Annotated in this window: 47 protein-coding genes and 6 tRNA genes (2 of these 53 cut by a window edge); 17 read left to right on the plus strand and 36 right to left on the minus strand. The window is 38.3% G+C overall.

The window, feature by feature from the left end; translation table 11 throughout:
- Positions 1-1,206 carry the 5' portion of an ABC transporter permease gene (locus tag ABVT42_RS08195; RefSeq protein WP_353874255.1) on the minus strand. It extends 27 nt beyond the left edge of the window, so the window shows 1,206 of its 1,233 coding nt (coding positions 1-1,206); its start codon is at positions 1,204-1,206; the stop codon falls past the left edge of the window.
- Complete coding sequence (locus tag ABVT42_RS08200) at positions 1,200-2,006, minus strand: ABC transporter ATP-binding protein (protein WP_353874256.1); 807 nt, start codon at positions 2,004-2,006, stop codon at positions 1,200-1,202. The genes ABVT42_RS08195 and ABVT42_RS08200 overlap by 7 nt, the downstream gene beginning before the upstream one ends.
- A 223-nt stretch (positions 2,007-2,229) precedes the next feature.
- Here ABVT42_RS08200 and ABVT42_RS08205 point away from each other — a divergent pair, with 223 nt between their 5' ends.
- From ABVT42_RS08205 to ABVT42_RS08220, 4 genes are read left to right on the plus strand one after another with little or no spacing between them, the layout of a single operon-like run.
- The gene (locus ABVT42_RS08205) at positions 2,230-2,934 is read left to right on the plus strand and encodes a YIP1 family protein (protein WP_353874258.1); all 705 of its coding nucleotides are present in this window, start codon (positions 2,230-2,232) and stop codon (positions 2,932-2,934) included.
- 19 nt (positions 2,935-2,953) lie between these two features.
- Positions 2,954-4,120 (plus strand): efflux RND transporter periplasmic adaptor subunit, encoded by a 1,167-nt coding sequence (locus ABVT42_RS08210; protein WP_353874259.1) that lies wholly within the window; start codon positions 2,954-2,956, stop codon positions 4,118-4,120.
- Between the two features lie 4 nt (positions 4,121-4,124).
- Positions 4,125-4,829: an ABC transporter ATP-binding protein gene (locus ABVT42_RS08215; RefSeq protein WP_353874260.1), complete on the plus strand. Its 705-nt coding sequence runs from the start codon at positions 4,125-4,127 to the stop codon at positions 4,827-4,829.
- Complete coding sequence (locus tag ABVT42_RS08220; protein WP_353874261.1) at positions 4,822-6,048, plus strand: ABC transporter permease; 1,227 nt, start codon at positions 4,822-4,824, stop codon at positions 6,046-6,048. The genes ABVT42_RS08215 and ABVT42_RS08220 overlap by 8 nt, the downstream gene beginning before the upstream one ends.
- A gap of 436 nt (positions 6,049-6,484) precedes the next feature.
- Here ABVT42_RS08220 and ABVT42_RS08225 read toward each other — a convergent pair whose 3' ends face one another.
- From ABVT42_RS08225 to ABVT42_RS08250, 6 genes are read right to left on the minus strand one after another with little or no spacing between them, the layout of a single operon-like run.
- Positions 6,485-7,780 (minus strand): tetratricopeptide repeat protein, encoded by a 1,296-nt coding sequence (locus tag ABVT42_RS08225; RefSeq protein WP_353874262.1) that lies wholly within the window; start codon positions 7,778-7,780, stop codon positions 6,485-6,487.
- Positions 7,781-7,795: 15 nt separating this feature from the next.
- Complete coding sequence (locus ABVT42_RS08230; RefSeq protein WP_353874263.1) at positions 7,796-8,410, minus strand: energy transducer TonB; 615 nt, start codon at positions 8,408-8,410, stop codon at positions 7,796-7,798.
- A gap of 1 nt (position 8,411) precedes the next feature.
- Positions 8,412-8,813: an ExbD/TolR family protein gene (locus ABVT42_RS08235; RefSeq protein ID WP_353874264.1), complete on the minus strand. Its 402-nt coding sequence runs from the start codon at positions 8,811-8,813 to the stop codon at positions 8,412-8,414.
- Positions 8,814-8,828: 15 nt separating this feature from the next.
- Positions 8,829-9,353 (minus strand): MotA/TolQ/ExbB proton channel family protein, encoded by a 525-nt coding sequence (locus tag ABVT42_RS08240; protein WP_353874265.1) that lies wholly within the window; start codon positions 9,351-9,353, stop codon positions 8,829-8,831.
- Positions 9,354-9,356: 3 nt separating this feature from the next.
- Positions 9,357-10,742 (minus strand): MotA/TolQ/ExbB proton channel family protein, encoded by a 1,386-nt coding sequence (locus ABVT42_RS08245; RefSeq protein WP_353874266.1) that lies wholly within the window; start codon positions 10,740-10,742, stop codon positions 9,357-9,359.
- Position 10,743: 1 nt separating this feature from the next.
- Positions 10,744-11,523 (minus strand): DUF3450 domain-containing protein, encoded by a 780-nt coding sequence (locus ABVT42_RS08250; RefSeq protein ID WP_353874268.1) that lies wholly within the window; start codon positions 11,521-11,523, stop codon positions 10,744-10,746.
- 1,047 nt (positions 11,524-12,570) lie between these two features.
- Here ABVT42_RS08250 and ABVT42_RS08255 point away from each other — a divergent pair.
- Positions 12,571-14,382 carry a tetratricopeptide repeat protein gene (locus ABVT42_RS08255; RefSeq protein WP_353874269.1) on the plus strand — a complete coding sequence of 604 codons (1,812 nt, stop codon included), beginning with the start codon at positions 12,571-12,573 and terminating at the stop codon, positions 14,380-14,382.
- 234 nt (positions 14,383-14,616) lie between these two features.
- On the opposite strand, the gene ABVT42_RS08260 is transcribed toward ABVT42_RS08255, so the two are convergent.
- From ABVT42_RS08260 to ABVT42_RS08290, 7 genes are all read right to left on the minus strand, one after another.
- Positions 14,617-17,664, minus strand: a complete 3,048-nt coding sequence (locus tag ABVT42_RS08260; RefSeq protein ID WP_367023637.1) for a TonB-dependent receptor domain-containing protein — start codon at positions 17,662-17,664, stop codon at positions 14,617-14,619.
- 364 nt (positions 17,665-18,028) lie between these two features.
- A complete protein-coding gene (locus ABVT42_RS08265; RefSeq protein ID WP_353874272.1) occupies positions 18,029-19,990 on the minus strand; it encodes an alpha/beta hydrolase family protein in 1,962 nt (653 codons plus the stop codon).
- A 104-nt stretch (positions 19,991-20,094) separates the two neighbouring features.
- Positions 20,095-23,292, minus strand: a complete 3,198-nt coding sequence (locus ABVT42_RS08270; RefSeq protein ID WP_353874273.1) for a TonB-dependent receptor domain-containing protein — start codon at positions 23,290-23,292, stop codon at positions 20,095-20,097.
- Positions 23,293-23,730: 438 nt separating this feature from the next.
- Entirely contained in the window at positions 23,731-24,180 is a 450-nt protein-coding gene (pspC, locus tag ABVT42_RS08275) for an envelope stress response membrane protein PspC (protein ID WP_353874275.1), read from the minus strand.
- The gene (pspB, locus tag ABVT42_RS08280) at positions 24,167-24,406 is read right to left on the minus strand and encodes an envelope stress response membrane protein PspB (RefSeq protein WP_353874276.1); all 240 of its coding nucleotides are present in this window, start codon (positions 24,404-24,406) and stop codon (positions 24,167-24,169) included. The genes pspC and pspB overlap by 14 nt, the downstream gene beginning before the upstream one ends.
- A gap of 21 nt (positions 24,407-24,427) precedes the next feature.
- A complete protein-coding gene (pspA, locus tag ABVT42_RS08285) occupies positions 24,428-25,093 on the minus strand; it encodes a phage shock protein PspA (protein WP_353874277.1) in 666 nt (221 codons plus the stop codon).
- 56 nt (positions 25,094-25,149) lie between these two features.
- Entirely contained in the window at positions 25,150-25,362 is a 213-nt protein-coding gene (locus tag ABVT42_RS08290) for a hypothetical protein (RefSeq protein WP_353874278.1), read from the minus strand.
- Positions 25,363-25,626: 264 nt separating this feature from the next.
- Here ABVT42_RS08290 and pspF point away from each other — a divergent pair, with 264 nt between their 5' ends.
- From pspF to ABVT42_RS08320, 6 genes are read left to right on the plus strand one after another with little or no spacing between them, the layout of a single operon-like run.
- Positions 25,627-26,820 carry a phage shock protein operon transcriptional activator gene (pspF, locus tag ABVT42_RS08295; protein WP_353874279.1) on the plus strand — a complete coding sequence of 398 codons (1,194 nt, stop codon included), beginning with the start codon at positions 25,627-25,629 and terminating at the stop codon, positions 26,818-26,820.
- Positions 26,820-28,472 carry an ABC transporter substrate-binding protein gene (locus ABVT42_RS08300; protein WP_353874281.1) on the plus strand — a complete coding sequence of 551 codons (1,653 nt, stop codon included), beginning with the start codon at positions 26,820-26,822 and terminating at the stop codon, positions 28,470-28,472. The genes pspF and ABVT42_RS08300 overlap by 1 nt, the downstream gene beginning before the upstream one ends.
- Complete coding sequence (locus tag ABVT42_RS08305; protein ID WP_353874282.1) at positions 28,472-29,449, plus strand: ABC transporter permease subunit; 978 nt, start codon at positions 28,472-28,474, stop codon at positions 29,447-29,449. Before ABVT42_RS08300 ends, ABVT42_RS08305 begins: the two co-directional genes overlap by 1 nt.
- Positions 29,446-30,333, plus strand: a complete 888-nt coding sequence (locus tag ABVT42_RS08310) for an ABC transporter permease subunit (RefSeq protein WP_353874284.1) — start codon at positions 29,446-29,448, stop codon at positions 30,331-30,333. The genes ABVT42_RS08305 and ABVT42_RS08310 overlap by 4 nt, the downstream gene beginning before the upstream one ends.
- 53 nt (positions 30,334-30,386) lie before the next feature.
- Complete coding sequence (locus ABVT42_RS08315) at positions 30,387-31,385, plus strand: ABC transporter ATP-binding protein (protein WP_353874286.1); 999 nt, start codon at positions 30,387-30,389, stop codon at positions 31,383-31,385.
- A gap of 5 nt (positions 31,386-31,390) precedes the next feature.
- Complete coding sequence (locus tag ABVT42_RS08320; protein ID WP_353874288.1) at positions 31,391-32,344, plus strand: ABC transporter ATP-binding protein; 954 nt, start codon at positions 31,391-31,393, stop codon at positions 32,342-32,344.
- 66 nt (positions 32,345-32,410) lie between these two features.
- On the opposite strand, the gene ABVT42_RS08325 is transcribed toward ABVT42_RS08320, so the two are convergent.
- From ABVT42_RS08325 to ABVT42_RS08380, 12 genes are all read right to left on the minus strand, one after another.
- Complete coding sequence (locus ABVT42_RS08325) at positions 32,411-34,315, minus strand: SurA N-terminal domain-containing protein (RefSeq protein ID WP_353874289.1); 1,905 nt, start codon at positions 34,313-34,315, stop codon at positions 32,411-32,413.
- A gap of 131 nt (positions 34,316-34,446) precedes the next feature.
- Positions 34,447-34,523, minus strand: a tRNA-Asp gene (locus ABVT42_RS08330).
- A gap of 56 nt (positions 34,524-34,579) precedes the next feature.
- Positions 34,580-34,655: transfer RNA gene (locus ABVT42_RS08335), tRNA-Val, on the minus strand.
- Between the two features lie 16 nt (positions 34,656-34,671).
- The gene (gene hupB, locus ABVT42_RS08340) at positions 34,672-34,944 is read right to left on the minus strand and encodes a nucleoid-associated protein HU-beta (protein WP_353874290.1); all 273 of its coding nucleotides are present in this window, start codon (positions 34,942-34,944) and stop codon (positions 34,672-34,674) included.
- 237 nt (positions 34,945-35,181) lie between these two features.
- Positions 35,182-37,593: an endopeptidase La gene (gene lon, locus ABVT42_RS08345; RefSeq protein WP_353874292.1), complete on the minus strand. Its 2,412-nt coding sequence runs from the start codon at positions 37,591-37,593 to the stop codon at positions 35,182-35,184.
- Positions 37,594-37,832: 239 nt separating this feature from the next.
- A complete protein-coding gene (gene clpX / locus ABVT42_RS08350; protein ID WP_353874293.1) occupies positions 37,833-39,125 on the minus strand; it encodes an ATP-dependent Clp protease ATP-binding subunit ClpX in 1,293 nt (430 codons plus the stop codon).
- 143 nt (positions 39,126-39,268) lie between these two features.
- Positions 39,269-39,889 carry an ATP-dependent Clp endopeptidase proteolytic subunit ClpP gene (gene clpP, locus ABVT42_RS08355; protein WP_353874294.1) on the minus strand — a complete coding sequence of 207 codons (621 nt, stop codon included), beginning with the start codon at positions 39,887-39,889 and terminating at the stop codon, positions 39,269-39,271.
- Between the two features lie 128 nt (positions 39,890-40,017).
- The gene (tig, locus tag ABVT42_RS08360) at positions 40,018-41,331 is read right to left on the minus strand and encodes a trigger factor (protein ID WP_353874296.1); all 1,314 of its coding nucleotides are present in this window, start codon (positions 41,329-41,331) and stop codon (positions 40,018-40,020) included.
- A 261-nt stretch (positions 41,332-41,592) separates the two neighbouring features.
- Positions 41,593-41,677: transfer RNA gene (locus ABVT42_RS08365), tRNA-Leu, on the minus strand.
- 40 nt (positions 41,678-41,717) lie between these two features.
- Positions 41,718-41,793: transfer RNA gene (locus tag ABVT42_RS08370), tRNA-His, on the minus strand.
- Between the two features lie 72 nt (positions 41,794-41,865).
- Positions 41,866-41,942, minus strand: a tRNA-Arg gene (locus tag ABVT42_RS08375).
- A 54-nt stretch (positions 41,943-41,996) separates the two neighbouring features.
- A tRNA-Pro gene (locus tag ABVT42_RS08380) sits at positions 41,997-42,073 on the minus strand.
- 173 nt (positions 42,074-42,246) lie between these two features.
- Here ABVT42_RS08380 and folD point away from each other — a divergent pair.
- Both folD and ABVT42_RS08390 read left to right on the plus strand, forming a co-directional pair.
- Positions 42,247-43,107 (plus strand): bifunctional methylenetetrahydrofolate dehydrogenase/methenyltetrahydrofolate cyclohydrolase FolD, encoded by an 861-nt coding sequence (gene folD / locus ABVT42_RS08385; RefSeq protein WP_353874297.1) that lies wholly within the window; start codon positions 42,247-42,249, stop codon positions 43,105-43,107.
- Positions 43,108-43,367: 260 nt separating this feature from the next.
- The gene (locus tag ABVT42_RS08390) at positions 43,368-44,252 is read left to right on the plus strand and encodes a response regulator transcription factor (protein ID WP_353874299.1); all 885 of its coding nucleotides are present in this window, start codon (positions 43,368-43,370) and stop codon (positions 44,250-44,252) included.
- Positions 44,253-44,342: 90 nt separating this feature from the next.
- Here ABVT42_RS08390 and ABVT42_RS08395 read toward each other — a convergent pair whose 3' ends face one another.
- Positions 44,343-45,677 carry a coiled-coil domain-containing protein gene (locus ABVT42_RS08395; protein ID WP_353874300.1) on the minus strand — a complete coding sequence of 445 codons (1,335 nt, stop codon included), beginning with the start codon at positions 45,675-45,677 and terminating at the stop codon, positions 44,343-44,345.
- A 142-nt stretch (positions 45,678-45,819) separates the two neighbouring features.
- The gene (locus ABVT42_RS08400) at positions 45,820-46,863 is read right to left on the minus strand and encodes a rod shape-determining protein (protein WP_353874301.1); all 1,044 of its coding nucleotides are present in this window, start codon (positions 46,861-46,863) and stop codon (positions 45,820-45,822) included.
- Positions 46,864-47,824: 961 nt separating this feature from the next.
- Between ABVT42_RS08400 and ABVT42_RS08405 the strand changes: the two genes are divergently transcribed.
- The 4 genes from ABVT42_RS08405 to ABVT42_RS08420 all read left to right on the plus strand — a co-directional run bounded on the left by ABVT42_RS08405 (position 47,825) and on the right by ABVT42_RS08420 (position 49,910).
- Positions 47,825-48,244, plus strand: coding sequence for a hypothetical protein (locus ABVT42_RS08405; RefSeq protein ID WP_353874302.1), 420 nt, complete (start codon positions 47,825-47,827; stop codon positions 48,242-48,244).
- A gap of 144 nt (positions 48,245-48,388) precedes the next feature.
- The gene (locus tag ABVT42_RS08410) at positions 48,389-48,811 is read left to right on the plus strand and encodes a hypothetical protein (protein WP_353874303.1); all 423 of its coding nucleotides are present in this window, start codon (positions 48,389-48,391) and stop codon (positions 48,809-48,811) included.
- 10 nt (positions 48,812-48,821) lie between these two features.
- On the plus strand, positions 48,822-49,088 hold the full coding sequence (locus tag ABVT42_RS08415) for a hypothetical protein (RefSeq protein WP_353874304.1): 267 nt from the start codon (positions 48,822-48,824) through the stop codon (positions 49,086-49,088).
- Between the two features lie 324 nt (positions 49,089-49,412).
- Complete coding sequence (locus ABVT42_RS08420) at positions 49,413-49,910, plus strand: GNAT family N-acetyltransferase (RefSeq protein ID WP_353874305.1); 498 nt, start codon at positions 49,413-49,415, stop codon at positions 49,908-49,910.
- 13 nt (positions 49,911-49,923) lie between these two features.
- Here ABVT42_RS08420 and dnaE read toward each other — a convergent pair whose 3' ends face one another.
- From dnaE to ABVT42_RS08455, 7 genes are all read right to left on the minus strand, one after another.
- A complete protein-coding gene (gene dnaE / locus ABVT42_RS08425; protein ID WP_353874307.1) occupies positions 49,924-53,445 on the minus strand; it encodes a DNA polymerase III subunit alpha in 3,522 nt (1,173 codons plus the stop codon).
- 77 nt (positions 53,446-53,522) lie between these two features.
- Positions 53,523-54,110, minus strand: coding sequence for a ribonuclease HII (gene rnhB, locus ABVT42_RS08430; RefSeq protein WP_353874308.1), 588 nt, complete (start codon positions 54,108-54,110; stop codon positions 53,523-53,525).
- 42 nt (positions 54,111-54,152) lie between these two features.
- Positions 54,153-55,289: a lipid-A-disaccharide synthase gene (gene lpxB / locus ABVT42_RS08435; protein ID WP_353874310.1), complete on the minus strand. Its 1,137-nt coding sequence runs from the start codon at positions 55,287-55,289 to the stop codon at positions 54,153-54,155.
- A 36-nt stretch (positions 55,290-55,325) separates the two neighbouring features.
- Positions 55,326-56,090 (minus strand): acyl-ACP--UDP-N-acetylglucosamine O-acyltransferase, encoded by a 765-nt coding sequence (gene lpxA, locus ABVT42_RS08440; RefSeq protein WP_353874311.1) that lies wholly within the window; start codon positions 56,088-56,090, stop codon positions 55,326-55,328.
- Entirely contained in the window at positions 56,090-56,557 is a 468-nt protein-coding gene (fabZ, locus tag ABVT42_RS08445) for a 3-hydroxyacyl-ACP dehydratase FabZ (protein WP_353874312.1), read from the minus strand. The genes lpxA and fabZ overlap by 1 nt, the downstream gene beginning before the upstream one ends.
- Positions 56,554-57,600, minus strand: coding sequence for a UDP-3-O-(3-hydroxymyristoyl)glucosamine N-acyltransferase (gene lpxD, locus ABVT42_RS08450; RefSeq protein WP_353874314.1), 1,047 nt, complete (start codon positions 57,598-57,600; stop codon positions 56,554-56,556). The genes fabZ and lpxD overlap by 4 nt, the downstream gene beginning before the upstream one ends.
- Before the next feature lies 1 nt (position 57,601).
- Positions 57,602-57,671, minus strand: the 3' end of a protein-coding gene (locus tag ABVT42_RS08455) for an OmpH/Skp family outer membrane protein (RefSeq protein ID WP_353874315.1). The gene runs 440 nt beyond the window's last position; 70 of the gene's 510 nt are visible here — the last part of the coding sequence; the start codon falls outside the window, past its right edge — the gene reads right to left on this strand; its stop codon occupies positions 57,602-57,604.

Consider the following 57,671-nt stretch of genomic DNA (forward strand, 5'->3'; position numbering starts at 1 on the left):
TTGAAACCACCAATTACAAAGCCCAAGCAATAACCCCGCAATAACTGTTGTTGAAACAAATATGACAGCCAACATGCCCATATCGATGGTTCCCTTAAAAATCTCTTTAATCGCCAACGAAACATTAGTTATCGGCACCGAGGCCCAAACCCAGTCCAATTTGACTCCGGGAAGTAAAGGTAAAATCAATGGGAATATGACTAGCATCATTAAGGGAGACATGTAGTTTTGTGCTTCTTTAAATGTACGTGCATAAATTGAAACACTTAACAAAACCGATGCAAAAATTGCTGCAACTGGTACCAACATTAAAAACATCAAAAACACATCAAAACTTGATATCGTAGCCAGTGCTTTCATAATTTCATTAACGGCACTACTCCCCTGACTACCAATTCCCGACAGCATCATTGGCCCTAAAAATCCTATCATCAAACCAAAACTGATGAGAGAAAAAAACACTGAAACAAAGGATGTTGTAAAAATTACCAGAAACTTAGCTAACACCAACTGGAAGCGTGGTACAGGCGTTAATAATAGCGTTTCCAATGTTCCGCGTTCTTTTTCACCTACGCCAATATCAATTGCAGGATACATTGCACCACTTAGCCCAATTAAAATTAAAATGTACGGCAAAAACCCACCAATTTTTTCACCAAATGATTCACGCTTATCGGCGGTCGAAGTTTTTATTAACTCAATGGGATTGTTAATTGCTTTACCTTGCGCTTCACTCAACCCCAATTGTGCATAGCGACGATTCACCTCTTGCTCTTTCAAATCCTTAATTGCATCGTTGACTCGTCTAAAAATAATTGCGCTGGTTGTAGCTGAATCGTTATACAGCATTTTTATTTCGATGTTTAAGCCTGCTCGTAAGCGAGCTTGCGCATCTTCTGGAATTACAATCGCAAAGCGCAGATCGTTTGCGTTGATCATCGTCTTCGCTTTCTCTATATCCTTAACGGTCTCTTGCTTTAATTTGTCATTCTTTACAAGTTGCTCAACTAATTCAGGATAATATTCACCACCAACTATCGCATAAGATAAATCTTCATCAACCGCTTTTTTAGCAATCTTGGTACTCAGTGTTATAAAACCAAGCATGATTACCGGCATAATTAAAGTCGGTAATAGTATGGTAAAAATAAGAGTCTTTTTGTCGCGAGTTAATTCTAACAACTCTTTTAAGTAAACTTTTAGCATGTTACGGCTACCTCTTTTTCAACCAGACTAACAAAAACATCGTATAAATTTCCTGTTTCACTCAACGCTTTAAACGCCTGTAATGAACCATTAAATTGGGTTGTCCCATGATTGATTAAAACAACACGATCACACAGTTTTTCAACTTCATGTAAATGGTGAGTAGAAAAAACAACGGGCACATTGCTTCCTTTGTATGATTCAATAAAGTCCAATATTGTTTTAGCTGAAATCACATCAAGTCCAGTAGTAGGCTCATCCAACACAACAACTTCTGGCCGGTGTATAACCGTCCGAGCTATATTGGCACGCTGTTTCATTCCTGTTGATAAAGTATCGGCTTTTTTATCGGCAAAGCTGTGAATATCAAGCAAATCAAAAACTTTTTGAATTTCTTTGTCCAACTCATCTTCATTCATACCATGTAGCCGTCCAAAATATTGAACATTTTCTCTGACTGTTAAGCGATGATACAAACTGGTTGTTCCGGATAAAAATCCAATTCTTCGTCGCATAGCAACAGGTTGAGCAACCACATCATCACCATTAATCATAATGTTGCCTTCGCTCGGCTGTAATGCTGTTGAAAGCATTCTAAGGCTTGTTGTTTTGCCAGCACCGTTAGGTCCAAGAAGGCCCAAAACCTCACCAGAACCACAGCTAAAGCTCACATCTCTAACGGCATTAAACCAATGCCCTTCTTCACGGACATCAACGACTTCCTGATTTTTCTTTTTATTTTCCTTAATCGTTTTATTATCTAGTCTAAACCGTTTTTTCAAATTTTTTACTTCGAGCATATCACTGCGCACTCCTGACAATAAAAGGATAAAATTCGGGTAATTTTCACCATCATATAGATTAGTCTTCAGATCGACGAGTTTATTACCATTTTCTTCCAATAATTAATCATTAATTTATTGAATTGATGAAATAAATGTCAAATTCGTTCGATATCAGTGTAATAAATTTAACAATATAAAGACTAAATAACCTGAAAATTCTATCAAAGGGGAAAACTTAATGTCCAATTCAGCGAATAGTTTATCTATATTTACCAATATCCTTACCTCTCCTCAGCAGGCATATCGTGATATTCAGCAGTCCTATTCAATTTTATTTCCGTTAGGGCTAATTTTAATTCTAAATACTGCTGCTATCATTTTGTTATACAGCAACATCGATTATCAATGGTTTATTGAGCAACTTGTCGAAGCCGAAGCAGGTGATTTATCAAAAGCAGAACAAGATGCCATGCGCCAGGGAATGTCGATGATGTCACCGGGTGTAATGGGAGCCATCAGTGCGGTAACCGTCGCCGTTATCGTTTTTGTTGTTTTTGCCCTTTATTCGCTTTACCTAGTGATTGTTTCCAGCATCACCAATGATGGCTACCAATTTAAGCAATGGTTATCACTAGTCTCCTGGAGCAGTATTCCTGCAATTTTTGGTGCACTGGCTTCAATTATATTTATTCTAATGAGCGAAAATGGACAAATTTCACCGGCATCAGTGAACCCTTTAAGTTTAAATGAATTAATTTTCGGTCTGGATGGAATGAAAGGTGCAGGAAAAATACTTGCGTCTACCGATATTTCAATCTTCTGGACAATTGCTCTCCTGACAATTGGATATGCGCAATGGACAAAAAAATCATTTATTAAGTCATTTTTAATTGTTATTTTGCCCTACGCCGCTTACTACGGTATCAGTTTAAGTTTATTGTAAAAACAAAGGCCAATAACTTATGAAAAAAAGTATTATCCTCATCTTAATATTATCGATTGTAATTGGTGTCCCTTTAGCTAAAAAATATTTTAGTAATGAGAGTGTTAAAGAAGTACAAACTGAACAAGTCGGTTTGCAAACGATAAAAGCGTCAATTTTAGCTTCAGGTCAACTAAAACACGAAGATGAAGTGAAACTAACGGCAGAAGTTATTGGCAGAGTGACCCAATTATTTGTCAAGGAAGGTGATAAGGTAAGCAAAGGAGAGCTTGTATTAACGATTGATGATCAGACCTATCGCGCTGCGGAAGAACAACAACAAGCGGCAGTTGATCAGCAAAAGGTCAGCATCGAAAAACAAAAATTGATTGTCGAAAATTTGCATAAGCAATGGCAAAGAAAATTAACCTTATTCGAGAAAAAATTATTAGATCAAGATGCTTTTGATTTAATTCATCATCAACTTGACGTTGCAAAGGTTGATTTAAAGGCAGCAAATGAAATACTAAAACAAAATCTCGCGCGTCTGGAACAAGCTAAAGACCAACTGTCCAAAACAAAGATACACTCACCTATTAATGGAATTATTACCTCTCTAGATATAAAGGAAGGTGAAACCGCAATATCCAGCACGACTAACATAGCCGGTTCAGCATTAATGACGATTGCTAATCCATCAAGTATGTTAGCTGAAATTAATGTTGATGAAGCTGATATTTCAGAAATAAGCATTGATCAAAAAGCAGAAATTATTGCCATCGCTTTTCCTAATGATCCAGTCAATGCGGTAGTTGAATCGATAGCTTCCAGCGCAAAACAGGCTAGAGGCCGACAAAGCTTGAGCTTTGCTATAAAGCTTAAATTAATTGATAGTTCGACCATTCATTTACGACCAGGCATGAGCTGTCGAGCAGAAGTTTTTACCCGCGGTGAAAAGCAGTTGCTTGCGGTACCGTTAAAAGCGATTAGAGTTGAAGAAGATAACGACAAAGAAACGGTTGAAAATTTCGTTTTTACTATTGAAAACGGTGTGGCTAAAAAGGTAAAAATTAAAGCAGGGATTTCCGATGATGCTTACCAAGAAGTATTAAGCGGAATTGAGCCGGATATTGCGATTATCACTGGTCCAGATAAAGTATTGCGACACTTAAAAGATGGTGACACTGTATCTACAATCGGCGAGTAAAAAAGTGAAAAAGCTAATAGAATTAAAAGCCATTTGTAAATTTTATCATATGGGTGACACGACAGTTAAAGCCTTAGATCATATTGATTTATCGATCAATTCAAATGAATATATTGCATTTATTGGTTCATCTGGTTCGGGAAAATCCACCATGATGAATATTTTAGGTTGTCTTGATAAACCGACTAAAGGGGAATATCTACTCAACCAGACAAGTGTAGCGGAACTAAATGCAAACGAACTAGCTGAAATTAGAAATAAAGAAATTGGATTTATTTTTCAAAGTTTTAATTTATTGCCTAGAGCTACCGCATTGCATAATGTCATGTTGCCATTAATATATCGTGGAGTACCACTTAAGCAACGTATCCATATGGCGACACAATCCCTTCAAAAAGTAAAGCTTGCTGATCGTTTAGACCATATTCCCAGTCAATTATCGGGAGGGCAAAGGCAGCGTGTAGCAATTGCTCGCGCATTGGTAACCAATCCAGCAATTTTGTTAGCCGATGAGCCAACAGGGAATCTGGACTCGCAAACAACAACAGATATTATGCAGCTCTTTGATGAACTTCACCAGGAAGGTCAAACGATCATTATGGTAACGCATGAAGATGAAATAGCGCAACATTGTCACCGAGTTGTCAGACTGAGTGATGGCAAAATAATCGAGGACTTTTTAAATTCTGAGGAGCGAAGTAATGTTTAGTTTGATAGAAAGCTTTCGAAGTGCGCTACAATCAGTTAAAGCACACGGATTCCGTAGCTTTTTAACAACCCTGGGAATTATTATTGGGGTTGCCTCAACCATTGCCGTAGTTTCAGTCATTCAGGGACTCAGTTACTCCATCAATCAGCAGTTTGAAGGGTTTGGTTCAAACTCCATCTCTATCCGTTCATATACACCAAGAAATGAACGTTTAAAGGGGAAAATAGCTCGAATTACGCCTGACGATGTTGAGGTTATCAGCAAACAAGTCGAGGGTGTTCAATTTATCACCCCTATTTTAGGTTCAAATGTCGGTTCAACTAGTTCAATAAAATTTGCTGGCAATGAGACTTTTGGACAGGTCTCTGGCTCTACTTATAATTATCAATCCGTACAAAATATCGATATGAAATATGGACGCTTCCTTTCATATAGCGACAACCTCTCGCGGCGCAAAGTTGTGGTTATTGGTGAAAAAGTTCGCACCGAATTAGCTTTGCCCAAAAACCCCGTAGGCGAATTCATTCAATTTGCCGGCGAATGGCTAAAAATCATTGGACTTGCTGAAGAAAAAGGCGCATTTCTTGGATTCAATCAAGATAACTTTATGGTAATGCCTTACTCAACAATGCAAGGATTAAATGGAAATCTGATCGAACCAGATATATTCGTACAACTCCAACTAAAAAGTCTAGAAAATCTAGATTCTATTAAAGAAAAGATTACCCGAATTTTAAGAAAGCAGCATAAATTAACTACCGAAGATGATGACTTTAAAGTTGAAACACCCGAACAGCTCACATCAGGAATATCACAAGTTATTGACACTTTAACAATTGTACTTGGCGGAATTGTGAGTATTTCATTATTTGTTGGTGGCATTGGCATTATGAATATCATGCTGGTCTCAGTTACAGAGCGAACCAGAGAGATAGGTATTTGCAAAGCGATTGGTGCAAAACGACACCACATCCTGCTCCAATTTTTGATAGAGGCAATCGTTTTATCACTTCTAGGTGGAATAATCGGCATAATAATTGGCTATGGACTCGGCTTTCTCGCGGCAGCAACAATTCCAAATTTCCCACCAGCAACAATTCCTTTATGGGCAATAGGAATTGCATTTGGATTTTGTGCTTTTGTCGGTATTCTATTTGGAATTTTGCCTGCGGCTAAAGCAGCTAACCTAGATCCAATCGACGCATTGCGCTACGAATAAAGATATAAGCATAGTCATGTGGATATACTTGACGTCAGAATATACTTGTCTTGTGGAAACACTTATTTAATAGAATAAGACTTAAATAAAGTGATTGTTAAATTAAAGCTTAACGATACTAATAGACTACAAGTTAAAAAAATATTAAATAAATAATCAGAATTTAAAAGATTAAGGCAATAAAGAAAGAGATAAAAATATAATGTATTTTAAAGAATCCTCTGAGTTGAAAACATCAGCCTAGTCTTTTTATTTAAATTGACTAGTCTAGTCTTTACCCTATCAATCTAACTTATTTAATTTAATTTAACTTATGTATAACTTATGTATAACTTATGTAACTACTCTATCGAGTTGTAAAATATAAGTTAATAACTTTAATTAGACAAAAAAATACCGCTTAAAAGCGGTATTTTAATAATGTCTTAAAATGAATTTAGCTACTACATTTGTTGCGTTGTTGTTTATCTTTTACATACGCAATCCAAGCGTTTGCTCTACTACGCCAAGTTTTATACTTAGTGGCATTTTCCAAAGAGTCCATGGCCGACTTACATTGGCCAAGATTCGCCTGTGCCGTACCTCTGGTATAATAAACTCGCCCAGTATCTTCAACACCTTTCTTTAGTGCTTTATTCAAAGACTTAATCGCATCGGTCCATTTTTCTCGCTCTACGTATAAGTCAGCTTGAGTGAGAAAATGTTCACCATCATCCGCAGCTTCAGCAGTACGACCGAACGCAACTATCGCTTTATCAACTTCTTTACTAACACGGTAGTTATTAGCAATCGCTTTTAAATTTCTTTCTTCAGGTTTAACAATACCCTTATTTAAACCTTCCTCCAAAATTTCTGCTGAGCGATAAGAAACTTCTTCATAAGCAAACAATGAAGATAAAGTTTTATAGTCAGTTTCAGTTTCAAAGCCACCATTTAAATAAAGCATTTCCATGACAGCTAAAGAATCTTTAGTTTTATCCAATTGAAGATACATACTCGACAATTGACGCCAGTATGAATTCTCTCGAGGAAAAACTTCGACCATCTCTTTTAAAACTGATGTAGATCCAATAATATCTTTTTGTTCATAATGGCTTAATAGAAGAATATTATAATAGCTTTTCTTAGGTTTATCTTCATGTTTTACCGCCAAATAAGCAGGACAAAGAGCCTCTTTAAATTTTGAAGCTTCTGCTTTCATTGCAGCTAACAAATAATAAACTTTTGGATCATCCTTTATCGATTTTGCAAGCCAATCGTTAATTAGCTCGACAGCTTTTTGCTTGTTTCCTACCGAATACATTAATGTTGCAACATTAACTCTCAAGCCTTGCAGCCTATCATGATCAAGTTGTCCTTCACCAAAGCTTAAAGCATTTTCAAAATAAGGCAGCGCTGACTTATAGTCACTTTGCTGAGAATAAGCGCTAGCGATATTCATTGCTACTACAGACTTCACATACTCATCTGATGAAGACTCGAATAAAGCTTTAAGTGCCTGAATCCCTTCTGGGTATTGGTCATTTGCCAGTAACTCCATTGCACGAGTCAAACGCTTATGCACCTTTTCTGTCATACCGCGAATTGGTGGCTTTGGAACTTTTTGGTTTTTATTAATCAGTGGTTTACACTGTTTAGTTAATTGCGTTTCAGGAAGAGCCAATACTGAAGTCGATAAGCATACACCTACCAACGTTGTAGCAATTAACTTAACTACTGAATTATATTTCATTGTTAATTACCTCTACTATTGACCCAGTTTAAATTCCATTGTGTAACGCATGTTAGGTTGCTCCACAGCCTTACCATCAATAACTCTAGGCTTAAATTTCCATTTATAAATGGCCTTTCGAGCATCTCGCTCAAAGATTCGCTTCGGCTGTGCGTCAATAACCTTAACATCTTTGGGTGAACCATCTGGTGATACGGTGAATTCAAATCTAACCCAACCTTCAATACCTTCCATCGCCGCTTTACGTGGATAGCGAGGCTCGATAATTACCATTGGTATAGCATCACCATCGGACAAATTCCCCCCGCCAACATTTCCAAGATATGTTCCAGAGTTAACACTAACATCGAACTTACCTAAGTTAATATTAAGGTTTTTAACAGGTTTTTGCACTTTAGCCACCCGTTTAGGTTCTGGTGGTGGTGGACTTTTAGGTGGTGGTGGTGGTTTAGGCAACCGTCTATTACGCACCTTTAAATCATCTTCGGGTGCCGCAATAACAAACTCAATCGTTTTATCGTCTGTTAATTTTGGTGGCTTTAAATCAGATTTAATTAAAAATGCCATCAAAACGAACAAGCAGAACGTTACCCCGCCACCAACTCCTATTCCAAGTAATATTCTTTGCATATTAATTTTCCGCCGCTACAGAGATATTCTTAACGCCTGCTGCTTTTGCTGCATCCATAACATCTAGAAGTATTCCCGATTTAGCTGATACATCAGCCTGGATTACAATAGTACTTTCGGGGTTTTCTAAAAGCATTCCCTCAACAGTCGTTCTCACATCTTCTTTATTGATCTTCTTCTTAAGCATATAAATTTCGCTGTTTGAATTAATACCAATAAATATATTTGCTTTTGGTTTTTTCTCCGCGGATTTAGCCTTTGGCTCAACTATATCCACGCCCGCCTCTTTTACGAAAGAAGTGGTTACGATGAAGAAGATCAACATAATGAATACTATGTCAAGCATAGGTGTCATATCAATTGATGCTTCTTCCTCTTTTGGCTTTAAGCTCTTTTTCGCCATACTTTACTTCCTAATCTAGTGATGAGGCATATGGTCGGCTAACTCCTGTGCATGCACATTTGCCGAATACTCTAATCGAGAACTGATGAATAGACCTGATAGCGCGGCAACCATTCCAGCCATTGTTGGAATAGTAGCTTGGGTAATCCCTGCAGCCATCAATCTTGCACTTCCGGTCCCAGACAACGCCATAACTTCAAATACATTTATCATTCCAGTTACTGTCCCTAACAATCCTATCATTGGACAGATTGTCACGATGGTTTTTATAACCAGTAAACCGGAGTGGAGCTTTTCTCTCATTTGTGAGATCCAAGCTTCACGTATTTTGTGAGCATGCCACGAAGTTGTGTCTTCACGCTGGTCCCATTGAGCGACCAGTAATCTTGCCTGTTTCGGATAAGTTCTCGAGAAATACCATAGCCGTTCGATAATCATTGACCACATGACAACCAGTGCTGCGGCAATGAACCATAAAACGTCTCCCCCGGCTTCAATAAACCGGGTGACAGTTTCTAATAGCTCTTCAAGAAACAGCATTGATTATGCTCCTGATTTTTCCTGGTGCTGTGCGATTAAACCTGTACTTTGTTCTTCTAAAATATGAATCAGATTCTTTGAAATACCAGATACAACACTATGGAGTAAGATTAATGGTAGTGCTGCAACGATACCTAATACAGTTGTAATCAATGCAGAAGAGATACCACCAGCCATAATTTTTGGATCGCCTGTTCCGTATAGTGTAATACTTTGGAATGTGTCGATCATACCTGTAACAGTACCTAATAGACCCATTAATGGCGCTACCGCAGCAAACACTTTAATAATCGTAATTCGAGTTTCTATCTTGGGTGTTTCTTTTAACACGGCTTCGTCAAGTTTTAACTCTAGGTTATCAACATCATCATCTTTGTTCGCTAAATAAACAGCCATGATTCTACCAAGCGGATTATTACCTGGCGTGCTTGATTTAGCTTGCTTGTTCATTTGACCCTTAAGCAATAATAAAGTCACTAAACGCTCAAGAACGATAATTAAACCAATGGCTAAAACAACACCAATTGCGGTACCAACAGGTCCAGCATAATTTTCAATACGCTCAGGCCAAGACTCACGTTTAACTTCTTGAGTCAAAATGCCACCACGTGTTGGATCAAGAGCTAAAGGTGCGTATCCAGAGGCTGCGCTTTCATACTCTGGAATTAATGAAGTAATTCGAGATACCGGTGAACGCGTTAACTCTTTAATGTCTTGTGAAGCACCATCAAATACTAAGTACTCGCCGCCAGAAATCAGGTTGAAAGCACCAATTCGAGTAATTTCACGAGGCTCTTTTTTACCTTCAGTATTAATAATGTCATTAGAAAACTTAACCACTTTCCCTTGTTCGGTCATTTCTTTTTGCATAGCAACCCATAGGTTACGAATCTCTGGAATTTTTGGGAAAACTTTAGCTTGTGCCAGATTTTCTAATTCCTGATGTCGATTTGGGTGCTGTGCAGTAACAACTGAGCGTTTTAAACCAGCCGCGGTATTACCAGCAAACTGACGTACAACCCCAATCATTTCACCTAAAGAGCCAGCTTTTAAAAGTTTTTGCTCTTCAAGCTCAGCTAATTTCTTTTCATTTTGAACCATTCTTTCTTTTAAGCGCTCTGAACGATCTTCTTCACGCTTACGCTCTTCCAAAGCTTCATTCAAGAGACGACGTTGAGCATTACGATCATTTAAGAAGGCTTGCTCACGTTTTTGGTTCACACTATCTTGCTTAATTTTATTTTGCTTAACCAATTGAAACAATTGATCTAAAGTCTCTGCTGCAGGCTTTGGTACAGCACCAGGATTATCATTTGTTTGCTCTGCTGCAACCGCAGTAAAAGATGCGCCGGCTAGTAAAGTGGCGACCAATAGAGTTTTTAATTTCATGTTATTGTGCCCCTTTTGCTGCTGGAACAGGTAATTTAATTAAGTTATTACTCGCTTGTTTGTTAGCCATTTTTATACCGTACTGAATAGAACGAATATACTCTTCACCTAAAGGTTCAAAACTTTTTGACTCAGCATTCCAAAAGCCAGCAGAAGTGCCGTCTAATGTTAAATAAACCAATAATACTCTTCCAAATCTTAAGAACTCAACTTTTCTATCTTCACCTGGAATGTCGGCTTGATAAGCTTCAAAACCCTCACCATATTTAATTTCTGCTTCATAGGCAGAAAGAATGGTTCGATATTTTTCACCAGTTGCAACATCAGCACGTAACATATTGTTTTTCAGTCTATTTACGCGTGCAAGACGGTCTTCACGATGGAACGGAAGATCAATTTCAATAAATGCTTCAAGGGTTGCAATCATTTCATTCATAAGAGGAACAACACCGCGTTCAGTTTCATCGATATTATCGATTTCATCCTGAATTGTTAGCATTTCCTGCTCTTGAGAGTTAATTAGATTTTCTAACTGGTTGTTATAGATTTTTAAACTCTCAATAATTCTTAAGGTACTTTTATATTCAGCAGCCATATTAAGAGTTTGCTCAGCAAATCGATCGATTTTTTTCTGAGATTGAATAGAGGCGTTAGTGATTTGGTTCTCAAGTTTAATTGATTTATCAAGTGAAGTTTGAGCAACCAGATTACCCGCTGATAAAATTGCTATCAGCCCCACTATGATGGTTCTAAGTCTTGTTGTTTTATTGCGATTAAGCATATTGTTTCCAAACTTATTTTAGGGTTAAAAACAAATCGAAATTGAATAGAAAGCCGAAGGTTTCCTTTCTTTTTCGCTACGAGATTCGGTCTGTTATTATTATTTACGTGTACATATTTTGAGCTACCAAAGTGTTAGGTCATTCACATTTGTACACATTAATGCCGACTATAAACAGAAAATATTGATGAGTCAATTGGTTAAACGAAATGTTCGTACTTTGAAACAGCAATATTTTCCCATCAAAACTCGGAGATTTCTCCGTAAAAATATAAAAAAAACCTTTTTGTTTTAATTGGTTACGATATTTCTGATTTTTAGTACAAAAATACGAGATACTGAGATTCCGACTTTTCGGTCCATATCTCTTACTTTTAACAAAGCAATCTATATTCTAGTACAACTTTTATTAAGAAACAGAAATTTATAATTTTGAATAATTTATTTAAATTTAAACTGCTACGTCAGTAAATATATCAATTCTAAATTATGGTCGATACCAATATTTTTATTCTAAGGAAGGATGTATATAATCATATGGGTTAAGAAAAGGTTTTCAAATAAGCTAACTCATTCAAAACATCTACTTAAATCAAACATTAGAAAGATGGCGAATTGCTTTTATAACTAACTTATATTGGGTTGTCCCTAGCCCTGTTTTTTAAAGAGTCAATATAAAAAGAGTTTGTACTTTGGCATTTAATTAAAGTAACACGCGAAGTACTTGATTGAGGCCAGAGGTAGCTCCACTTTTAGCAACAATTGTCTTAAATATAAGCAAGTAGTATCGTACAGCTAGAGCCAAACTACTTATTTGATTATTTGAGTTTAATTCTTTATTAAATCGACTACATCAGTTACCAAGATATCGTTGCTAAAAATATAAGTTCACAGATAGTCAATGATTTATGTGGCCAAACAACTCAGCAATAAGACATAATAAATTCAACGAAAAGATAGCATATTGTAAAACAGTGATCCTACCTGTTGATGCAAACAGAAAACAACACTACTTGAACACAAAGACAGAGTTTTTACGAATTAGCAATGATCGCCATTAATCAAAATCTACAACAAGCCTTTACACAGCTTCAGCAAAGAAACTTCAATCAGGTTGAAAAAATTTGCCGTAGCATTTTGGCTGAAGCCCCCAAAAATATTGATGCATTACATTTATTGGCGATATCGGCCAAGCAACAAGGTCAATTTGATCGTTCAATCCATTATTTTCAACAATGTCTCAGTCTTAACCCAAAACACCCGGTAGTACTTACAAATTATGCCAATATGCTCGCACAGACTAATCAGATAGATTTGGCATTAGAATATTATGACAGAGCAATTAAAGCATCAAAGAACAATGTCGATGCGTTTTACAACTGGGCAGACCTATTATTCCAACAAAAAAACTTTACCTTGGCCATTAAAAAATTAAATCAAGTATTACATATTAATAATAAACACTATTTGGCTTTAAACCTGTTAGGAAGTTGTTATAAAGAATTAGAGCAACACGACGAAGCGCTTCAATTTTATGACAAAGCGCTAACCCTTTCTCCAGATAACTTTTATGTAATACACAATAAAGCCCTAACGTTAAAGTTAATGAAAAAGCCTCAAAAAGCGCTCGAATATTTTCTAAAAATTTTACCTCAGGGCCGAAATATTGCGGAATATTGCTATAACTTGGGATGTACTTATTCAGATCTAAACGAATTAACTAATGCTAAGATTTATTTTGAAAAAGCCATAACACTCAAGCCAGACTATCTCGATGCGCACAAATCACTAAACGATATGCTATGGGAAAGTAATCAAGATAATGAGTTTCTTTTGTCTTATAAGCATAGTCTAAAGACACTCCCTACTGCACGACACTTATGGTTTGCCTATATCGCAAATTTAACACAAGCATCACGATTTGAAGAAGCTAAGCAAGCTTTAGAAACGGCGATTAATACTGTAGGGAGAGCACCAGAGTTTACCCATGCCCTTGGAGTCTACTATTTCAGAAATAACAACTTTGACACTGCATTTTCTCTTATTGAAGAGGCTGTCAAATCTGCTCCTACAGAAAACAGATTTCAAATCGATATGGCAAACCTCTATATTCAGCAAGAGGCATATTTACAAGCGCTCAATCATCTCGATATTGCTCATCAGAATCAGCCATTAAATCAGGAAGTTTGGGCGTACAAAGGCGTATGTTGGCGACTGCTTAATGATGATAAATATTTTTGGTTGAATGATTACGAAAATTTAATCGACATTGATCGTCTTCAACCGCCTTCAAACTATGATAATAGTGAACATTTTTTTTCACAGCTAAATGATGAGTTACAAAAGTTACATACCCGTAGTCGTCAGCCACTTGATCAGAGTGTTCGTGGGGGAACCCAATCCATTGGCCACTTATTAGATTATCCAATTCCAATTATTCAAGAATATCGAAAAATATTAGAGGAGCGAGTAAACCGCTTTCTTTCTAGATTACCGAAAGATAGCACTCATCCTTTTTTAAGCCGTATTAAAAAACAATTTATTTTTGAAGGTAGTTGGTCAGTTAAACTAGCAGCGAGCGGCTTTCATGCCAATCATGTTCACCCATTTGGTTGGCTTTCAGGTCCGACCTATATCAGCTTACCTTCCATCATTTCACCATCGGATAAAACAAAAGCTGGTTGGGTAAAGTTTGGCGAAACATCGTTGAATTTAGGCAGTCGAGAAATGATAGGAAAGGAACTATGCCCTGAAGTTGGATTAAGTGTATTATTTCCGAGTTATATGTGGCACGGTACTCATCCATTTGAATCAGATGAATCTAGAATTACGCTACCCGTGGATCTGATGCCGATCTAAAAATAGGCCTATTTATATAACGATATAAAAACGTAATACCATATAATATGCTATACCATATAAAATATAATGCCGTTTGTTTTTGCCAAGCAATAAGCAATAGTTAAGCTGTTTTCTTAATTAAATTTAAATAAGATAGTTTAAAAATAACCTATCAAATAAGTACTTTTAATCTTCATAAATAAAATAGCGGCAGATTACTGCCGCTATTTGTATATATAATTTCTAAAAATATTAGAAGTTAAATGTCACGCTAGCGTGAATATAACGACCTAATACATCATAGAAACCAGCGATTGCGTTAGCATTGTTAGATAAAGTTCCACCAACTAATGGGGGCTCTTTATCAAATACATTGTTAATACCGACTAACACACCAACACCATCAGCAACATCAAATGAACCTTTGATATCGAAATAGCTTTGAGAAGAAATACCTTCACCCACTAATTCATCAGCAGTTCCGGTATAGTCAACCTTACCGTAATAACGCCATTTAGCAGAAACGGTCCAGAAGCTATCAGTACTATAAGATACTTTTAAACTATGTCTCCAATCTGGTTGAGCAAAACAGTCAGTACTAACTGTTCCAGCACAATCATATGACTCTTCAGGTAATTCAGGTAAAGGAATATATTCTTTTTTGGTCATATAAGTACCAATCATATTCGCTTTTAAAATACCATCGCCCAACTCCATTTGGAAGTTTGCACTTAAATCAACACCAGTCCAATGACGACTTGCAAGGTTAATATTCGTTCTTTCAACAAATCCAGTTTGACCCAGCCATAAGCTACCACTACCTGAACGGTTGATTTTATCACAGAATAATGCCAAACCAGTTTCAGCACATTTCTCAATAATAAGTTGTCCACCAAGCGCACCAATTACATCTTCTAATTCAATGTTGAAGTAGTCGATAGAGAAGTTAAAATCTTCAAATGGACTACCGACAACACCAAAAGTCATGGTATCAGCAATTTCAGGCTTCAAGTCAGGGTTACCACCTTGAAGACCATTATATTGGCTAGCAGAAATTGCACCATAACTTGAAGTAGAAAGACCCGTTCTAGCACATTGCTCTGCAGTATAACCAGAACCAACTAGGCCGGTATCAGGGTCAATTGCTCCAGCACATGGATCAGCACCTTGCCATAAACCTAAACCTTGAGGTTGGAACAGTTCGGCAACATTAGGCGCTCGAACAGCACGGTTAAAGCTGGCACGTACTTTCCAACCATCAACCGGCATATAATCAAGTGCAACTTTATAAGTTGATTCGCTGCCAGAAGAACTATAATCAGAATAACGATAACCTAAATCTAAGGTTAGACTCTCTACACCTTCAACACCTTGAACCAGAGGAACACTCAACTCAGTGAATAGTTCAGAAACATCATATTCACCCATGATGCTTGGAGTTTCACCACCTTGACCTAAAAGTTGTCCTTTGGCGAAAACTTCATCAGCAATACGCTCAAATTCTTCGATTCGATGCTCAACACCAAAAACTGCAGCAATTGGTGTTTCTGCACTGGGTAATGTAGCGTCTAATTCACCCGTTACAAACGCATTGAAAACAGTTTGACTGGTCACACCATTTAGGATTGCAGTACCTGTTAATTGTGCAGCAGCTTCAGGCGTTACACCGTTATAGGTGAAAACATTGTAAGGAACGCAATTACCATCGCAAGTTAAACCATTAGCACTGATAGCTTGTGTAATACGTGGGCCGAAGAAGTCATTAATATAAGCATTTGACGATGAAGTTGTACCATATTGCAAAGATGCATCATATGCCCAACGATCATTAATATCACCTTCGGTACCAAAAACGATTCGATATGAACTGTGATCTAAAATACCTACACGAGGACCACCTTCAATATTACGCTTACCAATGTAAACAGCAATGTTATCAGTAGAGCCTGAGTTTGCATTTAATCCGTAGTTTCCACAAGTTGCCGCTAATTGATCAGCATTAAGCGGAGAAGTATCGGGGTCACAACTAATGGTATATTCTTCAGCAAAGAAAGTACCAGACTCAGCAATTTGCGCTTTAGTATAATCATGCATATAGCTGATTTCTAAATAAGGACGGAATTGCTCGTTAATTTCATAATTTACATAGGCACCCAATGTATAACGATCATCCGGACGCATGAAGTGGTTTACAGGTGCGTAGTTATAAAGATTATTACCAACCCCAGTAAAGCCACTATCTGGAGTTAAGGTATACCATTTGTTTGCACCTGATTCAGGATTTGCCCATGGATACTCTACAAAATTTTCATCGTCATCCAAATATCCTGGTCGGCCATTTACACCATAAATCGTGTTATCAGCATCTTCAGCATCATTGTAATTGGGATCATCTGGCGAATACTGTGCATAACCATAAACTGTATCACCAGAAATTGGGTCAATTGGATATATATCAAAGTTTGGAACGACAGCATTAAACGAACCACCACAAGCACGGCCACTTCCACTTAATGCACAAGAAGAATAGTCACGCGCACCTTGTCTTAATTCATTTACACGGCGATAGGTTGCATAAGCAGTAGCATGACCTTTACCACCGTCGAATGAGCCACCTACAGTAATATCTAAATTATAGGTTTTTCCATCAATGCCACTACTTCCTGTAGGATATTCAAAGCCCTTATCATCTAATAAACCTTGAATGTAGTCATTATCGTTATCATGTTGATAGCCCGATGCACCAGCAGTAATTTCTAAACCTTCAAAGTTGTCTTTCATTACGAAGTTAACAACACCGGCTACCGCATCTGCACCATAGGTTGAAGAGCCACCACCGGTCATTACTTCAACACGCTCAACCAATGCAGCAGGGATTTGGTTAACATCTGGATTTTGTGAATAAACACCACCTGGTTGTAAGCGACGACCATTGATTAATACCAATGTTCTCTCTGCGCCCATACCACGTAAATCTAGCGTTGCTACCCCAGCAGCACCATTTGAAAGGAAGGAAGTTTCAGCAGCTTCTACTTGAGGTAAGCTGTTCATCAGATCTTCAATTCGCGTATAACCTGATAATTTAATTTCTTCAGATGAAGTCACTTGCACAGGACTTGAAGTTTCGATATCGGCACGTTTAATACGTGAACCAGTTATCGTTACTTTTTGTTCTTCAGTGTCTTCTCCATCTTCTGCCGCAAAAACATTTGGGGCAAACGTCAAAGCAGTAGCGGCACCTGCAAATAAAGCAGAACGCACCGCTTTTGCAAGCGGATTGCATTTATTTAATGTACTCAATTTTAATTCTCCCTGGTTGTCATGGAGGTTGTTATGTTAGTTATTTCTTTGCTTTTCGTTATGCTCGATAAGTCAAAAAAATATCTTTCTTAGCCTTTCGGCCTGATCTGCCAAGTCCGATACTAACCGCAATTAATCTTTAAGGTCAACATTTAGTTAACTTTTTTACCTTGACAAAATGCGGTTAAATTGAGTTTTTTTACAACAAAAAAATAGAACAACAAAATGTAAAATTTAGAATAAATATAAGGGGAAATTTTTGATGCAAGGCACCAAAAATAATTAATAATTTTTATCTCATTAAGAGTTTGAAGCGATGCGTACTAACTGTAGGCATCGCTAAAACTAGATAAACTAAATATGTTTATAAACCACCAGGTCCACAATCATTTTTCAAAAAGTCAATAATAGACTGATAGAGTTTCAATTGATGATCATAATTTAACGTATTATAAAAATGATCAGCTCCATCAAGCTCTACATATTTATATGACTTGTTATGTTTTTTCAACTCGTCTATATATAGCTCTGCATGTTTTGGTGGCACTCGTTGATCAATGCTGCCATGAATAATTAAGAGCGGTACATTGACTTTTTCAGCTTCCTTAACAGGCGAGACACTGTCGACCCACATCGTTTCCTGTTCTTTCAGTTGAGCGCCACGAGCTCGGTCACGATAAAAGTTAACTTGATAAAGTGGATCAGAAACAGCCGCTCCCGCAATCACACATTGATGAATTTGTGGTGTACGTGTTGCCGCAGTTAATGCTGAATATCCACCATAAGACCAACCATAAAGTGCCACTCTGTCTGGATCAGTTAATCCCTCTTTAATTAAGTAAGCAATACCGTCATCTTTATCGTCTTGCATTTTTCGGCCACCTTCACCGCCTTTGATAAATGCTGATTTGTAAAACTCTAATCCATAACCCAATGAGCCACGATATTGAGGCTGTATTACCAGATAACCATTATTTGCCAGCATTTGCGCCCACTCATCGTATTCTACGACTTCTTGAACAAATGGACCGCCATGTGGCATCACAATAGTAGGAAATGGACCTTTACCTTTAGGTATAGTTATGTAAGCTCGAATATCTTTTCCATCCCGAGATTTGTACTGAATATATTTAACATCAGCGAGATCTTCCGCATTAAATAAAGGTTGCTGACTGCCCACTAGTTGCAATTTGCCATTTTTAAGCAAATAGTAAGAACCGGGATCGTGAGGACCTCGATTTGAGATAACAAAAGTCTGTTCATTAATAGCGCGGCTCTCAATCGAGATACGGTGAGCATTAGGAATTAATTTATCTAATTGCTGATAAATCGCACCTTCGTTGCCATCTAAATATTCGTAGTGAACTTTATCGGTAGCATAAGCAATGGCAGTTACCAGACCAGGATGTTTCCAAGTATTACTATGATAACGAGCACCTGTGACATCAACATCAGACCGCGAATAAATCAGTTCAGCGAACTTTTTATTTTTATAGTCGTAAGACCAAAAACCAACTTTATCTTTTCCGTTATGCGCGGTAACCAAAATCATATTCTTATCGAGCGGATCAAATCCCCAGATGGAAAAGGTCTCGAATGAATCTTCATGATTACTAAACACCTCAATCCACTCATCTTTTTCTTGATCCCTGACAAACCATAGATAGTTACCTTTAGTAATATCGAAACCACGAGCAAATGTTGGGTTACCCTTTCGATCAAATTGAATTTGGCCCAATGCAACTTTACCGCGATAAAGTAACTTTTTAGTGCCTTTCTTTAAATCGAACTCATAATAACTTAGAGGTCGAAATCTCTCATCAACTGTTGATTTAGAATTTCCTGGCGAAAAAGATAATATAACTTTATCTTGTTTATCAGGTAAAACACTAACAACAGAAGCATTTGTTTCTTTAAAAGTCTTAAACTTCTTTTTTTCTAAATCAAATAGTGCAAATAAATATTCAAATGCCCCTTGGTTAAAGCCTTCAATTTTATCTCTAACCTTTTGACGGTTGTAAACTAGAATATGTGAATTACTCAACCAATAAAAATTTTGAATCTCCATAGGATCAGAGTTAAAACGAAAAGGTTCCTTTTGCAAGTTATCGGTATCATAAATTTCAATTGTTGGATTGCCTCCCGCACCCGCAATTTTTATTAATGCCAGCTTTTTTCCATCAGGCGAAACTTCAACATTTTTAACAACTTCTCTTAGGGCAAAATATTCTAGTGGATAAACTTTCGCATCAGCCACTGAACTGATGAATGTCACCCAGAGCACCAACATAATGCTAATTAATTTAAGTGTGGTAATAGGTTTCATTTTTTCCTCAACAAATCGATCTGGTAAAAAAATACCCGCGGAATATCTCACGGGTATTTTTTATTACTTATTATTGTGACACAACTCTATAGCTAGTCGCGTGATTACTTAAATGTTTTAGACAGATTTAAGAAATACGCTCTACCTTGTAAGTCATAGCCTGCACCAATCGGTGCGTTGTTAACTGCAAGAATTGAGTTTCCGTCAACAACAGGTGGTTCTTCATTAAAGATATTTCTAACACCAGCACCAACTGTCCACGAGTCACCGTAGTAGTATAACGATGCAGTGTGAGTCATATATTTATCAGCTTCACCAAAGTCGCGGCATAATACATCGTTAGCACCACCTAAACAGGTAGAAGATGTACCGCTGATATCACTAAACTCATCAACATCATCCGGATCTTCACCTACAGAGCCAACATAGTAGGTTTGCCATGTTGCACGCCAGTCACCTACTTTAGCACCAATTTGTAAACGGCCTTTCCAATCAGGATAGCCAAACTCACCTTGGTCGGTATCTGCTGTACGATTACCATTAGCATCAGTAAAGATTTCTGAACGCTCTTTCATATGTGTTGCAGTCAAATCAACTGTCCAACGAACGGGATAGTCAAACATATCAATTGATTTTGCAAAGTTGATATTAACGTCAACACCACGCACAGTCTCGTTATCACGGTTGATATATGCTTCATCAACAATGGTCAACAAGCCGTCATCGCCGCGAGTGATTCTGTCACAGAAAACACTATCTAAAGTTGAGCGGGTATAACAATCGTTAACAATAAAAGGAGCAATTGGACGGATGATAGTGTTATCAACTTCAATTTGATAATAAGTTGCACCAACGGTTAAATCAAACTCATTTGAGAAAGGTTGCTCCCACGCAAAACCGTATGACAATGAAGTTGACTCTTCTTCTTCAAGACCAGTAACCCCTTGTCCAGCAACTTCTACGCTGTATGTCGGATTTGCCAAAAATAAAGTCGTTGCATCGACTCCATTATTTGCGCAGTTTGTGATTATTTCGGGCGCACGCTGGTCATTTGCTGGAACATAATCACCAGTGATTGGATCACGCGCATCTTCAGGAACGATACAAGGGTCAAAAATATTTCTGAATCCGGTTTGTGGGTTCAAGAAGTTTTCACGCACATTAGGTGCACGATAAGACGTACCATAGGTACCTCTAATTAATAGAGATTCAACTGGACGATAACCTAATTTAGCAGCATACGTATTGTTACCACCATAGAACTCATCTTTAGTATACCGAGTTGACAAGTTCAAGACTAATTCTTGAGCACCTGGCATACCCGCTAAAATTGGAATCTCAACTTCAGCATAGGCTTCTTTAGTTGCTTTATCACCAGTCGCCCCACCATCAGAGAAGAAGCCGAAGAATAGACCATCTCTGGCAACATCATCAGGAATTGACTCAATATCATCAATACGATATTCGAGACCGATACCCGCTGTCACATCACCCGCAGGCAAGTTCATGATAAAACCATTTGCAAAAGCGGCAAAGATAGATTGTTTGTAAACCGTATCGAAGTCACGGCTATCAAATAAGAAATCTCTTTCTGCTTGAGTTGCGAAGTCGCCAACCAGACTGCTATACAAAGAAGGTGCAAACATGTTAACCGGCACACATCCGCCTGAAGTGTCACGGCAGATATAACTACCAGGATTATTTGGATCTTCAATAGTGTCAAACGCTTGATTTAAGCGATCATCACGAATACCTTCACGCGATGAAATCCCTTTGGACTCTGTAAATGAATAGTAGGTTTCAAACTGCCAATCAGTAACCTCACCAAAGTTGATAAATGGTAAATCACCTTTTAAACCCAGAACAACACGAGCTTGCTCAATTTCGGTATTAGTTTGGCTTCTGTCACCACGAACAGCAACTACAGGTAGTGTTGCAGCTGGTCCAATAGCCCCCAGCAATAATCCGTAATCAGCAGGCGATGCACCGTAAAGAGCGATAAAGTCTTCAACATAGGCTGGGTTAGTTAATAACTGGTCATATGCAAGACCACAATCAACTCCATTTGCACCATTTGGGTTACAAATGTTAAACGCATTATTAGCTGGTACAGTTGGGAATAACTGTAAAATGCCTTGATTAACAAAAAATTCTTTTTTGTTATATTGCGCTTCAAAGAAAGGTGTCAGATTTGCAGAGCCATCAAAAGTATATTCACCATAAGCCATAATGCTAATTCGTTCTTGCTCAGGGAATAAGTGTCCTTGCTGCGCATACTCATCGCCATTCAGGTTGTAGTCAATAAAGCTGATATCCGCAACGCCGTCACGATCGGAGTCTGGTATTACGCTGAACTGTGACCAGTCAGAGTAATTGCCCCATCCACCGTTTGAAAAGTTAGGTGTATAAAATATCGAGTTGGCACCAGGAACATTCGCAATATATCCACTCAAGTTACCAATTCGGCAACCGTAGGGACTGATTTTTTGTTTGCGAACTTCTTTTGCAAACAAGTCTAGATGACGAATTTGTCCATTCTCATCAATTTCAACGTGGCGATTACAGTTTTCAGTCCACTCCCTATCAGCTAGAGCAACAGACTCTTCTTTAACATATTCCGCACCAAAACCGATAAAACCACGGTCATAGTTTTGTCCCCACACAGCAGAAAATGTTGTTTTTTCACCATTAGGTTGATCAGGGATATCAGCAAATAAATTTAACTCTAACCCATCAAAATCCTGGCGTAGTTTAATGTTAGCTACCCCAGCTACCGCATCAGAACCATAAATTGACGAAGCACCGTCAAGTAATAAGTCATATTGCTGTACCAAAGCACCAGGGATCAGGTTGAGGTCGGGTGCAGAAGGAGCACCTTCAACGCCTGCAGGCGCTAAACGTCGGCCATTAAGCAGTACCAGTGTTCTGGCGCTCCCTAAACCGCGTAAATCAGCAGTTGTTGAACCAGGACCATTATCTAATACAAAGTTAGAGAAAGTTAGGTCTATTTGCTGCCCAGCAGAAGCAGAAGCCCCTTGAATAATGTCAGCAGTACTTATCATACCCGCTTCTTTCGACGTTTCTGCGGTAATGACTTGTAGTGGAGCAATACTTGAATAAGTTGCTCTTTGGAGTCGAGATCCGGTTACAACGATCGTATTGGCTTTTTCTTCCTCTTCTGCTTCTGCCTCTTCTTCAGCGGCGTAAACACTTGGAATGGCCAACAAAGATGCTGTCACACCCGCAAGCAATGCACTGCGCACAGCTTTCGCGATTGGATCACACTTGTTAGTTATTTTCAATTTGATTCTCCCCATGTTTTTTATGGAAGGTATTTCTTATTAACCCCAATTACTCTTAATAAATTGACACGCTATATGCGCTTCAAAACTATCAAGCGTAATTTCGGTATTAATTATAGGCATAAAATTGACGGACTACCGCCGGGAAAGGATTTTATAAAGAGAAGAAGCTTGTGATCAACGCATTAGGTAATAATCACATTTATTGATTATTACCTTGCAATTTGAATATATTACTTTTTGGCATAAGTTTTATTTATGAGATAACGCACTGTATTTTAGATAAAAACCAACCTATTGTCTTATAATTCAATAACATATCAATTAATATTAAATCTAAATTAAAGATAACTTATTAAATTAATTATTACCCGACATAGATTTTATTAAATAAACCCGTTAAATAAATCATTTTTTTTCAATATAAATTCAATATGATCAATTCATTTTATTAAATTCGCGTTCCAGTTCAAATTGCTTCGAAGTAATAAATGACTCTAATCGTTGTAATTTCGACTCAACGGTTGAAAACTTATATTCAATAGTATCAAGCATCTCTTTCGGACTGGACCCACTGCGCCATACATCTTTTACAGTGGGTTTGTAGGGCTTATTTTCAAATGGCGTCTTGTCCGGTCGCGCTCGGTGGCGTTCTTTACCAAAACATCCCTTATTGCTGATACTTTCTGGCTTGGGATCGAGCACAAAAAATAACACCAAATAAGCAAATACAATTGTACCGTTAAACCAATTCAGTACAGCAAGCGCCAAAGTGATAATTCTGACAACCCAAACTTCGAAGCCAAAATACTCTGCGATACCGGCACACACCCCAAATATTTTGGCTTTATCGGGGTTCTTATATAGCTTACGCTTATTTTCGCCCATATTTTTGTCTCCAATTAGGGGTTTCTTCATCAAGAATGGCTTCAAGCGTTTCAATACGTTCAAGCATCGAGTCTGCAACATGAACCAGTTCTTGTAGACGCTTATGTTCGGCCTCCGAAATACCCGAATTCTTTTGACTTTTAGAACGATAGTGCATAATTACCCAAATAGGGGCAACAAAAACCATAAATAATATAAGTGGTATAAACGCCATATCAGATCCCATTACCTTTATCTCCCCCTCAAATTAAGATTCTTTTTTCACACGAGCTTTCAATTCTGCGAGCTGTTTATCAATTTCTTCTTCTTTTTCTAAGTCATTAATCTCATCAGCCAAATTTTTATTTCGACCTAAATCATAAGATTCTACTTCTGACTCTAACTCGTTCAACTTGCTTTCAAATCGTTCAAAACGAGATACTGCATCTTCGGTCCCTGTATCGTATAGACTGCGCTTTACTTTTAATCGAGAAGATGTTGTTTTATGACGCATAATCAGTGCTTTTTGTCTAGCTCTGGCATCATTGAGTTTGTCTTGCAATTGAGTAACTTCCTGTGAAAGTTTTGCTAAGACTTCCTCCAGCTTATTGAGTTCTACCTGCAATTCATCAGCAATTTCCTGGGCACGGTTACGCTCTAATAAGGCTGCCTTTGCTAAATCTTCTCGGCCTTTCGCTATAGCCAGCTCGGCTTTTCTTTCCCATTCCTGAGACTCACTTTTTAAATGGTCAATACGCCGAGTAATTTCTTTTTTCTCGGCAATTGTGCGTGCGGAAGATGTGCGAACTTCAACCAGCGTATCTTCCATTTCTTGAACAATTAATCGAATTAACTTTTCAGGATCTTCCGCTTTATCAAGCAGCGCATTAATATTGGCATTAACAATATCTGCAAATCTAGAAAAAATACCCATTTGACTCACCTCAGACTGTTTTAATACTTTTGATTAAAGAATTTTGTATTTCTTAATTAATTGAACAACACTTCTAACCAATCAATTTTGCTTGGAGAGACTTTCATAACAACAGATTGTTGATTCTGAAACTGCACCAGATGATTTCTATCTTTGCTATCAATTTCGGCCAGCATTATGCCAAAAACACCGATAATTCCGATAATTAACTCAGCCAGCAATTTGCTGTGTCGTCGAGTTAAAGAATTTAAAGGTTTGTTGGCTAACATGGTTTTGCTCCAGCTTGGTTAGAAATACTAAATTCACTCATTTTACTTAGTATTAACAATATCTGTGCCAACTTATTAAAACCTCCTAACTTACTGAAATATAAGAATATAATTTCTCATCTGTTTATTAACCAATATATTTAGTGAAAAATTGCCCCAGAATTTAGTCAAAATGACTAAAGATAAGAATATTACTTCTGAGCAAGATACGATAAAATCACACAAAATAAGTAAACCATCTATCGAAACCACTCAAGTCTGCTTATGAATCGAAACCAAGACAATCTTATTGGTGAAGCTGTTAGCTTTTTAGAAGTCATTGAACAGGTTTCATTACTGGCTCCCATTGATAAACCAGTACTAATTGTCGGTGAACGAGGAACAGGTAAAGAACTCATTGCATCTCGACTACACTATCTGTCATCCCGCTGGGATCAACCATTTATAAAGCTAAATTGTGCTGCAATTAATGAGAATCTACTCGAAACTGAATTATTTGGCCATGAATCAGGTTCATTTACAGGGGCCAATAAAAGACATCTCGGCCGTTTTGAAATTGCCAATAAAGGCACTTTGTTTTTAGATGAGTTAGGCAATAGTTCACTGTCTGTTCAAGAAAAACTACTACGTGTCATTGAATACGGTGAAATGGAGCGTGTTGGTGGTAATAAAACAATTAAAGTTGATGTTAGAATTGTCGCTGCAACCAATGAAAATTTGCCGCAACTGGCCCAGCAAGGAAAATTTCGTGCAGACCTGCTTGATAGATTAGCATTCGACGTTATAACGATCCCACCTTTAAGAGCCAGAGTTTCCGATATTTTAATTCTTGCCCAGCACTTCGGTCTAGCTATGACCAGAGAGTTAGAGCGAGATTATTTTGCCGGCTTTACTAAAAATGCAGAACAAGCTCTATTAACTTATGATTGGCCAGGAAATGTCAGAGAATTAAAAAATGTTGTTGAAAGAAACATTTATAAATCTCTACCTGATCACCCCATCGATCAAATACAGTTTGATCCCTTTGCATCACCTTATCAACTTTCGGGCGAAGGTAAACCCATAGCTGGATATCAAGCTAACCAATTTGATGGACTGCATCATTATGCGAAGGATACCCCAAATTACAACCGACATAATTTTGCAGAAAGCAACGCTGATAATAACAACTCGAGTAAACACAACGCCCTAACCTCATCAAATCAACCAGAGTCTGACTCAGACTCACACAAAGATTTAAGCATCGAATCAAATCAACAAACCACGCTGATTAAAAATGATCATTTTGATTTTCCACTAGACTTAAAACAATATATGGCTGATAAAGAAGTATCTATCATTCAAGATGCACTTAAGCAGGCACAATTTAACCAGAAAAAATGTGCAGAGTTACTTGGCTTAACTTACCATCAGTTACGCGGCTACTTAAAAAAATATCAACTACTCGACTCTAAGTGATGACAGCGTTATCTAATCTAAAAAATTCATTGTTGGTTTTAACCATTATCTGGTTAGTGTTATTACTGAGCGGTTGCTACAATATTGACGGCAACAAAGTTCGCCAAGATGTGCTAGTTTATTGCTCCGAAGGCAGTCCAGTCACTTTTAATCCTCAACTATCAATTTCTGGAACTACATTTGATGCATCATCACGAACCTTGTACAACCGCTTAATCGAATTTAAACCCGGTACAACAGATTTAATACCTGCGCTGGCAACAGATTGGGAAGTGTCCGCCGACGGAAAAGAATACATTTTTCATTTGCGCAAAAATGTTCAGTTTCATACAACTGACAATTTCACTCCAACACGAAACTTTAATGCTGACGATGTTATTTTTACTTTTAAACGACAATGGGATTCAAATCATCCTTATCACACTGTTTCAAAACTAAATTTTGATTTTTTTAAAACACTCGGTTTAAAACAATTAATTGCACAAATTGAGAAAGTTGGTCCCTATCAAGTTAAGTTCAAACTCAACCGAGCAGAAAGCCCTTTTTTAGCGACATTAGCAATGGATTTTGCTTCAATATTATCTGCCGAATATGCCTCTCAATTACAGTCAGCGAATCATCCAGAATTCATTGATACAAAACCTGTTGGAACAGGCCCCTTTAAGCTGGTCAGATACCAACCCGATGCTTTTATTCGCTATATTGCCCACGCTAATTATTGGGAAGGAGAGCAACCATTAAAACACTTGGTTTTTGCTATTACCCCCAATCCATCACTCAGGTTCGCACGATTAATTGCTGGCGAATGTGATGTAATGGCAAACCCACTACCAATACATGTTAGTGTTGCCAATCAGCAACACGATTTACGTGTTTTAAGTCAGCCAGGTTTAAACGTTGCCTTTTTAGCATTAAATACACAAAAGCCCCCCTTTGATAATCGCCTGGTTCGTCAAGCATTAAATTACGCAGTGAATAAACAGGCCATCGTTAAAGCCGTTTATCAAAATACGGCAACACCAGCACGTACTGCAATTCCGCCAACATTGTGGGCATACGATGACACTATTATTGAACATGAGTATAATTTACAAAACGCTCGAAACCTACTCAAGGATGCGGGTTATGAAAACGGATTTAAGATGAATATTTGGACGATGTCGGCGCAACGTGCCTATAACCCGAATGCAAAAAAAATGGCAGAGCTCATACAACAAGATCTCAAAAAAATAAATATTGATGTTGAAATTACAACATTTGAATACGGTACTTTTCTAGCCAAGACGATTAAAGGAGAACATCAGGCTGCACTGATGGGTTGGAATAGTGACAATGGTGATCCAGACAATTTTTTCACCCCATTATTAAGCTGCTTTGGTGCAATTTCAGGTACTAACGGATCCTTCTGGTGTGATCAGGAGTTTAGCGATATTGTTCAGATTGCTCGCTCGAAAAGACGAACTAAAACGCGCAAAAACCTCTATGAAGAAGCACAAAAAATATTTATTGCAGAGTCCCCTTGGGTACCAATCGCACATGCTACTCAACATGTCATCATCAGCCCTCGAGTTAAAAACTTTAAAATTATTCCGTCAGGTGGTGTTTATTTTAATCGTGTATTTTTAAACACAGCGAAAAGCGGAGCTGAATAATGTTTTCCGTTATTTTTCGCCAATTTTTAATTTTACTGATGAGTTTGTTTACGCTGACATTATTTACTTTTGGGTTAACACAGTTTTTTCCTGCAGATACTATTCTACATTCTTCTGCTATTGATATGTCAGACTATCATTTATTTGAAAAATATATTTTTTATATTGGTCATATTTTACAAGGTAACTGGGGTACCTCACTGACAACTGGCAACAGCGTTCTCAACGAGTTTTTACAACTATTTCCAGCAACTTTAGAACTAGTTATTGTTGCTTTACTGATGGCGCTAGTCCTTGGTATTCCACTTGGTGTTTTTGCTGCTGAAAATAAGAATAAATGGCAGGATAAACTAGTTATTTCATCAACATTAGTTGGTTACTCCATGCCCATCTTTTGGTGGGGAATGTTACTCGTATTACTCTTTTCACTCACACTAGATATCATGCCCGTAGCCAGTCGTATTGGCTTTGAATACGATATTTTGCCGGTTACCGGTTTTATGTTAATAGACACATTACTATCAAAGCAGCCGTATGCCTATGAAGCTTTTGTCAATGCCATCCATCATCTGATTTTACCTACGATTGTTTTGGCAACAATACCAATCGCAATTTTTGCGAGGATCACCCGTTCAGCAATGATTGACGCCTTATCCAGTGATTATATACGCTCAGCTAAAGCTAAAGGGCTCCCCTACTCGCGGATTATCTGGTTGCACGCGTTACGCAATGCAATGATTCCAATAGTCACAATTATTGGATTACAGACCAGTGTGTTGATTACAGGGACTTTAATTACCGAAACCATTTTCTCATGGCCAGGAATTGGTAAATGGTTGCTCGAAGCGGTATATCGCCGTGACCTGATGATTATTCACGGCGGGCTATTGAGCATTGCCTCATTGGTGATTGTAATTAATATTCTGGTAGAGATTTCCATTTATCTATTAAATCCCAAATTGAGGTTAGATCGATGAACAACCAGCCTCAGTTTTATCAACAGACTCGTATCCCGAGTACTTTTGACCGTTGGAAAAAGAATTTTTTAGCCAATCGACTGGCAAGCAGCGCTTTAGTCGTTTTGTTAATTGTCGTTTTTATAGCACTGTTTGCACCTTGGTTAGCGCCATACGATCCCGCCGCACAGTTTGACGACTTTACCGTTCCTCCAGCGTGGTATGAAAACGGAACGAGCCGCTATTTGCTGGGGACTGATGATTTGGGTAGAGATTTATTCTCTCGACTGGTACATGGCGCAAGACTATCATTAAAACTGGCACTTACTGTTGTTGTCATTGCGGCAGCAACAGGAATGTTAATTGGCAGTATTACTGCATTATCAAGCCGCTGGATTGAGCAACCTTTGCTTAGATTAATGGATTTGATTTTGGCACTGCCCAGTCTGTTACTTGCCATCGTTATCGTCTCCGTATTAGGCCCAGGCTTACCCAACGCAATCTATGCCGTTGCAATTGTTTTAATCCCTCATTTTGTTTTAGTCACACGTAACGCAATAAAAAATGAATTGGGTAAAGAATACATTACCGCGATAAAGCTTGACGGTGTTTCCAAATTTCGTTTATTTACCCATGCGATATTTCCAAATATTTTGCCGACTTTAATCGTTCAGTTAACGCTGGCGTTTTCAACCGCTATACTAGAAATTGCAGCACTTGGTTTTCTTGGATTAGGTGCTCAAGCACCTAATCCCGAGTGGGGCACTATTTTGTCAGAATCACATGTCTATATTACGATTGCTCCTTGGACAGTAGCATTACCTGGATTAGCAATATTTTTTACATTGCTATCTATCAATTTAGTGGGCGATGGATTACGTGACGCAATGGATCTAGATAACTAAATGAATGCTCAAAAAGACCAGTCAGACAAAATGCAGGCCGATTGGATTAGTTTATGTACTTATTAAGAATCGAAAACCTTACCGTTAGCTACCACAACGGGGAAGAATATTTTCCAATTATTGAACGGCTATCTATAAAAATGAACCTTGGTGAAATTCTAGGTGTAGTTGGAGAGTCAGGTTCAGGAAAGAGTATGCTGGCCTTGGCAATTATGGGATTGCTATCACCAAAAATGGAAATGCGTGCGGATTACATCAACCTCGATGGCGAAGACTTGATGAAAATGAGCGAAATGGAGCGAGCAGCCTATGTCGCTTCGAAAGCAGCCATCATCTTTCAAGAACCGCAAGCCAGCTTGAATCCTTGCTTTTCAATTGGCGCTCAACTTGATGAAACGCTATCTTTTCATCAAGGCGGCAGTAAAAGGTTACGTAAAAATAAAGCAATTGAGCTACTTGATTCAGTAGGAATCTATCAACCAGAAATTATTTTAAAAATGTATCCTCATCAATTGTCAGGCGGCATGAATCAACGGGTCGCAATTGCAATGGCACTTGCCTGTAAGCCTCGATTGCTGATTGCAGATGAGCCAACAACAGCACTCGATGTAACAATTCAATCACAAATCATTGACCTATTGCTCAATTTAAGTCATGCAGATGATGTTGGACTTATTTTAATCACCCATGATTTTGCACTATTATCAGAAAATACAGATAGAATCGCAGTAGTTTACTCTGGTCAGTTAATGGAACATGCTGCAACTGAAAATATTTTAACCTCTCCTAAGCACCCCTATACCAAAGCATTACTCGACAGTATTCCACAACTGGGTGATCGTCATATTAAAGGCAGTCGCCTATTTGCACTAAATGGACAAATTCCTGCTTTTGATTCTTTGCCTGTTGGTTGCCGCCTGGGGCCGCGTTGCCCAAAAGCAGAACGACAGTGTGTGAAAAAACCACCACTTAAAATAATTCGAAATTATGGTAAAGTCAGGTGCCACTTGGTGGAATCTCCTAATGATGAAAACTCGCAGCAAGAGGCTTAACCCAAATGAGCTTACTTTCAGCACGCCATCTTTGCAAAAGCTACCAGATAAAAAGTTACCAGTTTGCCCAAAAGAATCAATTAGATGCAATTAAAGATATTAGCTTTGATTTAGAAAAAGGTAAAACTCTGGCTATTGTTGGTGAGTCTGGTTCAGGTAAATCAACACTGGCGAGGCAAGTTATTGGAATAGAAAAACCAACCGCTGGTGAAGTTTATTTTAACAACCAGGTCATGCAATATAATGATAAAAAGATGCGTAGAGAACGTTTCAAAAATATTCGTATGATTTTTCAAAATCCCTATGAGTCATTGAATCCACAGGCTCGTATTGGAAAGATGCTTGAAGAAGTATTACGAATCAATACGCGTTTAACCGATAAACAGCGTAAAGAAAAAGTTGCTGAAACCTTAAGTCGAGTAGGTTTGCTATCAGAACATCGACATCGTTACCCACATATGTTTTCTGGGGGCCAAAGACAAAGAATTGCTATTGCCAGAGCCATTATTTTAGAACCCCAAGTCATTATCGCTGATGAACCGCTCTCTGCACTTGATGTTTCAATACAAGCTCAGATCTTAAATTTGCTGCAAGAACTACAAGAAGAAATGGGTATTTCCTATCTTTTCATTTCTCATGATTTAAATGTTGTAGAACATGTAGCAGACGATGTGATGGTCATGTACCGTGGCGAAGTTGTTGAGCAAGGAACCGTAGCTCAAATATTTGATCAACCGCAACATCCATATACGCAAACACTTTTTGCCAGCACACCTATGTATAATAAGCGATTTAAAAATTTAACTTCGCCCAATACACGACAGAAGAATATTGTAAGTGAGTCTGGTTGTGGTTTTGCGCAGCGCTGTGATTTTTGTGATAGCTATTGCAAAACACACTCACCAAAACTGGAAACAAAGTCAGATGGCTATAAAATTGCCTGTTTCAAAGTAAAATAAGTTTAATTGCTAAATAAAAAAGCGGCTAGAAAGCCGCTTCTTCTTAATTTTATCTTCTACTCAGTCTTACTGAATTAAATTATTAAGATTTTTACTAATCTCTGAGTTAGCTCGAAAATCTTCAATAAATGCAGTGAAATCAGCACTTGAAAAATAGCTACTTAAATAAAGTCCACGCTGTTTCTTAGTAGTTTCATCTGCTTTTTCCCAATCCCCTTCTTCTATACTATTCAACATTAAAATAGTATAGCCTTGGAAGTCCTCTACCAAATCAACGGTAACTTTGCCTTCTTCAGGTTTTGGCATTTTGAAAAAATGCTGATTAGATAAAAATGACAAGCTCGCATTATTTCTTTCTAAAGCTTTCAGCTCTGTCCAAGATAACTTTTTCTCTGCAAGCAGTGCATCGATTGATTCATTTGCTTCAAGCTTGGCAATGATACTACTTGCTAATTCTTCAGCAGCCTTTTTAGCTTTTTCTTGTTTCAACGTATTGGTTACTCTTGCTTTCACTTCTTCGAGTGGCTGAATCTTACTTGGCTGATAATCTTTACGGCGTAGTACAATGACATGGCTATCACTGATTTGAATTGGCTCAGAATTAAGTAATGAGTCTTTAACACTCACACTAAATGCAGCATCTTGAACTTCTTGATTAGCAAAAATCCCTTCTCGACTTGACCGGCCAAACAATGGGCTGTTTTTTACCTCAAGACCAACAGCAATAGACGCCTCATTAAGTGAGTCAGATATTTCAAAGACTTTATTAGTTAAGGTGTCAAGCTTATTGTAGTAAACTTCTTCCGCTTTTGTCTTTTTAAGCTCAGCCATCAACTCATCTTTTACCTGTTCTAGCGGCAGTGCGCTACCTGGAGTCAAGTCACTTAATTTAATTAAATGATAACCAAATTCGCTTTTAATGGGCTCAGAAACATCACCAACTGCGGCCAGTTCAGTCGCTGCTTTTTCAAGCGCCGCATCTAAACTTCCAGCAATCAAAACACCTAAATCACCACCAGTTTCTCTTGTTGGCTCATCATCTGACTCAGTTTTCGCAATATCTTCAAATGTTTCACCACTATCGATACGCTTTTTCAATGACTGGATTTTTTCTAACGCTTCCGCATCACTTCGTTCATCAGTTGTAATCAGAATATGTGAAATTTGTCTTTGCTCATCTGATTTATAACGATCCAGATTATTATCGTAGAATTCTTGAATAGCTTCTTCACTTAGTTCTACTTGAGAAGCTAAGTCAGCCGAATTTAATTCAATATATTCGACAGAAATCTTTTCTTCTTGACGGAATGTTTCCTGGTTATCTTGATAATACTGATTAATATCATCATCAGTTAATTCAATTTGTTGCTTAAATGGTGCACTATTGACTTGTAGTGCTTTACCACTGCGCTTTTGGGCCATAAATTGATAATCGGCAGCTACTTCACTAGGCAAAACAAATTCGCTGTCTAAAACCCCAGTTAACAATTGCTGCGCTACTTCTCGGGTTTCATAATCATTTTTAAATTCTTCTTTACTAATTTGTGAACGAATTAACGTTTGTTCAACTAAAGTTGATGAATATTTTCCATCTAACTGATAATTAGGATCTGATTGGATCACATTTCTCAGTGCATCATCAGAAAGGCGCATTCCCAACTCTCGAGTTGCCTGCTCTCTCACTTTGTAGGTAATCAAACGTTCAAGAACATTTTCTTGGAACTTTCGCTCATCTTCTTCAGTTTTCACATTGGCTTTATAATAATCTGCTTGTTGGGCCTTTACGTTGGCATATATTCGCTGAAAGTCTAGTCTAGAGATGCTTTCGCCATTAACTACAGCAACAGCGTTTGGATCACCTAAAAAGAATGAAGATGTGAAATATCCCGCAAATACGAATGAAATGACGATAGCAAAGATAACAATTTTTACCCAGGGTTTTTGCACCCCTTCTCGAATACTCTCTAACATAGCGTTATGCTCAATGTATGTAATGTATTTGTTAATTTAAATTATTGTGATTACTTGGCTTTTAAAAAATATTCTCTTTTTAAAAAAGCTAAACCTTTTCAATAAAAAACGCGCTCAAGGCGCGCTTTATTTGGCGGAGCGGACGGGACTCGAACCCGCGACCCCCGGCGTGACAGGCCGGTATTCTAACCAGCTGAACTACCGCTCCAATTCTTTTCAGTACCGCATTAGATAATTAATATTGTCTATATTACATCTGAATACTGGTGGGCACTGCTGGGCTCGAACCAGCGACCCTCGCCTTGTAAGGGCGATGCTCTCCCAACTGAGCTAAGCGCCCATCTAAAAATGGAGGACTAGTTTACCGCGTCTTTGAGTCCTTTACCAGCTTTAAATCCTGGTACTCTAGCAGCAGGGATTTCAATAGTCTTACCGGTTTGAGGGTTACGACCAGTTCGAGCAGCACGATCTTTTACAGAAAAAGTGCCAAAACCAACAAGTGCAACCTGCTCACCTTTGCGCAGAGTCTCTGTGATTGAATCAATCATAGCGTCTAACGCACGTCCAGCAGAAGCTTTAGAAATATCGGCACCCGATGCGATCGCATCTACAAGTTCAGATTTATTCACGTAATTCCCCTTTAATTCTTATCAATTAAATTTGAGGGCATAGGGTTAAGAAAACTCTTTTGTATGCCCCTCGCGGGTAACTTTATACCAATGGAGCAAATTACCTGTCAAGCAACAAATACGCCCATTCCCCTAAAAACATAGGGTCTTGTTCAAAATACCATCATCATATAGCGATAAATTATTAATCGCTATTAATAACTGTACATAATAAATTATGGCATAACACTCAAAACTCTAATGAGGTTTTACCGCACTTTTTCGAGATTTACCACTAGTCATAGATTTTTTAGGCTTTGCAGCTGTTTTTTGTGCACCTGTTGATGGCGTTGGCATACTAACTAATGATTGAGCCAAAACCTCATCGATCCATCTGACCGGAATAATTTCAAGATCACCAATTATATTTTGCGGAATCTCATCTAGATCGCGCATATTTTTACTGGGTATTAATACCCGTTTAATCCCCCCACGATGAGCAGCTAAAAGTTTTTCTTTTAAACCACCAATAGGCAAAACTTCTCCACGTAAAGTAATCTCTCCCGTCATTGCCACATCTCTTCGCACAGCAATTCCTGTAAGAGACGAAACTAAAGCGGTACAAATCGCACTGCCAGCGCTCGGACCATCTTTAGGAGTAGCGCCTTCGGGCACATGCACATGAATATCTTTAACCTGATAAAAATCATCATCAATTCCAAGCGAATCGGCACGACTTCGAACAACGGTGATTGCAGCTTTAACCGATTCCTGCATAACGTTACCCAGCTGGCCTGTTGATGTTGCTTTGCCAGTTCCACTGGTTACAGCAGACTCAATGGTTAATAAATCACCACCCACCTGCGTCCAGGCAAGACCCGTTACTTGGCCAACCTGATCGTTCTCCCCTGCGCGGCCAAAGTCGAATTTTTCGACACCAAGATACTTACTCAGATTTTTAGCATTTACTTTAATTTGAGTTTTTGATTTATCCATCATTAATTGTTTCACAACTTTTCTGCAAATTTTTGAAACTTCACGCTCCAAACTTCGCACGCCTGCTTCGCGCGTATAGTAGCGAATAATGCTCACTAAAGATGACTCAGAAATTTTTATGTCTTCTTCCTCGAGACCGTTTACTCTTTTCTGTTTTGGTAACAAATAACGCGAAGCAATATTTAATTTTTCATCTTCGGTATAACCCGATAAATGAATTACTTCCATTCGATCGAGCAAGGGTCCTGGAATGTTAAGTGAGTTAGCCGTACATACAAACATCACTTCAGATAAATCGTAATCCACTTCAAGATAATGATCATTAAAGCTTGAATTTTGTTCAGGATCGAGAACTTCAAGCAAAGCTGAAGCGGGATCACCTCGCATATCCATTGCCATCTTGTCGATTTCATCAAGTAAAAACAGTGGATTTTTTACTTTGCATTTACTCAGTTTTTGAATAATTTTTCCTGGCATTGAGCCAATGTAAGTACGTCGATGACCTCGAATTTCTGCTTCATCACGAACACCACCTAGTGACATGCGAACAAATTCACGTCCCGTGGCCTTAGCAATTGATTCACCTAGCGATGTTTTTCCGACACCGGGAGGACCAACCAAACAAAGCACCGACCCTTTTAGTTTTTTAACTCTTGTTTGAACAGCAAGAAATTCTAATATACGTTCTTTAACTTCTTCCAGTCCATAGTGGTCAGTTTCCAATACTTCATGGGCTTTTTCAATATCACCAATAAGTTTTGAGCGTTTTTTCCAAGGAATACTCAGCATCCAGTCGATATAACCACGAACAACCGTCGCTTCGGCAGACATGGGCGACATCATTTTTAACTTTTTTATTTCTGATTCAGCTTTCTCTTTCGCTTCTTTGGGCATGCCAGCGGATTTAATTTTAGTCTGCAACTCTTCAATGTCAGATACACCATCATCATCACCCAACTCTTTTTGAATAGCTTTTATTTGTTCATTCAAATAATAATCTCGTTGGCTTTTGTCCATTTGTTGCTTAACCCGACCACGAATCTTTTTCTCAACGTGGAGTAAATCAATCTCTGACTCCATCATCCCCATTAAATATTCGAGCCGTTCAGCAACATTAACAATTTCAAGTGCTTTCTGTTTTTCTTCAATTTTTAAAATCATGTGAGCAGCAACAATATCTGACAACTTTTCAGAATCTTCAATAGCTGACACTGTATTTAATACTTCAGGAGGAATCTTTTTATTTAATTTGATGTAGTTTTCAAACATCGCCTTAACAGAACGGGTTAATGCACCTTTCTCTGCTTCAGGCGGCTGCGTTGATTCGATTGATTCATAGTTCGCCGCCAGAAAACCTTCTGCTGGAAATAACTCGGTTATTTCTGCGCGACCAACACCTTCAACTAATACTTTGAGATTACCATCAGGCAATCTCAGCATTTGCAAAATATTCGCCACACAACCATGTTGAAATATATCAGTAAATTCAGGATCATCATTATTTGCATCTTTTTGAGCAACCAACAAAACGGAATTTCCGTTATCCGATGCATACTCAAGTGCGTTAATTGACTTTTCTCTACCGACAAACAAGGGAATAACCATATGCGGAAATACAACAACATCACGCAAAGGTAACACAGGGATAAAGTCTTGACTTGTCAATGTGGACATAAATTAATCTCTTAACTATTAATGAAGTGCAGCCTTTCACTTCTGCAATGATTTAAGTACAGCAAATTGACTTTAAGTCAATCACTTATTTGCTGTGAAACTCACGACTAACTTATCCAAAAAACCAGAAATATACTGGTGTTTGGTTGAGTTGATTAAGCACTATATAGGGTCTTGAAATGAGTAAATCAATTGTTAAGGCAATAAAAAACTGACAATCCGTCAGTTTTTTATTTAAATTAATTATTTTTTGTTGCTGCTTTTTTCTCTTGGCTCTCATAGATAAGCAATGGTTCCGACTCACCATCAACAACTGCAGCGTCAATTGCGATTTTAGTAACACCTTCCATTGAAGGTAAATCATACATTGTATCTAGTAATACCTTTTCTAGGATTGAGCGTAAACCGCGAGCACCAGTTTTGCGTTCCATCGCTTTTTGTGCGACAGCTCTCAGTGCATCCTCTCTAAACTCAAGCGTAACGCCTTCCATCTCAAACAATTTTCCATATTGTTTTGTAAGCGCATTCTTTGGTTTAGATAAAATTTCTATCAGCGAATCTTCATCTAGCTCTTCAAGCGTTGCAACAACAGGTAAACGACCAACAAATTCGGGAATCAGACCATACTTAACTAAATCATCAGGCTCTATATCTTTAAAAATTTCACCGATATTTTTGGTCTCATCTTTACTTCTGACTTCTGCCGAGAATCCAATACCTGAACGCTCCGAACGATCACGAATGATTTTATCCATACCGGCAAATGCACCACCACAGATAAATAGAATACTACTGGTGTCAACTTGTAAAAATTCCTGCTGTGGATGTTTTCGTCCACCTTGAGGCGGCACAGAAGCAACAGTTCCTTCGATAAGCTTTAATAGTGCCTGCTGCACTCCTTCACCCGATACATCTCGAGTAATCGAAGGGTTATCAGCTTTACGAGATATTTTATCTATTTCGTCAATATAAACGATACCGTGCTGTGCTTTATCGACATCGTAGTCACACTTTTGCAGTAACTTTTGAATGATGTTTTCAACATCTTCACCAACATACCCGGCTTCAGTAAGGGTTGTTGCATCTGCAATCGTAAAAGGAACATCAAGTAATCTTGCCAGCGTTTCAGCCAAAAGCGTCTTACCACTTCCAGTTGGACCAACAAGTAAAATATTACTTTTACTTAACTCAACATCATCAGTACTTACGCTACTATCAGTTTTTAATCGCTTGTAATGGTTGTAAACAGCAACTGAAAGCACCCGCTTAGCAGCAGATTGACCAATGACATATTGGTCTAATATATCATTGATTTCTCTAGGAGTCGGTAGTTTGCTTGAATCGGTATCAGGTGTAATATCCTGAATTTCTTCACGGATGATATCGTTACATAACTCAACACACTCATCACAAATAAAAACTGACGGCCCAGCGATCAGTTTACGTACTTCATGCTGACTTTTACCACAGAAAGAGCAGTAGAGAAGTTTACCACTGTCATCACGCCCACCCGATTTTCTGTTTTCACTCATTAGCTTTCCTTTACAATCTCATTCTAACAATTGCTGCTTATTTAGTCTTACTTATACAGCTTAGACCTTTATCAAATATTTTGTCGATAGTTAATTTATTATTTCAACAATATTATCTACAAAAATTTTTAAAGAGCGACCTATTAACCTCTCGTGCTTATTACACTATCAACAATACCATAGGTAGCGGCTTGTTCAGCACTCATAAAATTATCCCGATCAGTGTCTTTTTCCAATTCTTTTAATTTTTTACCGGTATGTTTGGCTAATATTCGATTAAGTGTCTCACGCATTTTCAAAATTTCTTGTGCATGAATTTCAATATCAGAAGCTTGCCCTTGAAATCCACCTAAAGGTTGGTGAATCATTATTCGCGAATTAGGCAAAGCGAAGCGTTTTCCTTCTGCGCCACCGGCTAATAAAAAAGCTCCCATGCTGCAAGCTTGACCGATACATAAGGTGGAAACCGAAGGTTTTATAAATTGCATTGTATCATAAATCGCCATTCCCGCAGTGACAGAGCCACCCGGAGAATTAATATAAAGCGAGATATCTTTATCTGGATTTTCTGATTCTAAAAATAACATCTGAGCAACAATCAAATTCGCCATATGGTCTTCAACCTGGCCAACTAAAAATATAACTCGTTCTTTTAATAGTCGGGAATAGATATCATAAGAGCGCTCTCCTTTCGCTGTTTGTTCCACAACCATCGGAATCAGACCAAGTGCCTGAGTTTCTATATCAGAGCCTGCTTTTATCATTATGGTGTCCTTAATTTTTACTGGGGATAAAACCAAAAAACCGGTATGTCACTACCATAGCTAACATTGGGGTTAACTATAGCAGTTTCAATACCGGGTTTGTAAATAATAAAAAACTTTATTTTAATTTATTCGTCTTCTGAAGATTCTTTTTCAGGATTCATAACCTGATTAAAAGTCTTTGATTTTTCAGTAACTTTTGCTTTTTCTTGAATGAAAGCAATTACGTTATCTTCAAGAACTAATTGTTCTACTTCGTTCAGTCTATTCTCATCAGAAAGATAATAGTTGATGACTTCTTCAGGTTGCTCATAAACTGATGCCAATTCTTCAAGTTTAGCTCTAACAGCATCTTTATCTGTTGTGATTTTATTCTGTTTAATAATTTCACCAACAATCAAGCCTAATTTGACACGTTTAACCGCCTTGTCTTCAAACAATTCTGAAGGAAGGTCCGGTAAATTAGCCATTTGACCACCAAATTGTTGCAATGCTTGGCGCTTTAACACATCGATCTCTTGATCAATCATTGCACGTGGTACTGCGAAATCATGCTCTTCAACCAAGGCATCCATCACTTGCTCTTTAACCTTTGATTTAAGCACTTGATTGAGTTCACGCTCCATGTTCTTGCGAATATCATTTTTCAATGTTGTCACATTGGCATCTTCAATTCCTAATTTTTCAGCCAACTCGCCCATTTTCAGCGTATCTTTCTTGTTGACCAAATTAACTTTGGTTGCAAATACTGCTTCTTTACCAGCAACATCTTTATTTTGATAGTCTTCTGGGAATGTTACTTTGACTTCCAATTCATCCCCGGCTTTAGTACCAGCCAACTGCTCTTCAAAACCCTGAATCATTTGGTTTGAACCTAAAACAAGGTTAAAGCCTTCAGCTTTACCACCTTGGAACTCTTCCCCATCGATGGTACCGGTAAAGTCAATATTGATTTGATCGCCATCTTTAGATTTGCGCTTAACTTCTACCCATGCAGCTTGCTGATCACGAAGCGTGTCGAGCATTGTGGTCAAATCATCATCACCAACTTCTGCTGTAACTTGCTCAATAGTAATATTAGATAAGTCTTTCAACTCGACTTCGGGATAGATCTCAAAAGTTGCAGTGAACTCTAAATCTTTGCCTTCTTCCATAACGACAGGTTCAATATGTGGCGCACCAGCGGGCTGCAGTTTTTCTTGTATAACAGCTTCATAAAATGAACGCTGCATAACTTCTGAGACCACTTCTTGTCTTACGTGCTCACCGAAACGCTTTTTGATTACTTTGAGCGGAACTTTACCGGGTCTAAAACCATTTATTCGTTGAGTTTTAGCGAGTTCACGCATTCTTGAGTCAGCGACATCATCAACTTTGCTGGCAGGAATGCCAACTGTTAGTTTTCTTTCTAGGCCGCTTGTGGTTTCAACAGAAACTTGCATTTGACTGCTCCAATAGAATTTTACCTGTCAATAATCTACCTTTAACTTACTGTCGTTACAACGTAATGGCAATAAGTTACAATAAATTTTTAATGACTATCGCTAATATTCTAATTTAGAAGGGAGGTTGCTGGAGCTTTATTGATGAGAATATTTCTCACTATTATATTTGGCTAGCACCAAAGCTCAGGCGACCACCAACTAGCTCAAGCCAGAAAAATCTGCAATTTAAAACCAGGTAGATTTCTGAGTTTTACAAAGTGGTGCGAGAGGAGAGACTCGAACTCTCACGCCGCAAGACACTGGAACCTAAATCCAGCGCGTCTACCAATTCCGCCACTCTCGCACTTTGTAAAAGGGTTATTTACCCAACTTCTTTTTTAATATGGGGTGGACGATGGGGTTTGAACCCACGACCACCGGAATCACAATCCGGGGCTCTACCAACTGAGCTACGTCCACCATAAAGCCTTTACAAGGAATACACTTTTCTGCGTATTCTTTTAGTCCAACGAAATACCTACTGAGTCGTAATGGCACGCCCGGCAGGATTCGAACCTGCTACCCTCGGCTTAGAAGGCCGATGCTCTATCCAGATGAGCTACGGACGCATTGTTTCGCAGGAACCCCTTGTTGCTATATTCATCATACACACAACAATAAATTGGTCGGGGAAGAGGGATTCGAACCCCCGACATCCTGCACCCAAAGCAGGCGCGCTACCAGACTGCGCTATTCCCCGAATCCTTACTTTACAAAGTCGCCTTTGCAAAGAGCGCGCATGATACTGACTAAAGTGATTCTCGTCAATATAAGAATAATAAATATTTTATAAAAAAACATTTTCTTGGCAGATTATGCGACAATTGAGAAAATACGCAATATAACTTATTTTTATGGCTGGTAAAGACACTTATGACTGCTCAAATCATCGATGGTAAAAAGATATCTGCAGATGTTCAGGCAAATATCAAACAACAAGTAGAAAAGCGGCTTCAAAAGGGTTTACCTGCCCCCGGGTTAGCCGTAATTCTGGTCGGTGAAGATCCCGCATCACATGTTTATGTAGGTAAAAAAGTAGATGCTTGCGCTCGGGTAGGCTTCGAATCAAGAAAGCTAGTGTTTGATGCAACCATCAGCCAACATGATTTGGTTGAGCAAATTAATCAACTTAATGAGGATCAATCTATTCATGGAATTCTCGTCCAACTACCACTACCTTTGCATCTCGATACCAGCGAAATCATCGAGACAATTAGCGTAGATAAAGATGTTGATGGTTTTCATCCTTATAATGTCGGCCGTTTGATGCAGCGAATTCCTAGACTGCGCCCCTGCACGCCATATGGGGTTATGCAAATGCTTGATGCGATGAATATTTCAGTAAGAGGTCTCGACTGCGTTGTAGTAGGCGCAAGCAATATTGTAGGCCGTCCAATGGCATTAGAACTTTTACTTAGTGGTGCAACGGTCACGGTGTGCCACCAGTTTACACGCGATCTCGAAGCTCAAGTCAGAAAAGCTGAATTAGTCGTTGTTGGGGTCGGAATACCTAATCTAGTTAAAGGTGACTGGATTAAACCGGGGGCAATTGTTGTTGATATTGGCATCAATCGCTTAGAGAACGGAGAGTTAACGGGAGATGTAGAATTTGAAATTGCAGCCGAGAGAGCCAGTTGGATTACCCCTGTTCCAGGTGGCGTTGGTCCAATGACAGTTGCAACGCTCATGCAAAACACTTTACTAGCAGCTGAACTAAACGAAGCAACTCGCTAAGCTATAGACCGTCAATATTGAGCTATGACATTGAGCTGTAGCATTGGGCTGAATTAGTCTAATTATCTACAATATCGATATATTTAAATCTAATTGAATCAAGATTTAAACTAACCTACAACAGATAAAATAGTCTATTTTTAATCCTTGTCAGTTAAAGAGTGTTACTGGCAAGGTATCTTTCAGTTGCATTTTCTGAGTTTACAACTAGTCTTATAATTAAATAAAATTCAAAAGCTTACGCCTTATACAGGTTTTCGATGACGCTAAAATTTCTCATCGTTGATGACAGTAAAGCCATGCAAACTATCGTCAAACGGATATTGATCAGTGCAGGTTTTGAAGAGCACGAATTTCGGTTTCAGAGTAATGGACGTGATGCACTAGAAATCATTCGCACTTGGTCGCCCGACCTAGTGCTACTCGACTGGCATATGCCTGAGATGACGGGCATTGAGCTATTAGAAAAAGTCAGAGAACTCAACTTATCGACCAAAATTGGCCTGATAACAGCGGAGAAAAACAAATTATCTATCGCCAGAGCCATTAAAGCTGGAGCATTATTTGTTATTAATAAACCTTTCACTGCTGAAAATTTAAAAGATAATATTATTCCAGCCTTAACTCAAGGTGGATATGTAGAACCTTTAAGTCTCCTTGATAAACCAATCCTCTTTCCTCCACCAACGGCAATGTCAACAGTGTTGAGTTTGATATGCAATCAATCCATTCAAGTCAGCAAAATTAAACCGCTTACTTTGGAGCAGTTAACCCTACCCTGCACTCTTGCGCTATTTGGTGACTCTAATAAAAAAGTAAAATTACTCCAGCTACTCGAAGCTGATACAAAAGATCGACTGGCAGAAGCCTTTGCTTCAAGTGTTTATCAGAACAAGGCTATTGATGACAAACTATTGGCTAAGGCAACCGTAAGTATTCTCAGTATTATTGCCGCCAATTGTTATAATATCGAAGAAAACCGCGAGTTGACGCTAATAAAAACTTATAATATTCCCAAGCTCGTCGATAAGGTCAACAAGTTAAATCAAGCGGTTGAATCAAGTCGACTAGACCTAAAGTTTGAATTTAATGATGGTCAAATCAGCCATGCAGTTTTTTATCTAGAATCTCAGGGCGGCTATTAGTAAAAACGCAATTGACTAAAAATAACAATGAACAATCCAGAGCGAGAAAACACACGTAAACCAATAAACTCATTGTTACAAGATCCAATCTTATTCTTGTTGATCTACCGCTTCATTACTTTCCAGTTCATTCAACACTTCGATAAATTGTTGTTCCAATAATGCATGCTCACTTTTGAGCCGCTCAAGGGCTCGATTGGCATTAAAGTTTTCATCACTTTCTTTTGAAATCAGCATAAATTGCTGCTCTAACATCTGTTTTTCAAGTTCTAAACGATCCATCTGCTCTTCTTTATTTTCTAATAAACTGCGCAATTCATTTAACTTTTCAATACTTTCTTTATCATCACTATGCTTAGCTAACTGGTTAGTCAGAATATTATTACGAGCTTGAAGTGTTTTGAATTTTCTCGATAAGGCTTTATAGTCTGCACTTAAGCTCATATAGTTACGGTGCATTTGATTTTGGGTGGCCTTACTGGCTTTCATTTGTTCTTTTTGCGCTTGGAAAAGGCGAGCTTTGGCAACAAAGCGCATTAATTGGTCATTCACGTTATCCAAATCATCACGCAGCTTTTTATTCATTAAGTTTGTTTCTGCTAATTCTCTGCGTAAATCACTAATTTCTTTTTCAGACGAATTCTCATATTTAGCCCATTGGTCTTCTAAATCCTGAGCTTCTTGTAAAGTTTCACTCACATTTTTTACAATTTGCTGTGCATTATCAATGACCTTTTTCTCATCTTTTTTCTGTTGTTCATCATCCTCATTAAAAAGTTCTATCTCACCGACAACACCTACCATTTCGCCCAATGAACTATAGCGTTCCTTTAACTCTCTAAGTTTTGCACCTTCAATTTCATTGCCAGTTTCATCTAAATGCTCCTGTAGTCGTTCTAATACCATTTCACCGCCGGTCATATTATAAGCAATCGCATTACGCAGCTCGTAATAGAGATTTTCGAAATCTTCGGCAATGTCTTTGGAGGGATCGGCAAGCTCATTTTCTAGCTTTTGAATTTTTTGCTCTGCCAAATTAGCTTGAGCTTTTGTTTGTTCAATTGATTGGTTTAACGACTCAATGATCTTTGATTTGCTGTCAAGTTGGCTTTTTAATTTATCAACTTGTGCTGAAAGCTGTTGAACTTTTTCTTCTAGCTCAGTCTCTAGCACAGAATCATCGGAATCTTCAACAGATAAAGCTGCAAGCTGACTTTCCAGTGCTTTTATCTGCTCGAGTTGTTGTTGAATGGTAATTCTGAGTCCTTTAGCATGCTTTTTTTCATCCTTAAGTTTAGCTTTTTGTTTTTTAAGCTGCTCCAGCAGTTCATTATTCAGATTATTAAGGTAATAAAAAATAAATCCGGCAACAATTAACAATACCAGAAATATTTCAGCAAAAATAAATAAACTAGATAACGACAATAAACTACCCTTCGAGCGTATCTCTATCACTCTAAAGAATAGCTTAATTTGATTAATAATAATAATTAAAAGCCCGTAATATCAACGGACTAGAGGAAGTATTAAAGATTTAACCTGAAATATTGTGTAAAAGTAGCAATTGTTAGTTTTGCCAGTAAAGGTCACCACCATGTTCTTCAATGGTTTCTAGTACCTTTCCGCCACCGCGAGCGACACAGGTTAAAGGATCTTGCGCAACGATAACCGGTAAACCAGTTTCTTCTAAAAATAATCGATCGAGATCTTTAATCAGCGCCCCGCCACCAGTAAGTACCATACCTCTTTCAGAGATATCTGCAGCAAGTTCGGGGGGAGATTGCTCTAAAACAGAGCGAACAGCGCGAATCATTCCCGCTAGAGGATCCTGAATCGCTTCTAACACCTCATTACTATTGATAGTAAAGCTGCGCGGAATACCTTCAGCTAAATTACGTCCACGGACATCAATTTCCATAACTTCATTCCCCGGAAATGCAGTGCCGATTTCATGTTTTATCCGTTCAGCAGTCGCTTCCCCGATAACAGTGCCATAATTTCTGCGAACATAGTCAATTATGGCCTCATCGAAGCGATCTCCACCAATTCGCACAGAGTCAGATGAAACCACCCCATTTAATGATAAAATCGCAATTTCGGTAGTTCCACCACCAATATCCACCACCATCGAACCTCGTGCCTCACCAACCGGTAAACCAGCACCCACAGCCGCAGCCATCGGCTCTTCAATCAGGTAAACATCACGAGCGCCTGCACCATAAGCAGACTCTTTAATCGCTCGTCTTTCAACTTGGGTAGACCCACAAGGAACACAAATTAAAACTCGCGGAGAAGGACGCATGAAAAAACTGGAATCATGAACTTTACGAATAAACTCCTGAAGCATTTTTTCGGTCACTTCAAAATCAGCAATAACACCATCTTTTAAAGGTCGAATTGCCGTAATATTGCCAGGTGTCCGTCCCAACATAACCTTGGCATCTCCACCGACAGCAGCAATTGATTTGTTTCCACCACGTTCATGTCGAATGGCCACAACTGAAGGCTCATTTAAAACGATACCTTTTTCACGCATGTAAATTAAGGTATTGGCTGTACCCAAATCAATCGATAAATCGGCCGAGAAAAGACCTCTGATTTTGTTAAACATAATTCGGCTTAGTTCCGCATATTCTTTTAGGTTGTTTATATCACTGCTGTTTTCTTACGATGCCGTATAAAACTGCTTTTCAAAACAGATTATCGCTCACTTCCAACCTAAACAGAAGGGTTTAAAATAAATTTCTTATTTTCTATGTCACATTTTCTGACAATTGGTTTACTATCTTCCCAAAATAACCTCAATTAGCTTGTGATATTTTTTAAAATAAATATTTCAGCTTACCCTGTACAATCTATTTTTAATTACTTGCTTTAAGATTCCCGTTCAAATTAAATATTTAAGGAATGGAAGTCATGTATTGCTTATAGCTCAGTGATAGTAACTTAAATATAGCAACTTATATTTAGATTGAGAGTAAATAATTAAATATCAACTTTTGACTTAGCTCAGAGCAAACCCTAATAACCAATCTTCTCCAAAACATAAAGATATTGATGGTACACCAACATTTTATCTATTATTTAAATGAGCATAACCAATAGTAAGCTTTGCCAATAAACCTGATTTATCCCCAATACCTCCGTGTTATACCACTCAATCTAAACATCTTAAATCCGATATTCTTTTAACCACCTCGTTAGTAAATCTAATACTGACAAAAATTTTCATTCGAAACAGTTATAAGCAACCCAAGTCTGATTCGATATCGCAAATAAGTAAATGATTTTGTTAGAAAAATTTGAAAAAAGTCCTCGCTGGACTAAGCTCCAATTAAAATACTAATCTAATAACAGCGGGGCTTTAAAATGAAAACGCTTAAAAGCAATTTACAAAGGTTGATATTAATTGTTTCAATGAGTATTCCTTTTACCGCAGTAGCTGAAGTAACAATCAATGGTTTTGCTTCTATTAGGGCAGGGAAAATATTTGGTTATGAAAATCAAAATCCCGAGATAGGTGACCTATACACAACAGACGACTTACATTTAAGGATGAAAGTCTATTTGCTTTGCAGTTTTCCTCTGATTTGGGTGATGGTTTATCAGCAACAGTCCAACTCATGTCGGAAGGAATTAACGACTTTGAAGTAGAAGCCCGCTGGGCCTATCTATCCTATGAGCTTTCCGATCAGCACACTCTCATTGCGGGTAAACTGGTCAATCCCCTCTTCTATCAATCAGAATATGAAAAAGTGGGCTATGTACATAATTTTGCCCGTCTTCCAAAATCTGTTTACTTTGGATTCGATTTTGCAACAATAGAAGGCGCAGCCATAAATAGTAACTTTCAATTAGGTGAAATCGATTTAGCCACAAAAGTACTATACGGAAGCTGGCGAGGTGAAATTTTTCAAGCAGCAGTCAACGACTATTTTGAATTTGGTTTAAACGATATGGTTTCTTTAAGCTTTGAGTTGAGCCAAAACTAGTGGAAGTTTTTCGCAGGTTATCTAGACACACAAGCGACCGAATCCCCTATAGATGAAGCATTAATCTTTCCCGCAGCTCAACCAGGTATCAATGCATCAGGAGCAAGCCAAGCGGAAATAGATACATTCTTAAGAGGACTGGCCATGAGTGACAAGCCAGGAATTTATTATTACTGGGGAGGGTCAATCAATTACAGTAACTTCATTGTCGATTATGAAGCCTCAGAATACGTGGTTGATAAATCAGCAGATGCCCCCAACGAAACCTACTATATTGCACTTGGCTATCGCTTCTCAGACTATATTGTTACGGTACATACCGAAGAGTTTAAACAGATTAATGACAATGATTTTCTCGCTAAAGTAACCAACCCCATATTAATCAATACAGGACAAACCATACAGTCCGCTCTGGGTACCCGTAATATGAGTATCAACGGCATTACTTTACGCTATAACTTTCATCCATCCGCCGCCCTCAAAATAGATTATTTTAGTGGTGATGATGAGCGCCCGAATGTAGGCGATTTCAAGTTTTTTTCAATTGGCGTAGATCTAATTTACTAAGGAGACGATAATGAAAATAGTCAAACTAAGCTTAGTAGTCATCTCCTTATTAATTGCCACAGCGGCATACGGAGAAGTAGCAGTTATTGTGCACCCATCAAATACTGCGGATATTTCAACAACCGACATATCGCGGATTTTTCTGGGAAAGCTCAAAAAGTTTTCAAATGACTCAACCGCAGTGCCAATCAATCAGAATGAAGGCACAGCCATAACTGATGAGTTCAATCAAAAATTACTTCAGAAAACAGCAAGTCAACTGATTGCATTTATTTGAATCGGCGTTGATAATCTGCTGTTTCAAAAGTATGGCAAACTATCATTTTTAAAGTTTTTCTTTCGTCAACTAAAGCAAACCTTTAGCGGTTAATTACATTATTTTCATTAAAACTTTCATTAAAAATTTCTATCTAGCATTTTGATTCAACATTTTATTTTTATTCAAAGCTGTTAGTTAAAATTCTTAGTCAAAATTATCATTCTATTTTTTTAAACAACATTTTAGAAAAATAATCTTTTACCTTTAATCAAAACTGAAACATTTAAAATGAAGCAAAGATGCACTAAGATAAGACTTCACTTAATTTGAGTTTTCTTTACTATGATTAAAATACAACAGGCCAGCGATCTAAGCATACCACTTATTGCACCACTAGCACGCACAATATGGGAAGAACATTACACGCCGATTATTGGCAAAGCGCAAGTAGATTACATGCTCAACCAATTTCAAAGTGTTCAAGCAATTGTACAACAAATAACGCAAGGAATGATGTATTACCTGGTTTACCAGAACGATGTTCTATGTGGCTACTTTGCTATTAAGATTGAACAGAAAGATCTTTTCATCAGTAAGTTTTATTTGAGTGCAACGACCCGGGGACAGGGTATTAGTCGTATAATGCTGGCCTTTATCGAGCAACAGGCGAATGCCAGTGCTTGTGAGCAATTGTCATTGACCGTGAACAAAGATAATTCAGCAAGAAAAGCTTATGAAAAATTGGGGTTCTCAGTTCAAAAATCAATAAAAGCAGATATCGGCGAAGGCTATTACATGGATGATTATGTTATGGTAAAACCCGTTAGCTCTTCAATTTAATAAATCATTCGACTTAATAGATGACTTCTACTTTACTGCAACCTTCAATATTACGTAAATTAAATAGCAGCGTATCTGTGGGTTTAACAGACCAGTTGCCACCAGCAATAATCTCTGACTCAAGCTCGTCTAACTGACAATGAATTCTCACAGGACACAGGCCACCTTTGAATGGTGATAAGCTTTCTACGACTTCTTCGGCGAGCATGGCATTGTCATTTAAATTAATATTTATTTGCAAATGATCAGATAACTTTTCCCTGACTTCGATTAATTCACTAATCTCAATACCACTCATTTTAAGCCCGCCCGAGAAATCATCATTTGAGATATCCCCTTTGGCGACAATAATTTCATCTTTTCTTAAAATGTCACGATTGGCTTCATAAAGCTCGTTGTACACCATTAAATCGATACGTCCGCTTTGATCATCTAATGTAATAATCGCCCAATTTAACCCTTTTTTAGTTTTCATGACGCGAATATTAACAATCAGTCCCGCCACAGTTACATACTCACCTCGCCGTGTTGGTTGCAACCCGTTTAATCTTAGATCGCAAAATTGGCGAATTTCTGGGAGATAACGATCGATGGGATGCCCTGTTAAATAAAGACCGAGGGTTTCTTTTTCTCCCTGTAAAACCTTAGCTTCAGGCCATGGACGAACCATAACAAATTCATTGCTGGCACTTTCTGCATGTTCAGTAGGAGAACCAAATAAGTCATTTTGGCCCAGCTGCTGGTTACGTTTGAATTGTTCAGCAGATTTTATTGCTTGCTCCAAAGAGGCCATCATCACAGCGCGATTTGGGCCAAGGTTATCTAATGCACCTGCGCGAATGAGTGCTTCAAGATTACGGCGGTTGGCTTTGCGTAAATCGATGCGGTTACAAAAATCAAACATATCTTTGAATTTTCCGCCTTTATTTCGTTCATCGACAATCGATTGAATCGCCCCTTCACCAACCCCTTTAATGGCACCAATTCCATAAATAATAGTTTTTTCACCATCAATCGTAAATTTGTATTGGCCTCGATTCACATCTGGCGGAACAATATTGATACCAAGCGATTTTGCATCATCAACATAAGTCACCACTTTATCAGTATTATCCATATCAGCCGACATAACCGCAGCCATAAATGCTGCTGGATAGTGAGTTTTGAGCCAGGCAGTTTGAAATGAAACCAAGGCATATGCGGCAGAGTGAGATTTATTGAATCCGTATCCGGCGAACTTTTCCATCAAATCAAAAATATGTCCAGCCAGTTCTCCATCAATATCTCTGGCAATTGCACCTTTCATAAAAATTTTACGCTGCTCTTCCATAACTTCAGGTTTCTTTTTACCCATCGCCCGGCGCAACAAGTCTGCTCCGCCCAAGGTGAAATTCGCTAAAACCTGAGCAATCTGCATAACCTGTTCTTGGTACAAAATAATCCCATAGGTTGGTTCAAGTACCGGTATTAAATCTTCATGTTGATAATCAGAATGTGGATAGGCGAGTTCCTGACGACCATGTTTACGGTTAATAAAGTCATCCACCATTCCCGAGCCTAACGGGCCAGGACGAAACAGAGCTACCAATGCGATAATATCTTCAAACGAACTGGGTAATAGCTTTTTAATTAATTCTTTCATACCGCGGGATTCCAACTGAAATACCGCTGTTGTGTTTGCTGCCTTCAACAGATCAAATGTTTTAGTATCTTCAAGATCAATCGCTTCAATATTAAGCTTGTCTTCCCCGTCACCAATGAGCTGTTCATTGATCATTCCAACAGCCCAATCAATGATGGTTAAGGTTCTTAATCCTAAAAAGTCAAATTTAACAAGCCCCGCCGATTCAACATCATCTTTATCAAACTGGGTAACAACGCCTTCGCCAGCTTCATCACAATACAACGCAGAAAAGTCAGTTAAATCTGACGGCGAAATCACCACGCCCCCAGCATGTTTTCCAGCATTTCGAGTGATACCTTCAAGCTTGACGGCCATATCCCAAATTGCTTGGAATTCCTCTTCCTGCTCATAGCGTTGACGAATTTCTTCTTCTTGCTCCCAGGCTTTTGCTAAAGTCATACCGACATCGAATGGAATTAGTTTAGAAATTTTATCAACAAACCCGTAAGGCTGGCTCAATACTCGACCAACATCACGAATAACCGCTTTAGCCGCCAAGCGTCCAAAAGTAATGATTTGCGATACACTATTGCGTCCGTAAGTATCGGCAACATAGTCTATGACACGGTCTCGACCATCCATACAAAAATCGATATCAAAGTCAGGCATTGATACCCGTTCAGGATTTAAAAATCGTTCGAAAAGCAAGTCATATTGCAGCGGATCAAGATCGGTAATTTTTAGGGCATAAGCCACTAACGAACCAGCCCCCGAACCACGCCCAGGCCCAACTGGAATACCGTTATCTTTTCCCCAACGAATAAAGTCTGCAACGATCAAGAAGTAACCAGGAAAGCCCATTTGATTAATAACATCAAGTTCGATCTGTAAACGCTCGTCGTATCGTTTTCGTTGCTCATGAAAATCAGATGCATTCACATCCAGCAGTGTCGGTAATCGTTCCTCTAGTCCTTCTTGGCTTAACTTACTAAAATATTCTTCAATCGTCATACCTTCAGGAATGGGATAGTTTGGTAAGAAATATTCGCCCAGTTGTAAATGCAGGTTGCATCGTTTTGCAATTTCGACAGTGTTATCTAATGCTTCTGGAATATCAGCAAATAACTCGTTCATTTCCTCAGCTGACTTTAAATATTGCTGTTCACTGTAATTTTTAGGGCGTCTGGGATCTTCAAGTACTCTCCCCTGATTAATACAAACCCGAATTTCATGCGCTTCAAAGTCGGCTTGATTTAAAAAACAAACATCGTTTGTGGCCACAACGGGCGTTCCCGAACCTTGCGCAAATCCGGCAACCGACTGTATAAATGCCCCCTCACCAGCTCTTCCTGTGCGCTGTAGCTCAAGATAATACCGATTTGAAAAGTGTAAGTTCCAAAATCCGAGCAGGTTAGCCGCCTGTTCGTGATGTCCGGCGAGCAGCGCACGACCGACATCTCCATCTTTGCCACCCGACAAAACAATCAGCCCAGCGTTCAGTTCAATAAACCAGTCTTTTTCGACAACCGGTACACCTTGCTTTTGATTGGTTTGATAGGCTTTGGACACCAGCTTTTTAGCATTTAAATAGCCCGTATTATTCTGACACAAAACAGTAATACGAAAAATATCAGCATCATCATTTGCATCATTGACCCAAAGATCTACACCAACAATAGGTTTTACACCGCTGGCAATAGCTTTACGATAAAACTTTATCAAACCACAAAAATTGACATTATCAGTAATCGCAACCGCAGGCATACCTAATTCGGCAACTCGTTCTATTGTCGGATTGATTCGGCAAATACCATCAACCATAGAAAATTCAGTATGCATTCGCAAATGAACAAAATCTCTTTTAGATGTTTCGCTATCTGCTGATGTAGGGCTTTCAATTATCTCTGTCATATTTTTGTGTAGACTAAATAAACTTTGAGCTTTAACGTTTTAACTTTAACGTTGTTATCTTTAATTTTTTAATATTTTTAGAGTAGCTGAAGCTGCTCTTGTACAGGCGCAAAACTTTTTCGATGAATCGGTGTTACCCCGTATTTTTTTATTGCTTCACGATGAGCTTTGGTTGGATAACCTTTGTGGCTGGCAAACCCATACTCTGGATAGCACTCATCCATTGCAACCATTTCATTATCGCGATCGACTTTTGCAATGATTGACGCTGCACTGATAGCTGGTTCAGTTAAATCACCTTTAACAACGGCTTCTGCGCTACAGGGTAACTGAGGTAATTTGTTACCATCGACCAGACAATGGGTTGGTTGAATCGTTAATTGGGTCACCGCTTTGGTCATCGCCAATAAACTTGCTTGTAAAATATTAAGCTCATCAATCTCTTCTGGTTCACAACGAGCAATTGCCCAACAGAGTGCTTTTGACTTGATTTCATCCGATAGTTGTTGACGTTTTTTTTCTGAAAGTTTTTTAGAGTCAGTCAAACCCTCTATAGGATTATCCGGATCCAAAATAACTGCTGCCGCAACCACCGGTCCAGCCAATGGTCCTCGGCCAACTTCATCAACACCTGCTACTTTTGGATTATTAACAACATTTTTCATGATTCATTATTTTTACATTGTTGCATTAAAAAAGGCTATCGACTAATGTGCTATTAAGTCAACTATGGCTTTAGCTGCTTTTTGACTTCCACCTAATTTTAGCGTCTGGTGTAACTCGATATACTCTTTTTCAAGTGAGAGATTATTTTTATTTTCAATCAAATTAATTGAAGCTTCAGTTAATTTTTCAGCAGTACAGTCCTGCTGGATAAATTCACGCACAATCGCTTTACCGGCTAATAAATTGGGTAAAGAAAACTGCTTTATTTTTAATAATTTTTTAAACACCCAATAACTAAAAGCAGATACTTTATAGGCAACTATCATTGGCTTTTTGAGTAACATGGCTTCTAGCGTCGCCGTACCCGATGCTAATAAAACCAGATCTGCTGCTTGCATCACCAGACGAGACTGACCATCAATTAAAGTGACCGGCATTGCTTCAGGTAACTGTGTTAAATAATTTTCAATTTGTGTTCGACGTTTATAATTAGCACACGGAATAAGTATTTGTAGTTTAGGATAGTGCTGCAATAAGTTTTGTGCGGTTTCGATAAAGGGTTGAAGTAAAAATTTAACTTCTGTTCCTCGACTGCCAGGTAATATGGCCAATGTTAAATTGTCTGGTTTGATCTTTAATGCTTGTCTTGCTTGTGTTGTATTTGGCGAAAGAGGAATTTCATTTGCAAGAGGATGGCCAATACAAACCGCCGGGACATTAAACCGCTGATAAATCTCTAATTCAAACGGAAAAAGACACAACATTAATGAAACGCTCTTGGCAATTTTATGAATTCGGTTTTCGCGCCACGCCCATACTGAAGGACTCACATAGTGAACAGTTTTAATACCCCGATGTTTTAAACGAAATTCAAGCCCTGTATTAAAAACCGGCGCATCAATGCCAATGAAACAGTCTGGATTTTGTTCGATAATATGCTTCGCTAAATCATTGCGCATTTTTAGCAATCCAGGTAATCGCTTTAAAATGGGCACAATCCCCATGATAGATAAACGTTCCATAGGATACAAAGATTGAAATCCCTCAGCCATCATCAAAGGGCCGCCAATACCACTGAATGTTGCCTTTGGAAAATAGTTTTTAAGTTCGCGTATCAAGCGCGCACCTAAAATATCTCCAGAAGCTTCTCCAGCAACCAGATAAAAACATTTATTCACAATTAGAGATATCTAAAATTAGTTTAAAATTAAATTTTAACGTGCTATACCACGCTGCGAAGCACGGATAAAGTCGATCATGATTTGTACCGATTTAGACTCTCCCGCATCTTGAGTTAATTGTGCAATTGCCTCTTCAATTTTGAGCTCTTGACGATAGATAACTTTATAGGCACGTTTTAATAATGCGATTTCGTCTTTGCTAAAACCACGTCGTTTTAAACCTTCGGCATTAATTGAACGTGGAGCAGCCTCTGCGAATAATACAAATGGCGGTATATCCTGAGTAATTGTACTCCGTATCCCAATAAAAGCGTGCTGACCAATATGCACGAACTGGTGAATTCCTGAAAACCCACCAAGTATTGCGAAATCACCGACATGAACATGCCCAGCAAGATTAGAGCTATTAGCAATGACAATATCATTACCCAGTACGCAATCATGTGCGATATGCGTATAAGCCATTAATAAATTATTATTACCAATAGTGGTTTCACCACGATCTTGCACCGTTCCTCGATGTATCGTACAGGCTTCACGGATGATATTTCCATCACCAATAGTGGTCAGTGTCGGTTCTCCCCGATATTTTTTGTCTTGGTTGGCCTCTCCTATCGACGAAAATTGATAAAAATGATTATTCTTACCAATCTTAGTATGTCCATTAATGACAACATGAGGACCTACAACTGTCCCCGAATCAATCTGAACATTTTCATCAATAATTGAAAAAGCACCAACACTGACATCATCAGCTAACTTAGCTGATGGATGGATTACCGCACTTGGATGAATCACTAGTTTATATCCTGTTTTGAACACATAAGATCAGCAGCACAGACAACTTTGTCATCAACTAACGCTTCGGCTTCAAACTTCCACAAACTCTTCTTTCTTTTTAGTAAGTTAACTTTTAATAAAACCTGATCACCTGGCTCAACAGGCTGTTTAAATCTCGCATTATCAATACCAACAAAATAATACAACGAGTTCTCATCAGGTAACTCTTGCATTGTTTTATAAGATAAAATCCCTGTTGCTTGGGCTAACGCTTCTAAAATCAGGACACCGGGCATCACCGGTCGATGCGGAAAATGCCCCGTAAAACACGGTTCATTAAAAGTAACATTTTTAATTGCATGCAAATACTCATCGACACGGTAATCAATCACACGGTCTACTAATAAAAACGGATATCGATGAGGTAACGTTTTCATTATCTCATGTATATCTAAAGTGCTAATGGAATTAGAGCTTTCACTCATGACTTGGTTTCACCTTTTAAAATTGACAATTCTTTTTCTAATTTTTTCAATTGTTTTGCCATTTCATCTAATTGTCTGAATCGGGCAACATTTTTTCGCCAGGTTTTATTATCCTGCATTCCGGTTCCCGATGAAAAAACACCAGGCTCTTTATTCGAACGATTGATTAAGCTACAAGCAGTAACATGTGTACCAGGCGCAATAGACAAATGACCTAAAATTGATGAGCGGCCACTAAACGTACAATGGTGGCCAATTGTGGCACTGCCAGCAATACCGGTAAACCCTGCCATCGCAGTATGTTCTCCGATAACAACATTATGTGCAATATGACATAAATTATCGATTTTAACACCATCACCAATAATCGTATCTTTTAGTGCACCCCGATCAATACAAGCATTCGCACCTACATCAACATCTTTACCTAAAATTACTCGGCCTGTTTGCGGTATTCGAATCCAGGTACCTTTTTCATTAGCATACCCGAAACCATCCGAACCGATAATAGCGCCTGACTGCAAAATACATCCATCACCAATTTCAACTTGATGATATACGGTTACATTCGCATAAAGTCGGCACTTTTGACCGACTTTTGCCTGCCGACCGATAACGCAATTTGCCTCAATAATTGAATCAGCACCAATAAAAACCCCTTCTTCAATAACCACACCGGCGCCAATCGATACGCCAGCTTCGATAGTAACATTTTTATTAATAATTGCAGATTCAGCAATGCCAGGCAGTGGCTTTGGCGTTGTGTCGAGTTCTTGAGCGACCTTGGCAAATCCTAAATAAGGGTCTTTTACATATATCGCATTTTTTAGCGTATGCTCTCTAACATCATGAGAAAGCAAAACACAACCAGCTTGGGTTGTGTTAAGTTGTTCTTTTAATTTTGGATTGCTGAGAAATGAGATGTCATGCTCACCAGCTTCATCAAGTGGCGCAAGGGTGATTATCTGGTAATCACCATCTCCAACAAAATCAGCATCCAGCAGCCGCGCAATTTGCGCGACCGTAAATACTTTTGCTGTCAAATTATTTCCCTGTTGGACTACTTAATGCTTTGATAACCTTATCCGTGATATTCACTTGATTATCGACATAC

The organism is Aliikangiella maris, from assembly GCF_040719265.1.
GTDB lineage: Bacteria > Pseudomonadota > Gammaproteobacteria > Enterobacterales > Kangiellaceae > Aliikangiella > Aliikangiella maris.

Excerpts from the sequence above, each read along its gene's own strand:
- ABVT42_RS08415 (WP_353874304.1), top strand. The coding sequence starts at position 48,822 with ATGAAAATAGTCAAACTAAGCTTAGTAGTCATCTCCTTATTAATTGCC.
- ABVT42_RS08200 (WP_353874256.1), bottom strand. The coding sequence starts at position 2,006 with ATGCTCGAAGTAAAAAATTTGAAAAAACGGTTTAGACTAGATAATAAA.
- pspB (WP_353874276.1), bottom strand. The coding sequence starts at position 24,406 with ATGGGATCTGATATGGCGTTTATACCACTTATATTATTTATGGTTTTT.
- clpX (WP_353874293.1), bottom strand. The coding sequence starts at position 39,125 with ATGAGTGAAAACAGAAAATCGGGTGGGCGTGATGACAGTGGTAAACTT.
- rnhB (WP_353874308.1), bottom strand. The coding sequence starts at position 54,110 with ATGAAAAATGTTGTTAATAATCCAAAAGTAGCAGGTGTTGATGAAGTT.
- lon (WP_353874292.1), bottom strand. The coding sequence starts at position 37,593 with ATGTCCACATTGACAAGTCAAGACTTTATCCCTGTGTTACCTTTGCGT.
- clpP (WP_353874294.1), bottom strand. The coding sequence starts at position 39,889 with ATGATAAAAGCAGGCTCTGATATAGAAACTCAGGCACTTGGTCTGATT.
- ABVT42_RS08205 (WP_353874258.1), top strand. The coding sequence starts at position 2,230 with ATGTCCAATTCAGCGAATAGTTTATCTATATTTACCAATATCCTTACC.
- ABVT42_RS08315 (WP_353874286.1), top strand. The coding sequence starts at position 30,387 with ATGTACTTATTAAGAATCGAAAACCTTACCGTTAGCTACCACAACGGG.
- ABVT42_RS08210 (WP_353874259.1), top strand. The coding sequence starts at position 2,954 with ATGAAAAAAAGTATTATCCTCATCTTAATATTATCGATTGTAATTGGT.
- pspA (WP_353874277.1), bottom strand. The coding sequence starts at position 25,093 with ATGGGTATTTTTTCTAGATTTGCAGATATTGTTAATGCCAATATTAAT.
- ABVT42_RS08220 (WP_353874261.1), top strand. The coding sequence starts at position 4,822 with ATGTTTAGTTTGATAGAAAGCTTTCGAAGTGCGCTACAATCAGTTAAA.
- pspF (WP_353874279.1), top strand. The coding sequence starts at position 25,627 with ATGAATCGAAACCAAGACAATCTTATTGGTGAAGCTGTTAGCTTTTTA.
- ABVT42_RS08230 (WP_353874263.1), bottom strand. The coding sequence starts at position 8,410 with ATGCAAAGAATATTACTTGGAATAGGAGTTGGTGGCGGGGTAACGTTC.
- ABVT42_RS08310 (WP_353874284.1), top strand. The coding sequence starts at position 29,446 with ATGAACAACCAGCCTCAGTTTTATCAACAGACTCGTATCCCGAGTACT.
- ABVT42_RS08245 (WP_353874266.1), bottom strand. The coding sequence starts at position 10,742 with ATGAAATTAAAAACTCTATTGGTCGCCACTTTACTAGCCGGCGCATCT.
- ABVT42_RS08320 (WP_353874288.1), top strand. The coding sequence starts at position 31,391 with ATGAGCTTACTTTCAGCACGCCATCTTTGCAAAAGCTACCAGATAAAA.
- ABVT42_RS08255 (WP_353874269.1), top strand. The coding sequence starts at position 12,571 with ATGATCGCCATTAATCAAAATCTACAACAAGCCTTTACACAGCTTCAG.
- ABVT42_RS08250 (WP_353874268.1), bottom strand. The coding sequence starts at position 11,523 with ATGCTTAATCGCAATAAAACAACAAGACTTAGAACCATCATAGTGGGG.
- ABVT42_RS08225 (WP_353874262.1), bottom strand. The coding sequence starts at position 7,780 with ATGAAATATAATTCAGTAGTTAAGTTAATTGCTACAACGTTGGTAGGT.
- ABVT42_RS08410 (WP_353874303.1), top strand. The coding sequence starts at position 48,389 with ATGAGTGACAAGCCAGGAATTTATTATTACTGGGGAGGGTCAATCAAT.
- ABVT42_RS08420 (WP_353874305.1), top strand. The coding sequence starts at position 49,413 with ATGATTAAAATACAACAGGCCAGCGATCTAAGCATACCACTTATTGCA.
- ABVT42_RS08305 (WP_353874282.1), top strand. The coding sequence starts at position 28,472 with ATGTTTTCCGTTATTTTTCGCCAATTTTTAATTTTACTGATGAGTTTG.
- dnaE (WP_353874307.1), bottom strand. The coding sequence starts at position 53,445 with ATGACAGAGATAATTGAAAGCCCTACATCAGCAGATAGCGAAACATCT.
- pspC (WP_353874275.1), bottom strand. The coding sequence starts at position 24,180 with ATGGGCGAAAATAAGCGTAAGCTATATAAGAACCCCGATAAAGCCAAA.
- ABVT42_RS08325 (WP_353874289.1), bottom strand. The coding sequence starts at position 34,315 with ATGTTAGAGAGTATTCGAGAAGGGGTGCAAAAACCCTGGGTAAAAATT.
- ABVT42_RS08300 (WP_353874281.1), top strand. The coding sequence starts at position 26,820 with ATGACAGCGTTATCTAATCTAAAAAATTCATTGTTGGTTTTAACCATT.
- folD (WP_353874297.1), top strand. The coding sequence starts at position 42,247 with ATGACTGCTCAAATCATCGATGGTAAAAAGATATCTGCAGATGTTCAG.
- fabZ (WP_353874312.1), bottom strand. The coding sequence starts at position 56,557 with ATGAGTGAAAGCTCTAATTCCATTAGCACTTTAGATATACATGAGATA.
- ABVT42_RS08240 (WP_353874265.1), bottom strand. The coding sequence starts at position 9,353 with ATGCTGTTTCTTGAAGAGCTATTAGAAACTGTCACCCGGTTTATTGAA.
- tig (WP_353874296.1), bottom strand. The coding sequence starts at position 41,331 with ATGCAAGTTTCTGTTGAAACCACAAGCGGCCTAGAAAGAAAACTAACA.
- ABVT42_RS08265 (WP_353874272.1), bottom strand. The coding sequence starts at position 19,990 with ATGAAACCTATTACCACACTTAAATTAATTAGCATTATGTTGGTGCTC.
- ABVT42_RS08290 (WP_353874278.1), bottom strand. The coding sequence starts at position 25,362 with ATGTTAGCCAACAAACCTTTAAATTCTTTAACTCGACGACACAGCAAA.
- ABVT42_RS08235 (WP_353874264.1), bottom strand. The coding sequence starts at position 8,813 with ATGGCGAAAAAGAGCTTAAAGCCAAAAGAGGAAGAAGCATCAATTGAT.
- ABVT42_RS08390 (WP_353874299.1), top strand. The coding sequence starts at position 43,368 with ATGACGCTAAAATTTCTCATCGTTGATGACAGTAAAGCCATGCAAACT.
- ABVT42_RS08400 (WP_353874301.1), bottom strand. The coding sequence starts at position 46,863 with ATGTTTAACAAAATCAGAGGTCTTTTCTCGGCCGATTTATCGATTGAT.